At 57.7% G+C, this 57,506-nt stretch carries 57 protein-coding genes (1 of these 57 running past the window's edge); 9 read left to right on the top strand and 48 right to left on the bottom strand.

Features of this window, described 5'->3' with window-relative positions; genetic code table 11:
- Window positions 1-357 precede the first annotated feature (357 nt).
- Both FD37_RS08790 and FD37_RS08795 read right to left on the bottom strand, forming a co-directional pair.
- Window positions 358-744, bottom strand: coding sequence for a CvfD/Ygs/GSP13 family RNA-binding post-transcriptional regulator (locus tag FD37_RS08790; RefSeq protein ID WP_045807364.1), 387 nt, complete (start codon window positions 742-744; stop codon window positions 358-360).
- An 18-nt stretch (window positions 745-762) separates the two neighbouring features.
- The gene (locus tag FD37_RS08795) at window positions 763-1,350 is read right to left on the bottom strand and encodes a peptidylprolyl isomerase (protein WP_045807365.1); all 588 of its coding nucleotides are present in this window, start codon (window positions 1,348-1,350) and stop codon (window positions 763-765) included.
- Between the two features lie 131 nt (window positions 1,351-1,481).
- Between FD37_RS08795 and FD37_RS08800 the strand changes: the two genes are divergently transcribed.
- A complete protein-coding gene (locus FD37_RS08800) occupies window positions 1,482-1,973 on the top strand; it encodes a phosphatidylglycerophosphatase A family protein (RefSeq protein WP_056964877.1) in 492 nt (163 codons plus the stop codon).
- 122 nt (window positions 1,974-2,095) lie between these two features.
- Entirely contained in the window at window positions 2,096-2,767 is a 672-nt protein-coding gene (locus tag FD37_RS08805; protein ID WP_045807366.1) for a VTT domain-containing protein, read from the top strand.
- A 72-nt stretch (window positions 2,768-2,839) separates the two neighbouring features.
- Here FD37_RS08805 and FD37_RS08810 read toward each other — a convergent pair whose 3' ends face one another.
- From FD37_RS08810 to FD37_RS08890, 18 genes are all read right to left on the bottom strand, one after another.
- Entirely contained in the window at window positions 2,840-3,502 is a 663-nt protein-coding gene (locus FD37_RS08810) for a TIGR01906 family membrane protein (RefSeq protein ID WP_056964879.1), read from the bottom strand.
- On the bottom strand, window positions 3,495-4,289 hold the full coding sequence (locus FD37_RS08815) for a TIGR01457 family HAD-type hydrolase (RefSeq protein ID WP_056964881.1): 795 nt from the start codon (window positions 4,287-4,289) through the stop codon (window positions 3,495-3,497). The genes FD37_RS08810 and FD37_RS08815 overlap by 8 nt, the downstream gene beginning before the upstream one ends.
- Window positions 4,290-4,301: 12 nt before the next feature.
- Window positions 4,302-4,997 carry a YutD family protein gene (locus tag FD37_RS08820; RefSeq protein ID WP_056964883.1) on the bottom strand — a complete coding sequence of 232 codons (696 nt, stop codon included), beginning with the start codon at window positions 4,995-4,997 and terminating at the stop codon, window positions 4,302-4,304.
- 18 nt (window positions 4,998-5,015) lie between these two features.
- Window positions 5,016-6,395: a bifunctional metallophosphatase/5'-nucleotidase gene (locus tag FD37_RS08825; RefSeq protein ID WP_056964885.1), complete on the bottom strand. Its 1,380-nt coding sequence runs from the start codon at window positions 6,393-6,395 to the stop codon at window positions 5,016-5,018.
- A 59-nt stretch (window positions 6,396-6,454) separates the two neighbouring features.
- Window positions 6,455-7,063 carry a metallophosphoesterase family protein gene (locus FD37_RS08830; protein ID WP_045808341.1) on the bottom strand — a complete coding sequence of 203 codons (609 nt, stop codon included), beginning with the start codon at window positions 7,061-7,063 and terminating at the stop codon, window positions 6,455-6,457.
- Between the two features lie 105 nt (window positions 7,064-7,168).
- The gene (locus FD37_RS08835; protein ID WP_056964887.1) at window positions 7,169-8,017 is read right to left on the bottom strand and encodes an aldo/keto reductase; all 849 of its coding nucleotides are present in this window, start codon (window positions 8,015-8,017) and stop codon (window positions 7,169-7,171) included.
- Window positions 8,018-8,255: 238 nt separating this feature from the next.
- Complete coding sequence (locus FD37_RS08840) at window positions 8,256-9,701, bottom strand: amino acid permease (protein ID WP_056964889.1); 1,446 nt, start codon at window positions 9,699-9,701, stop codon at window positions 8,256-8,258.
- A gap of 216 nt (window positions 9,702-9,917) precedes the next feature.
- A complete protein-coding gene (locus FD37_RS08845; protein WP_045808338.1) occupies window positions 9,918-11,114 on the bottom strand; it encodes an acetate/propionate family kinase in 1,197 nt (398 codons plus the stop codon).
- A gap of 16 nt (window positions 11,115-11,130) precedes the next feature.
- Complete coding sequence (locus tag FD37_RS08850) at window positions 11,131-12,150, bottom strand: class I SAM-dependent methyltransferase (protein WP_045808367.1); 1,020 nt, start codon at window positions 12,148-12,150, stop codon at window positions 11,131-11,133.
- Window positions 12,151-12,221: 71 nt separating this feature from the next.
- Window positions 12,222-12,467: a hypothetical protein gene (locus FD37_RS12840; RefSeq protein WP_147007663.1), complete on the bottom strand. Its 246-nt coding sequence runs from the start codon at window positions 12,465-12,467 to the stop codon at window positions 12,222-12,224.
- Window positions 12,419-12,883: a prepilin-type N-terminal cleavage/methylation domain-containing protein gene (locus FD37_RS08855; protein WP_147007664.1), complete on the bottom strand. Its 465-nt coding sequence runs from the start codon at window positions 12,881-12,883 to the stop codon at window positions 12,419-12,421. Before FD37_RS08855 ends, FD37_RS12840 begins: the two co-directional genes overlap by 49 nt.
- Complete coding sequence (locus tag FD37_RS08860; RefSeq protein WP_056964891.1) at window positions 12,859-13,059, bottom strand: hypothetical protein; 201 nt, start codon at window positions 13,057-13,059, stop codon at window positions 12,859-12,861. Before FD37_RS08860 ends, FD37_RS08855 begins: the two co-directional genes overlap by 25 nt.
- Window positions 13,040-13,486, bottom strand: a complete 447-nt coding sequence (locus tag FD37_RS08865) for a type II secretion system protein (RefSeq protein WP_147007665.1) — start codon at window positions 13,484-13,486, stop codon at window positions 13,040-13,042. Before FD37_RS08865 ends, FD37_RS08860 begins: the two co-directional genes overlap by 20 nt.
- Window positions 13,473-13,778, bottom strand: coding sequence for a competence type IV pilus major pilin ComGC (comGC, locus tag FD37_RS08870; protein ID WP_045808334.1), 306 nt, complete (start codon window positions 13,776-13,778; stop codon window positions 13,473-13,475). Before comGC ends, FD37_RS08865 begins: the two co-directional genes overlap by 14 nt.
- Entirely contained in the window at window positions 13,775-14,824 is a 1,050-nt protein-coding gene (locus FD37_RS08875) for a type II secretion system F family protein (RefSeq protein WP_082605167.1), read from the bottom strand. Before FD37_RS08875 ends, comGC begins: the two co-directional genes overlap by 4 nt.
- Window positions 14,763-15,725, bottom strand: a complete 963-nt coding sequence (gene comGA / locus FD37_RS08880) for a competence type IV pilus ATPase ComGA (protein ID WP_056964895.1) — start codon at window positions 15,723-15,725, stop codon at window positions 14,763-14,765. Before comGA ends, FD37_RS08875 begins: the two co-directional genes overlap by 62 nt.
- Before the next feature lie 84 nt (window positions 15,726-15,809).
- Window positions 15,810-16,205 carry a hypothetical protein gene (locus FD37_RS08885; RefSeq protein ID WP_045808332.1) on the bottom strand — a complete coding sequence of 132 codons (396 nt, stop codon included), beginning with the start codon at window positions 16,203-16,205 and terminating at the stop codon, window positions 15,810-15,812.
- Window positions 16,206-16,559: 354 nt separating this feature from the next.
- Window positions 16,560-17,297: a YebC/PmpR family DNA-binding transcriptional regulator gene (locus FD37_RS08890; RefSeq protein WP_045808330.1), complete on the bottom strand. Its 738-nt coding sequence runs from the start codon at window positions 17,295-17,297 to the stop codon at window positions 16,560-16,562.
- 280 nt (window positions 17,298-17,577) lie between these two features.
- Here FD37_RS08890 and FD37_RS08895 point away from each other — a divergent pair, with 280 nt between their 5' ends.
- Together FD37_RS08895 and FD37_RS08900 are read left to right on the top strand one after the other, a co-directional pair.
- Entirely contained in the window at window positions 17,578-19,059 is a 1,482-nt protein-coding gene (locus FD37_RS08895; protein ID WP_056964896.1) for an ABC transporter substrate-binding protein/permease, read from the top strand.
- Window positions 19,052-19,792, top strand: a complete 741-nt coding sequence (locus FD37_RS08900) for an amino acid ABC transporter ATP-binding protein (RefSeq protein WP_045808328.1) — start codon at window positions 19,052-19,054, stop codon at window positions 19,790-19,792. Before FD37_RS08895 ends, FD37_RS08900 begins: the two co-directional genes overlap by 8 nt.
- A gap of 86 nt (window positions 19,793-19,878) precedes the next feature.
- Here the strand turns inward: FD37_RS08900 and FD37_RS08905 are convergent, their stop codons facing one another.
- The gene (locus FD37_RS08905) at window positions 19,879-25,344 is read right to left on the bottom strand and encodes a leucine-rich repeat protein (RefSeq protein ID WP_056964898.1); all 5,466 of its coding nucleotides are present in this window, start codon (window positions 25,342-25,344) and stop codon (window positions 19,879-19,881) included.
- 324 nt (window positions 25,345-25,668) lie between these two features.
- Between FD37_RS08905 and FD37_RS08910 the strand changes: the two genes are divergently transcribed.
- Window positions 25,669-26,361, top strand: a complete 693-nt coding sequence (locus FD37_RS08910; protein ID WP_056964899.1) for a B3/B4 domain-containing protein — start codon at window positions 25,669-25,671, stop codon at window positions 26,359-26,361.
- On the opposite strand, the gene FD37_RS08915 is transcribed toward FD37_RS08910, so the two are convergent.
- Both FD37_RS08915 and FD37_RS08920 read right to left on the bottom strand, forming a co-directional pair.
- Complete coding sequence (locus FD37_RS08915; RefSeq protein ID WP_056964901.1) at window positions 26,338-27,780, bottom strand: aminotransferase-like domain-containing protein; 1,443 nt, start codon at window positions 27,778-27,780, stop codon at window positions 26,338-26,340. The genes FD37_RS08910 and FD37_RS08915 overlap by 24 nt on opposite strands.
- A 137-nt stretch (window positions 27,781-27,917) precedes the next feature.
- On the bottom strand, window positions 27,918-28,493 hold the full coding sequence (locus FD37_RS08920) for an NADPH-dependent F420 reductase (RefSeq protein WP_056964903.1): 576 nt from the start codon (window positions 28,491-28,493) through the stop codon (window positions 27,918-27,920).
- Between the two features lie 172 nt (window positions 28,494-28,665).
- Between FD37_RS08920 and FD37_RS08925 the strand changes: the two genes are divergently transcribed.
- On the top strand, window positions 28,666-29,106 hold the full coding sequence (locus tag FD37_RS08925) for an Rrf2 family transcriptional regulator (protein WP_045808323.1): 441 nt from the start codon (window positions 28,666-28,668) through the stop codon (window positions 29,104-29,106).
- Between the two features lie 129 nt (window positions 29,107-29,235).
- Here FD37_RS08925 and FD37_RS08930 read toward each other — a convergent pair whose 3' ends face one another.
- Together FD37_RS08930 and ccpA are read right to left on the bottom strand one after the other, a co-directional pair.
- Window positions 29,236-30,063: a hypothetical protein gene (locus FD37_RS08930; RefSeq protein ID WP_056964905.1), complete on the bottom strand. Its 828-nt coding sequence runs from the start codon at window positions 30,061-30,063 to the stop codon at window positions 29,236-29,238.
- Window positions 30,064-30,268: 205 nt separating this feature from the next.
- Window positions 30,269-31,270: a catabolite control protein A gene (gene ccpA / locus FD37_RS08935; protein WP_045808321.1), complete on the bottom strand. Its 1,002-nt coding sequence runs from the start codon at window positions 31,268-31,270 to the stop codon at window positions 30,269-30,271.
- Between the two features lie 193 nt (window positions 31,271-31,463).
- Between ccpA and FD37_RS08940 the strand changes: the two genes are divergently transcribed.
- Window positions 31,464-32,561: a M24 family metallopeptidase gene (locus FD37_RS08940; protein ID WP_056964907.1), complete on the top strand. Its 1,098-nt coding sequence runs from the start codon at window positions 31,464-31,466 to the stop codon at window positions 32,559-32,561.
- Window positions 32,562-33,038: 477 nt separating this feature from the next.
- On the opposite strand, the gene FD37_RS08945 is transcribed toward FD37_RS08940, so the two are convergent.
- Entirely contained in the window at window positions 33,039-33,449 is a 411-nt protein-coding gene (locus FD37_RS08945; protein WP_056964909.1) for a hypothetical protein, read from the bottom strand.
- A gap of 24 nt (window positions 33,450-33,473) precedes the next feature.
- Entirely contained in the window at window positions 33,474-33,884 is a 411-nt protein-coding gene (locus tag FD37_RS08950; RefSeq protein ID WP_056964912.1) for a DUF948 domain-containing protein, read from the bottom strand.
- Window positions 33,885-34,060: 176 nt separating this feature from the next.
- Between FD37_RS08950 and FD37_RS08955 the strand changes: the two genes are divergently transcribed.
- Window positions 34,061-34,933, top strand: a complete 873-nt coding sequence (locus FD37_RS08955; RefSeq protein ID WP_056965376.1) for a mechanosensitive ion channel family protein — start codon at window positions 34,061-34,063, stop codon at window positions 34,931-34,933.
- Between the two features lie 107 nt (window positions 34,934-35,040).
- Here FD37_RS08955 and cbpB read toward each other — a convergent pair whose 3' ends face one another.
- Genes cbpB through murI form a run of 4 tightly spaced genes read right to left on the bottom strand, consistent with a single transcriptional unit; the run spans window position 35,041 to window position 37,514 of the window.
- Entirely contained in the window at window positions 35,041-35,532 is a 492-nt protein-coding gene (gene cbpB / locus FD37_RS08960; protein ID WP_056964914.1) for a cyclic-di-AMP-binding protein CbpB, read from the bottom strand.
- 7 nt (window positions 35,533-35,539) lie between these two features.
- Window positions 35,540-36,073 (bottom strand): YfcE family phosphodiesterase, encoded by a 534-nt coding sequence (locus FD37_RS08965; RefSeq protein WP_045808316.1) that lies wholly within the window; start codon window positions 36,071-36,073, stop codon window positions 35,540-35,542.
- Between the two features lie 2 nt (window positions 36,074-36,075).
- Window positions 36,076-36,675, bottom strand: coding sequence for an XTP/dITP diphosphatase (locus FD37_RS08970; protein WP_056964916.1), 600 nt, complete (start codon window positions 36,673-36,675; stop codon window positions 36,076-36,078).
- Entirely contained in the window at window positions 36,660-37,514 is an 855-nt protein-coding gene (murI, locus tag FD37_RS08975) for a glutamate racemase (protein ID WP_056964918.1), read from the bottom strand. The genes FD37_RS08970 and murI overlap by 16 nt, the downstream gene beginning before the upstream one ends.
- A 202-nt stretch (window positions 37,515-37,716) precedes the next feature.
- Between murI and FD37_RS08980 the strand changes: the two genes are divergently transcribed.
- Window positions 37,717-38,232: a YslB family protein gene (locus tag FD37_RS08980; RefSeq protein ID WP_052957253.1), complete on the top strand. Its 516-nt coding sequence runs from the start codon at window positions 37,717-37,719 to the stop codon at window positions 38,230-38,232.
- A 65-nt stretch (window positions 38,233-38,297) separates the two neighbouring features.
- Here FD37_RS08980 and trxA read toward each other — a convergent pair whose 3' ends face one another.
- The 17 genes from trxA to FD37_RS09065 all read right to left on the bottom strand — a co-directional run.
- Entirely contained in the window at window positions 38,298-38,612 is a 315-nt protein-coding gene (gene trxA / locus FD37_RS08985; RefSeq protein WP_045808313.1) for a thioredoxin, read from the bottom strand.
- Window positions 38,613-38,861: 249 nt separating this feature from the next.
- A complete protein-coding gene (locus tag FD37_RS08990) occupies window positions 38,862-41,225 on the bottom strand; it encodes an endonuclease MutS2 (RefSeq protein WP_045808312.1) in 2,364 nt (787 codons plus the stop codon).
- 24 nt (window positions 41,226-41,249) lie between these two features.
- Entirely contained in the window at window positions 41,250-41,780 is a 531-nt protein-coding gene (locus FD37_RS08995) for a CvpA family protein (protein ID WP_045808311.1), read from the bottom strand.
- Window positions 41,781-41,782: 2 nt separating this feature from the next.
- Window positions 41,783-42,058 (bottom strand): cell division protein ZapA, encoded by a 276-nt coding sequence (locus FD37_RS09000; protein ID WP_045808310.1) that lies wholly within the window; start codon window positions 42,056-42,058, stop codon window positions 41,783-41,785.
- A gap of 151 nt (window positions 42,059-42,209) precedes the next feature.
- Window positions 42,210-42,518, bottom strand: coding sequence for a DUF1292 domain-containing protein (locus FD37_RS09005; RefSeq protein ID WP_045808309.1), 309 nt, complete (start codon window positions 42,516-42,518; stop codon window positions 42,210-42,212).
- Between the two features lie 8 nt (window positions 42,519-42,526).
- Entirely contained in the window at window positions 42,527-42,964 is a 438-nt protein-coding gene (gene ruvX / locus FD37_RS09010; RefSeq protein WP_045808308.1) for a Holliday junction resolvase RuvX, read from the bottom strand.
- Window positions 42,961-43,233, bottom strand: a complete 273-nt coding sequence (locus tag FD37_RS09015; protein ID WP_024746979.1) for an IreB family regulatory phosphoprotein — start codon at window positions 43,231-43,233, stop codon at window positions 42,961-42,963. Before FD37_RS09015 ends, ruvX begins: the two co-directional genes overlap by 4 nt.
- A 369-nt stretch (window positions 43,234-43,602) precedes the next feature.
- The gene (gene alaS, locus FD37_RS09020; RefSeq protein ID WP_045808307.1) at window positions 43,603-46,242 is read right to left on the bottom strand and encodes an alanine--tRNA ligase; all 2,640 of its coding nucleotides are present in this window, start codon (window positions 46,240-46,242) and stop codon (window positions 43,603-43,605) included.
- 280 nt (window positions 46,243-46,522) lie between these two features.
- Window positions 46,523-47,881 (bottom strand): DEAD/DEAH box helicase, encoded by a 1,359-nt coding sequence (locus tag FD37_RS09025; RefSeq protein WP_056964920.1) that lies wholly within the window; start codon window positions 47,879-47,881, stop codon window positions 46,523-46,525.
- 1 nt (window position 47,882) lies between these two features.
- Window positions 47,883-48,842 (bottom strand): DHH family phosphoesterase, encoded by a 960-nt coding sequence (locus tag FD37_RS09030; RefSeq protein ID WP_045808305.1) that lies wholly within the window; start codon window positions 48,840-48,842, stop codon window positions 47,883-47,885.
- 98 nt (window positions 48,843-48,940) lie between these two features.
- Window positions 48,941-50,047 carry a DNA polymerase IV gene (gene dinB, locus FD37_RS09035; RefSeq protein ID WP_045808304.1) on the bottom strand — a complete coding sequence of 369 codons (1,107 nt, stop codon included), beginning with the start codon at window positions 50,045-50,047 and terminating at the stop codon, window positions 48,941-48,943.
- 134 nt (window positions 50,048-50,181) lie between these two features.
- The gene (gene yajC / locus FD37_RS09040) at window positions 50,182-50,634 is read right to left on the bottom strand and encodes a preprotein translocase subunit YajC (protein WP_082078094.1); all 453 of its coding nucleotides are present in this window, start codon (window positions 50,632-50,634) and stop codon (window positions 50,182-50,184) included.
- Between the two features lie 107 nt (window positions 50,635-50,741).
- Window positions 50,742-51,758, bottom strand: a complete 1,017-nt coding sequence (gene ruvB / locus FD37_RS09045; protein ID WP_045808303.1) for a Holliday junction branch migration DNA helicase RuvB — start codon at window positions 51,756-51,758, stop codon at window positions 50,742-50,744.
- Window positions 51,759-51,791: 33 nt separating this feature from the next.
- Window positions 51,792-52,394 carry a Holliday junction branch migration protein RuvA gene (ruvA, locus tag FD37_RS09050; RefSeq protein ID WP_056964923.1) on the bottom strand — a complete coding sequence of 201 codons (603 nt, stop codon included), beginning with the start codon at window positions 52,392-52,394 and terminating at the stop codon, window positions 51,792-51,794.
- Window positions 52,395-52,515: 121 nt separating this feature from the next.
- Window positions 52,516-54,525, bottom strand: coding sequence for a DNA mismatch repair endonuclease MutL (mutL, locus tag FD37_RS09055; RefSeq protein ID WP_056964925.1), 2,010 nt, complete (start codon window positions 54,523-54,525; stop codon window positions 52,516-52,518).
- A 60-nt stretch (window positions 54,526-54,585) separates the two neighbouring features.
- Window positions 54,586-57,258: a DNA mismatch repair protein MutS gene (mutS, locus tag FD37_RS09060; protein ID WP_056964927.1), complete on the bottom strand. Its 2,673-nt coding sequence runs from the start codon at window positions 57,256-57,258 to the stop codon at window positions 54,586-54,588.
- A gap of 83 nt (window positions 57,259-57,341) precedes the next feature.
- Window positions 57,342-57,506: the final stretch of a TIGR00282 family metallophosphoesterase gene (locus tag FD37_RS09065; RefSeq protein WP_045808299.1), read on the bottom strand. 633 nt of this gene lie beyond the right edge of the window; the window shows 165 of its 798 coding nt (coding positions 634-798); the start codon falls outside the window, past its right edge; its stop codon occupies window positions 57,342-57,344.

Genomic DNA, 57,506 nt, shown 5'->3' on the forward strand with positions numbered 1-57,506 from the left:
TGGTTTGTCGAAACAATGTTCAGTTTTCAAAGGTCTACCAAGTTATCAGAAGCAATTGCTCCGTGACAACTTTTAAAGTATATCATGTCGTCAAAACCTTGTCAATAACTTTTTGAAGTTTATTTTGAATGTTTATTCAAAACTCAACTACTTTAATCACTGGCCAAGCTCTTGCTCGACAACATAAATCATTGTATCAGTTGCTGTTTGAACCGTCAAGCACAAATTTCAAATTTGTATGAACATTCAGAAATCTGTTATTTATGCAATTGGCCGTCCTCGCGACAACAGATAATATCATATCAATCATTGGCAACCCGGTCAAGGATTTTTTCAATAAAAAAAGCAAACACCCCACTAGGATGTCTGCTTTTGATCTAATTGTTGTAACGCTTCAGCTTTCCAGCCCTCTAACCGGTCAGCAATCGGCTTAAATCCGTTGTTGACGTGATGGTTGGTCCAATAGTGCCGGTGCTGGTGTTCATGGAGCGGCCCATCCAGCTCTAAGTGTTCTAAGCAGCGAATCGACAGGCTGATCTTACCCGTGAATTCATCAATATCCAAAATCACCACGTCAACCTCTTGATTAACCTTGAGATAATCATGGATATCCTTCACGTAGCCACAATGACACTCGGAAATGTGGATCAGTCCCTGACGATGGCCCCCGAGACTCACGAACGCACCGTACGGTTGAATCCCCGTAATTCGGCCGGAAACCCGCTGGCCAATCTTAAATGCCATGGGGTTGCCCTCCTTCATTTAATCGGTGACCGTTACCTTGTCCATCGTCACGGGCGTTGCCGGCTGATCACTGGCATCCGTGTCCACCTTGGCAATGGCATCGACGACGTCCATCCCCGCAATGACCTGGCCAAAGACCGTGTGCCGGAAGTCTAACCACGGGGTCCCCCCGTTTTGATAGGCCTTCACGATTTCTTCTGGGAAACCGGCATCGCGCATCTGCCCCTGCATCTGCTCGGTCATATCCGTGTCTTGCACGATAAAGAATTGACTGCCATTGGTGTTAGGGCCGGCATTGGCCATGGAAACGGCTCCCCGCAGGTTGTATAACTCTGGTGAGAATTCGTCGGCAAAGGGTTGCCCCCAGATACTTTCGCCACCCATCCCCGTTCCGGTTGGGTCGCCTCCTTGAATCATAAAGTTCGGGATGACCCGGTGGAACGTCAAGCCGTCATAGTAACCAGCCTTGGCGTGGGTTACAAAGTTTTCAACGGTCTTGGGCGCTTGTTCGGGAAAGAGTTGCATTTGAATGGTTCCCATGGACGTTGCGAGCGTCACCTTGGGTCCCTTGGCATTAGCCAAATCAATCTGTGGAAACTTTGTCATAATTGTCCTCCATATCTTCTTTCAAAAAAGTTCTGCTTCTATTATCACCGCCCCACGACAAAAATGCAACCGAACACGTCGGTGCTATACTGGAGGCAACGCTCTGCAACCACATTAATAAGGAGATTATCATGCCAAAATCATCCACATCACTCTACCAACGGACCACCGACCTGCTCGAACAGCGCGGGGTGTCCCTCGAAGCCATTGCCAACCTGGTCATGTTCTTGCAAAAGGACTACCTCCCCGACCTCACACTGCCCCTCGCACGGGAAAGTGTCACCACCGTGCTGCACAAACGGGAGGTCCAAAACGCCCTGATCACGGGGATCCAACTCGACATCAGTGCCGAACACCACGCCCTCTTAGAACCCCTTCAGACCATCGTGGCCCAAGATGAGGGCCTCTACGGTGTCGACGAGACCATGGCGCTCTCCATCGTCAACGTCTACGGGTCCATCGGCCTCACCAACTACGGCTACATCGACCGGGTCAAGCCCGGCATCCTGAGCATCCTCAACGCTCACGACCCCGAACACATCCACACCTTCCTCGATGACCTGGTCGGTGCGGTCGCGGCAGCAGCGGCCGCCCGTCTCGCCCACGACGACGCTCCGTTATAACGTTCACCTTCCCAGCCCCCGTTTAAAAGTCACAATTTCCTTAAGTTTCGCCGCACCGGCTGACGGCGGGGTCGATTGCCGTTACAATGTAGGCAACCTTAATATGGAGAAGGAGTACCTCAATGGGCTATTTAATCGATTTTGTTTTACACATTGATGATCACCTAGTCAATATCGTGAATACGTTCGGTGGGTCCACCTACCTGATTCTGTTCGCGATTGTGTTTGTCGAAACCGGTGCCGTCATCTTGCCATTCCTGCCCGGTGACTCGTTACTGTTCGCCGCCGCGGCCTTGGCTGCCAACCCCGCCTATGGCCTGAACATCTGGCTCTTCGTCGCCTTGTTCCTAATTGCCGCCATCGGGGGCGATTCGCTGAACTTCTACCTGGGACACCGCGTCGGGGCCGCCTTATCGAACCACTCGTGGTTTGGCCGGCTGATCAATAAGGATAAGTTGGCCCAATCCGAGCAATTTTTCCGGAAGCACGGGCCGTTAGCCATCTTCTTGGGTCGGTTCATGCCGATCATCCGGACGTTCGTGCCGTTCACCGCGGCCGGGTCGCAGTTCCCGTACCAACGCTTTCTCAAGTACAACGTCAGTGCCGCCATCACCTGGGTCTTCATCTGCTGTGGTGGGGGTTACTTCTTCGGCAACATTCCGTTCGTGAAGGAGCACTTCTCAGCAGTCGTGCTGGGCATCATCGTGATCTCCCTGATCCCCGCCATCGTTGGTTGGCTCAAGGGACGGCATACCACGCCGCGAGCTCCCCAGAATTTACCAGAAGATGAGTAAGTAAAAAACGTTTAGGCGTGATTGGCTAAACGTTTTTTTGTATCCGGGATGGCTCCCGGAGATTTTTTCGTGTTATGCGTCCGTGTTCCGGGGCGTCGTCGGGTCGGTGGCCCGTCGAATCGCCCGGCGCGCCCACCAATAGGCTGCCCCGACCCCCGCTTCAAACAGCAAAAAGGCCAGTACGAAGCATTGGAGAAAGAACGTGTCGGGCAACGCGTTGATGACCGGGTCTAATTGGGGATCAAACAACCAGTCGTTGTTGCGGAACAGGATTTGATGAAAGGCGATAAAGAACCCGTTAAAGTTCACCGCCAGACACCCGCCTAAAACGACCGGAACCACCGCAGCTACCTGCATGGGCCGTAGCAACCGCCACTGCTCCGCTCGCTGTTTGAGCGCGCGCAGGTACCAGATGGCTGGGCCAATCGTAATCAGCAGGACCACGTGATCGAGTAAAAAGAGGCGTTTAACGTCCTCGAAGTGAATCATCCCCGTGTAAGACGTGGGAAAGTCCCGCATGTTAAGCGTCGTCACCCAGGGCAACTCGAGGTAACCCAGTAATTGCCGGTAGTTCTCCATCAGCCGCCGCGCAGAAAGATCCACGGTGTGACTGATGTCTAACCAGCTAATGTTCAGCCGATATAACCAAAGCGCGTTGATGGTCAGGGTGATGCTCAAGCTGACCAGCGCTAAGAATAGCGCCGTCAGCCCCAACCAGCGCCCCCACCTAGCCACGCGGCCCCGCTTTCAGGTCCCACTCGTCCAGCGACGCCACCGTATAGGTCGGTTGGATGGCTTCTTGGGCCACCTGGGCCGGCGTCGAGACCCCGGTATACACCAGCAGTGTGTCCGTGCCCGCGTGAATGCCGGCCTCGATGTCCGTATGGTAGTTGTCCCCCACCATAATGGCCTGATCGGGGGTCACCCCGAGTTGTGTCAGGACGTTTTGTAGCAGGATGGGTTCCGGCTTGCCCACGAAGATGGGCGCCGTCTGGGTCGCGTACCGGACCAGGTCCACCAACGCCCCCGCCCCGGGCATCAAGCCCCGGGCCTTGGGAATGTTGGAATCGGAATTGGTCCCGATAAAGGTCGACCCTCGTTTGATGGCGAGGATGGCCTTGGCAAACTTCTCGTAGGTCACGTCGCTATCCAGACCGACCACCACGTAGGCCGGTCGGTCCTCATCCACGGTGAAGCCCTTCGCCGCGAGGGCCTGCCGGAGACCGATCTCACCGATCACGTAGACCGTCCGGGGCCCCGTCTCACCGGCCAGCTGATCCAGATAGTCGGCCGTGGCCAGTCCCGCCGTGTACACGTTATCCGTGGTCACGTGAATATCGTGATTGTCCGCCAGGTTCTGCACCACCGCCGCGGGGAGTTTCGTGGTGTTATTGGTCACAAATTTAAACGGAATCTGGGCGGCCTGGAGGCGTTCCACGAACCGTTTGGCCGCTGGATACCGTTGGCTACCCGCGTAAACGGTCCCGTCTAGGTCAATCATGTATGCTTGATAGTCTTTCACTCGTAACGCTCCCTAATCTTCTTTTTTCTTGCGAATGGTAAAGTGACGCCGACCCTGGCCACCCGAGGCCACGGTGACCGTTTTACCGGCCGCTTTGGCTGGCTGGGCCGTGGTCCGGCGCTCTTCCGTGTACGGATGCGTCGTATTGCGGTGCCGGGAGTGCCGCGACCGCCGGCGATGGCCGCCCCCATGGTGGCCGTTGCCGCCCGCTTTTTCACCGTTGGCCGCCGTTGCCGTATTCTTGGTCGGCGTGGTGGCCTTCTCCGTCGTTTCTTGATGGTTGCCATGATGGCTGCCGTTGCGCCGCCGGGAGCGGTTTCGCCGCGGCTTTTGCACGGGCTTGGCGTCTAAGTTATGCAAAATAAAATAGGCGCACCCGAAGTTACAGGACTCGTACAGGTAATCCTGCACCGCGTCGATCTGGTTTTGCTTGGCGCCCGCGCGATCCTCGGCATAGAAGCCCTTGAGGCGCAACTGCTCGAAGCCCCAGTCGCCGACCAGGTAGTCATACTTGCTGAGAACGGTGCTGTAGCGCTGGGCGAACTCCTCCAGGTTAAATCCCTGACGGACGTCCGCCACGATTTCGTAGTCGTGTCCGTTGATCTGTAGGTGGGTCTCATCGACCCGCACGACCTGCGCACTGGGCTCTCGTTTCTCCCGCTGCTCAGCCACCAACGCTTCTAAATCCTTGCGATCCACCGTCTTCATCCTCTCGTTCGTTCAATTTTAAGGTAAGGGGTCGTGCCGCCCGAGGTACTGGGCGAACACCTCCCGTAATAAGTCTTGATATAAGATCTGATTCTGTCCCACGATCTTCAGGGTCGGGAAAAACGGGACAAATAGGTAATGGTCGACCATCGCCACCCGGTAGGTCTTCAACGGGGAAACGGGCTCACCGCGCCAGGTGACCGCGTGGGTCTGGGCGTCGTAGGCGATTCCCAGGTAATTCAACTCCCCGAAGACCTTGCCCCGAAAGCCCATCCCCCGCTGCGGAAAGTGCCGCAGAAAGAGCCGAACGGACTCGAATTCCTGCACCAGACGCCACAGGTTATAGCCATCGAGGGTCACGGTCATCACGTGCATGCTGTGGGGCAACATCTGATGCAGGTGTTGCTGGGTGACCACCCCGGCCGGCAAATCGCGGAGAAACAGGCCGGCGTTTAACACGGCCGCCTGGGTGCCCGCGTACTCGGCAATGGCGTGCAGGCCCTCTTGGACCAGTTGGGGGTGGCCCGTGGCGTTCGCTTCCATGGCGACCGGGACCTGTGCGACCCGTTGTTCCGATAGGATTGATTCTCCCAGGTCGCTGAGGCCCTGAATCTCGGCGGCATCCGCCGGCTCAACCGGCAACGTTTTCGTTTCCACCACGCTTGCCGCGGCGGCCACGATGTGGTGCTGCGAGTCGAGGGTCAGGCTCACCCGTCCCACGTACTGCCCCCACTTGCCGGCCGCTGCCAGCAGGCTGTGATTGACCCGTTCGCCGTGGGGTAAGCGGTGGTGGGTGTGACTGCCTAAGATCACGTCGACCTGCGGAAAGCGCTTGGCAATCTGCCGGTCGACGTTAATGCCTAGATGGGACAATAATACGCAACAATCGGCCTGCTGCCGGTACTGGGCCAATAAGCGGCTCAACGTCGGCATGACGGCCAGGGGCGTCCAGCCCGCCAAGGGGTAAGTCAACTGATACGGCGCCGTCAGCCCGAGCACTAGCACCCGGGTCCCCGCCGCCGTGGTCAATAACCGGTGGTCGACGGCCCAGTGCGGCAATGCCCCCTGTAAGGTCCGCAGGTTGCCCAAGACGACCGGAAAGTTAGCGTGGTCATACAGATGGTCCAGTTGGGCGCGCATGAACCCGAGGCCCTCGTTATTCCCGATGGTCACCGCGTCATAGCCCACCTGGTTCATCAGTTTGACGTTTTGCTGGCCCACCGTGGCTTCCGACACGGGGTGTGCCCGGTCGACATGGTCGCCGAGATCAAAGGTGTACACCGTGCCCCCCGCTTGCTCGGCGGTGGCGCGTATCGCCGCGAGGTAGCGCCGAATCCGGGGCCAGTTCTCAAAGTGTGAGTGTAAGTCGTTGGTGTGTAAGATGGTGATCTGTTCCATGCCCGTGCCTCCTCATCACACTGATTTTAATCGTAAGCCATCCCCCGAGTACGGTCAAGCTATTGTTTCGTCTTGAACTCGGCGGCCTTGCCCGTCACCATCTGTTCGATCTCCGCCGTCGAGAACGGCGTGCCAAACGGGACCGGCTGGGTCAGATAACGCTGCTCCGGGGTGTCGACCCCGACGTTGATGTTCTCCTTGACCGGGACCGCGTAGTGGTGAATGTGCCCGTGCAGGTTGATGATCTGCTTCACGATCCCCAGCATCATCGGGTAATGGGTCATGTAGTACTGCCGGTGATCGTACTTGATCAGGACCCCCACGTCGTGAAAGGCGTATTTAGGCTGCCCGTGATCGATGGGATTGTGCGCGGCCAGGTACTTGAAGAGCGCTCGGCTGTCGTGATTGCCCTTGATCAGCTCAAGGTGCCCGTTCAGTTGGGACAACACGTCGGCGACCGCCTGATCCGACTTAACGGCCGGGTGCGTGAAGTAAAGCGCGATGTCGCCTAGGTGGTACACGGTATCGGTCGGTGCCACCCGCGCGTTCCAATGATCAATAATGGTCTGGTTCATCACCTCGACCGATGGAAAGGGACGCGGGGCAAAATCGTTGTTGCCGAGCAGATCCTTATGAAAAAAATGGGTATCTGACGTAAAGTATTGCATGCTTTGACCTCCTCGTCCGCGCTTCTGACGGCGCACTTTCCGTGGTCCGAAATCACCACCGGGCCACTAGTCGCCCGTCAGAAGCGCTGTTTCAATTAACTGTCTTTAAATCACGTCTAAGGGTTCCTTACGCGTTGGCCGTGGGTACTGCTCATCCAGGGCGGCTAATTCGGCGTCACTGAGCGTCAGGTCCATCGCCGCGATGTTTTGCTGCATATGCGCGACCGAGCTGGTTTGCGGGATGGCCAGCACCTGCGGGTCACGAATGACCCACGCCAAGAGTACTTGATAAATGCTGACCCCGTGCTGCGCGGCGATCTGTTTGACCACCGGATTCGTGGTCAAATGCTGGCCCCACGCATCCCCCTGCGCGATGGGGGAATAGGCGATCAACGGCAACTGGTGCTCGCGTTGCCACGGCAGGACCGCATAGTCGATGCCCCGGCTGCCCAGGTGATACAGGTCCTCGTTGGCCTGGGCGTGCGGACCGTTAGGCAGCGACCAAAGCTCCTGCAGGTCGGCGATGTCGAAGTTCGAGACGCCCCAGGCCTTGATCAGGCCCTGGTCCTGCAACCGTTGCAGTTCATCGACCGTTTCGGCCAACGGCACGCTCCCCCGCCAGTGATAGAGGTACAGGTCCAGGTAGTCCGTCCGGAGCCGTTTCAGGCTGGCCTCCAGGCTGGTCTGCATCCGGTCACGGGACGCATTTTCGGGTAGCACCTTCGAAATCAAAAAGAGCTGTTGCCGATCCAAGGAACTGAGGGCCTCGCCCACCAGGTCTTCGGAGCGGCCGGACCCGTACATCTCGGCCGTGTCGATCACCCGCGCTCCCGCGGCGACCCCCGCACAAATCGCGGCGATCTCCGTCTCCCGTAACCGCGGTTGGTCCCCCATGTGCCACGTGCCGATTCCAATCGTCGGGACCGTCTGCCCTGCTAGCGTTAACGTCTTCATCCGAAACCCCTCCATATTTTAGTCGTTACATTAATCCTAGCACTTTACGGCCAATTCCGCCGTTTCCAGGACCAAAGTCCCGGGCAAAAATCGGGGAGTGCCCGCACCCAGTGCGGGGCCAACCCGGTTAACCGGTGTGGGCGAACGGTCCCCTGTGACGCCGCCCCTACAAAAAAGGCCGTGACTTCGCGCGTCACGACCCCTCTCGTTTATTTTTCAATAATGAACGCTCAACGTCCTAACGGTCAGAATCGTCGGATTCAATATCGGAATCCGTGGTAGACGTTGTGGACGACGCCCGAACCATTTCGCTGGCCTTTTCCCGGTTCCGCAGACGTTTCCCGAGCCACAGACCGACCAACCAGATGGCCGACCCGACTAACGCGATCAGTGTGTCCGTCCGGAACAGGAGGATGACCCCGACGCCGGCCAGGAATACCAAGACCGCGTAATCCGTGAATGGGAACAACGGCATCTTAAACCCGTGCCCCGGTTGCTTGGTCGCCTGCAACTGCCGCCGGTACTTGATGTGGGCCAGCACGATGGATCCCCAGATGAACAGGAAGCAGGTCGTGGCCACACTGGCGACGAAGGCAAACACGTGCCCCGGAATGATCAGGTTCAAGAAAACGGAGACCGCGATGATCACCGTGGAGAACCGTAACGCGTGAACCGGGACTTGCGCCTTGGACAAGGTCCCCATCCGCTTCGCAAACTTGCTCTTACCGCGGTACGTCAGTGAGAAGAGCATCCGTCCGGTGGTGAAGAGCGAACTGTTGCAGGCCGAAGCCGCCGCCGTCAGGACCACGAAGTTGATAATGGACGCCGCCGTCTGAATCCCCGCATTCTTGAAGACCTGCACGAAGGGACTGCTGGTGGCGGAAATCGATTGCCATGGGTAGATGCACATCAATGCCAGTAACGACCCCAGGTAGAACAGGATGATCCGCATCGGGATCTCGTTGATGGCCTTAGGAATCACTTTCTTGGGATCGGCCGTTTCGGAAGCGGTCATCCCCACCATTTCGATGCCGACGAAGCTGAACAGGACCATCTGGAAGGATAAGAAGAAGCCCTTCCACCCGTTCGCGAAGAAGCCCCCGTTGGTCAGGTTGGCCACGCTGGCGTGCCCGACCGGCGTCGGAAAGTGAACCGCGACCATGTAGATTCCGGCAATGATCAGGGCCACGATGGCAACGATCTTAATAATGGCGAACCAGAACTCGGTTTCCCCGAAGGCACTCACGGTGACCGAATTCAATAAGAGCAGAATCCCTAAGAGCACCAGACCGGTGACCCACTGGGGCAACCCCGGAAACCAGTACTGCATGTACTGCCCGGCCGCGGTGATCTCGGCCATGGCGATCGTGATCCAGCAGATCCAGTAGGTCCAACCGGCCACAAAGCTCATGTTCTCACCCAGGTAACGGCGAATAAAGTCAATGTAAGAGTGTGTGTTCAAGTCGGATAGCAGGAGTTCCCCTAACGCCCGCATCAGCAAGAAGCACATGACACCCGTAATCAAATAGGCAAACAGGATGGAGGAACCGGCCAGATGAATCCCCTGACCAGATCCCAGGAACAGCCCCGTCCCAATCGTCCCCCCCAGGGCGATCAGCTGGACGTGGCGGCTTTTGAGCTCACGTGAGAAGCTCTGGTTTGAATTTGATTGAGTATTTTTCATCTTTACTTCCCCCTTGTTGAAATACATTATACACGCTCAAGGGGACAATACCAGAGACGACGCTGGTTAGTTCATTGGCCTAAGCGGAGCGAGCCCCGCTATAATCGCATTTATTTCACTTTATTACATTTTTGTTGATTTATTTTCACTTTAATGTGAAAGCAAAAGCGTGCCCCGGGACCAATCCCGGCAGCACGCCCTTGTAACCCATTTCAATTAAGCTTGTTTCCGCAACCGTTCGATATCCCGGACGATCATCAATTCTTCGTTGGTTGGGATCAGTAAGGTCTTGATCTTGGAACCTTCCTTACTCAAGTCCCGTTCCACGCCCCGAATGTTGTTCTTTTCAGGGTCGACACCGATGCCGAAGTAGCCCAGCTTGTCGGCCACTTCTTGGCGAATCATAATGTCGTTTTCACCCACACCGGCCGTGTAGACGATGGCGTCGGCACCCCCCAGTTCAGCTAGGTAAGCGCCCACGTAACGGACGATCCGGTTGATGAACATGTCCCGGGCCAACTTAGCACGGTGGTTCTTGTCTTGAACCTTTTCCAGGTCCCGCATGTCGGCAGAAACACCGGAAACACCCAGCAGACCGGACTTCTTGTTCAAAATGTTGATCATGTCATTCGGCTTGTCAATGTTCAGCTTTTCCATCAGGTAAGCGACCAATGAGGCATCGATGTCCCCAGAACGGGTCGCCATTTCGATCCCGGCCAGTGGCGTGAAGCCCATGGAGGTGTCGAAGGACTTGCCGTTCTTGATGGCCGTGATGGAGCCACCGGCACCCAGGTGCATGGTGATCAGCTTCAGGTCCTCTAACGGCTTACCCAGCATCGCAGCTGCGCGGCTGGCCACGTAACGGTGACTGGTCCCGTGGGCCCCGTACTTCCGGGCCCCAAACTTTTGGTAATACTCGTAAGGGATTCCGTACATGTAGTTGACTTCTGGCATGGTCTGGTGGAAGGACGTATCGAAGACCGCCACGCTCAAGACGTTCGGCAAGATCTTCTTGAAGGCCCGGATACCCATGGCCGCCGCTGGGTTGTGCAGAGGCGCGTATTCGGCCAGGTCTTCGATCTTCTTCAGAACGTCATCATCGATGATCGCGGAGTCCTTGAACTCTTCCCCACCGGCAACGACCCGGTGACCAACGCCCGTGATTTCGTTGAAGTCCTTGATGATCTTCAAGTCCGTCAATTGGTCCAGCATCAATTGGATGGCTTCCTTGTGGTCGTTGACGTCTTGGTGCGTCTCGTACTTTTGGCCGTCACCGTACTTGATTTCGACCAACGAATTGCCCAGTCCGATCCGGTCAATGGCCCCTTCGGCGATGACGGATTCGGCTGGCATTTCGAATAACTTGAACTTTAATGTGGAACTTCCGGCGTTAATTGCAATAGATTTTCCCATGTGGTCTGTTCTCCTTTTACGCGTTGTCGGTCAGCAGGTTTTGTTCTTCCCACTGAACGATCTCGGCGATAAACTTTTGAAACGCTGATTGATCTTTAAATGAAGGGAATTCTCCCAACATCACTTGTTCAACTTGCTTGGCGCCCGCTCCCGGCTTCTGCAAGATCAGAATGGCCTTTTGCGCGTTCGCGTTGGCGAAGAGCTCCTTTGGCAGATTCAACAAGCCTTGCAGGTAGGCATTCTTCGGTAACCACTTCAGTAAGCCCTTGGCCTCTTGCGTCTGGAACAACTGTGACGGGACTAAGAAGACCCCGACACCCCCCGGCGTGAGTTGCCGAATGGCCTGTTCGAGCAGCAAATGGTGCACGAACGAGTGGCCCTCGGTGGCGCGGGTCTGATAGCCCTGCGCATTCTCGTCAACGGGATAGTAGCCAATCGGCAGGTCCGCCACGATCAGGTCACTCGCCGGAACCAAGAGGGGTTCCAACGCATCCTGATGGACGTACTCGACGGGTAGGCGCTGCAGGTCACTTGATAGCTGAGCGATGGCCAACAACGTATCATCATTGTCCACCCCATAAGCCGTGATCTTCCCGGGAACCACTTCCTTCAGCTGCGACACGACCGCGGTCAACAGGTTTCCCGTTCCCACCGTCAAATCCAGCAGCGTCAGGTCGTGCTTCCGGTGCGCTAACCGGGTCACCAAGTACCCCATGATGTAGGCAATCGTATCTGGGGTTAATTGATGATTGGCTTGAATCTCATCAACACGAATCGCCTTCAACAGGACCAACTGAATGGCCCGCCGAACCGTCTCCGCGTCATAACTTTGCCAAGGTGCTTGCTGGTACAGCGTCGTCAACTGTGCGACCGTCTGTTCGTCGGGCCGCCCGTCTTCGACTTGCACCGTCCCATTCAACAGGTTGTCCCCCGTCTCAATCAAGGCATCTAGGTAAGAAGTTTCGAGCACCTTTTGCAGGGTCGTGGTCGATTGATCCAGGACCTTAAAGAGTGCTTCCGTCTGTTCTTGTGACAGGACGCTTCGCCTCCTTGTGAAAATAACATAACACAATGTATCCGTTCTCTATACTACCGATTTTTGAGAACTTATTCAAGCAATCTTTGTGTCCTCGCGTGGTCAGCGACCGAAGCCTCCCGGCGAGCGACCTGCCGTCGATATTGTGAAATGGATTGCCGGTAGACCGTCACGACCTCCTGCGTCGTCCGGTGCCGGGCGGCTTGTCCCACCAAGATCAAGGTCAGTAACAGACTCATGGCTGCCAGAAAGACCAACGCCCACGCCGTTAAGAAGCCACGGGGGTGCCGCGTAAGTCGACCAGGGTCTCGTCCCATGCCGTCGCTCCTTCCCATTGGATGCGTAACTGCACCACGTCCGTTGACCGCAGTTCGCGCCACTCGATGGCGCGAACTCCCCGCAACAAGAGAAAGTTTCCCCGGTCCCGGTCATCGGTCCACCTGAGCGTGTGCGCCGCATCCAGCGTCAGTTGCACGTGCTTGTCTGCCTGCGCGTGATCCACCAGCACCAGCGTCTTCCCGTGCTGCCCCAGATACCGGTAGCGGCCCCGCTGTTCCAGCCGCTGGAGAAACAGATAAAGGGCGGTGGGGTCCGGGTCACGGTGCCAGCTCGTCTGCCGTTCCCAGCCCGCCGTCAACCCCACCAACAGCGCGCCGATGCTCAGGGCCAGCAGGGCTTCCACCAGGGTAAAGCCGGTCCGCGGCGCCATCAGCTCAGCGTCCGGGCCAGCCACACGTCCCGCTCCTGACGGGTGCGCACTAGGGTGGCCCGGTCGCGCACCGCGACTCTGTGCGTCATCCAAAGGGCCTGTTCCGTCATCACCAGTGTCAGACACACGATGCTCAACGCCACCAGGGCGTCCGGCAATAACCATCCCCGGACGCGGTCTTTACGCCGTTTCGTAAACATTCACTAAGCTCCCTCCGAATTGAACCGCTTGTTGCCAGTGGTGCCCGGTGGCCGTACTCCGCCAGTGAACGGTCCGGGCCTGGCCCCATCCCTGCGCGTTAAACCGAAAATCCGTCTTGGTGGGGCCGTCCAACCACCGCAGGCTCCGAGGAATCGGAATCGTCTGCCGACAACGCCAGGGCTTTGGTGCCCAGAGCTCCACTCGCCGGGACGCCGGGACCACCACCAGCACCGTTTCATTGTGCTGACTAATGGCAAGCTGGCGGGCGGTCCGCCACAACCGCTGCCACGCCGGCCAAAATGCCCGTTCGGCAAGACTGGCCCGACTGACCGCGGCCGGCCCGGCCAACAGTAAGCCCAAGCCGGCGGTCACTCCCAAGACCAACACCATCTCATACAGGGTGAATCCCCGTCTACGTCTGCTCACCGACCGTATCCCCCTTAATCGTGAGATGTTCCGCCGTGGCCTGATGGGCCTGTTGCGGCGTCAGATACTTTTCTTTGACCAGCTGCTCATACGTCACGTTATGTTCCCCCTCATGATCGTCCAAGTAGGCGGTCACCTGACCTTGGACCACCGTGGCCATCGCGTGTTCGTGAATTCCTTGGGCGCGGTGGCGCTGGCCGTTGAGGTTGGGCAGGATAATTAAAATCAATAATGAAATAATAAACAACACGATGGTCATCTCGACCAGCGTAAAACCGTGTCGGTGCGTCATTGATAGACCCCCTGTAAGTTTTGATAGAGCGGTAACAGCAGGCGCAGGTAGGCCGTCACGATCAGCCCCGCGACCAGCGTCAAAAGGACCGGCTGGACCCAGCTGAGGGCCCGTTCGCTGAGCCGGACCAGTTCTCGATACTGTAAATGGCTATACGCCGTGAGCTCGCGCGTGAGTTGTGCGCGGGGACTGCCCTGCTGTAGAAAAACCAGAATCTGCTGGGGTACGTAGGCCTGGCGTTGCAGCCAGCCCACCGGAAATTGCCCCTGGCCAAGTCGCTGTTGCAAGTGCTCGGCCAATTGCCGCAGCAGGGCCCGGGGCGGCAGCTGCCGCAACTGGGCCAGCATCTGCTGGACGCTCAGTCCACTCGCCAGGAGCTGGCTCAGGGTCGCCGCGAGATAATACGCGTAGTATGTCTGAAAGATGGGGCCCACTAACGGCCAGTGCAGGCACCGGCTTGCTCGGCGCAGGCTGGGCAGCCGCCACCACCAGCGAAGCACCAGACCGATGCCCACTACCACGCCGCCACCAAGTATCCCCCAGACTCCCGGCCAGGCGGGATGGACCGGCCCCGTTTGCGGGGCCAATTCACTCTGCAGTTGGGGCAGAACGCCCCATTGGAGCGCGCCCAACAAGCCACCCATGCCCCCCAGCAGCCCCAGCGGATAGGCCAACAGTTGCCGCAGGCGCCGCCGTTGCTGCGCCAATAACCGTAAGAAGGTCGCCGCCTGGGCCAGCGCCGCCCCCAGGTCCCCGTTGACCGCGGTGAGTTGCAGTTGAAAGGCCACGTTGGCCTGGAGGTGCGGCGTCAGACACGCTAAAAAGGGGGTGCCCGCCGCCAGGTCCGCCTCCATTTGACCGAGGTCCGCCGGTAACCGGCGCGTGGTCGTGCGTAAAAAGCGCAGGGCCTGTCGCAGGGAAAACCCGCTCGCCAGTTGGTCCGCCAGTAAGCGGCAGACCGCGGCCTGTTGTGAGAGGGGCCACCTAGCCGTTCTGAAAGACCCGTTGGGTCGTTTGCGTAATCGTGCCAGCGTGAAAAGCTTCATCAAGGGCTTGTCGCCATCCTTTCCAAGTTCCCGGTTGCCACAGTGCCGCGTCCGTTACCAGGTCCAATAAGACGGCCGGCCCCCGCGCCGTGCGGGGAATCAGCCGCTGATAACTACTGGCTACCAGGACCTGGCGCAGCTGCGCATCGGCGATCCCCAGGTCCGCGAGCCGGGCCCGGGTCCCCGTCGCGCTCTTGGCGTGGACCGTGCTGAGCACCAGGTGGCCGCTCAAGGCGGCGCGAACGGCGGCCTGGGCCGTCCGGGCGTCCCGAATCTCCCCGATCACGAAGACGTCGGGCCGGTGCCGTAGCCCCACCTGGATCAGCGCGTCATAGGTCATCTGGGCCGCCGCGTTGACCTGTAGCTGAATAAACTGGGGCTCCTTGACCTCAACGGGATCCTCAATCGTCAGCACCACGGCTCGTTGCGCCAACTCACGGGCAATCGTGTACATCGTCGTGGTCTTCCCCGCCCCCGTCGGCCCCGCGAACAACACCAATCCCCGTTGCTGAGCCAACGCCGCGACCTGGGGCCGTTGACGGGGCAGCAGATACGCCAGTTCGCTGGCCTGATACGGGTAGATCAACCGAATGACCAACGATTCGCGCCCCACGTAATCCCCCACCGTCGATAGCCGTAATTCGACGTGGGTCTCGGTCACCGGCCAGGTCAAGGCCCCGACCTGGGGGCGCCGCCGTTCACTGACCGTCATATCGGCGTGAAATTTGAAATAGGTCAACAAACGTTGCCCCTGATCCTGCGACAGTTCCCGCCACAACAGCGGCTGGGCACCGCGCCGAAAGCGTAGGTGATACCCCGTGGCGGTGGGCAATAGGTAAACGTCGCTGACCCGCTGGCGGTAGGCGGCCAGAATCAGGTCCGTGGCTAATTGCTGAATCATGTGATTCCTCCTTTACGGTGCTTTTGGTTAACTCCGTCAAGACCGGACAAATTTGGCGAAAAAAAAAGCTCCCACGAAGGGAACTTAATCGTAAAACCGGGTCACGTCACTATAGTAGGCCGTCACGATACTCCGGCGGGTCTCCGAGATGACCAGCCGCAGCAGAGCCTTAATCGGTCGGCCATTCAAGTCGGCATCGAAAACGTGAGTCCCCTGCAGGATGTACCGGACGTCCGTGTAAGTCTCGTGCGGGGTCTTGGTCAACCCAATGATATTATACTGGCTGTCGTTCAAAATGCGGCTCAACTCGTCGCCGTCAATGGTTCGGTGTTCATCGATCAATTGGTGTTTCAAGTAATCGGTAAAAACCAAATCCTGACCACACAACCGGATCACGTGGGCAATCGTGTTCAATTGGTCGGAAATGGGCATTCGATTGTAGTAGATTCGTTGTGCTTGGTCCTTGTGTGCTTCGTTCATCCGCGTTCGTCCTTTGCCCACTACCCCAATCAGCGCTAACAGAATAACCTAATCAGTAACTAATTAGTGTAGTAGATTAATGATTGTCTATAATCTCATAGTGAACCATTTTGACTATTTGTGCAAGTGTCGGCTTTCATTTAACCAACCGCTGCGCGCACGACCCATTTTCCACCAACGGCGGTAAAGTCCGCCACGACAACCTTTCTTCCCACTTTGACGCGGTGGCCACCCGCGCCTCGTTACCCACAAATTTCTTCCGCCCAACCAACGGCCGCCCCATTCAAAAAGGCGGTCTCCCCCGAGCATGTGCTCAGGGAAAACCGCCCTTTCATTAACCAGCTTTAGCAGGTCTTATTCAACGCCTTCTGGTAAGACAGCCGCTTCGTAAACGTCCGAAACATCGTCGTTACTGTTCAGTTCGTCGATCAAGCCTTGGTATTGCGAGACCTTGTCTTCTGGGACAGTGGTCGTGTTTTGAGGGAACATCCGCACTTCGGCAGTGTCGAGCTTGTAGCCCTTGTCTTGTAAGGCATCACGCACGGCAATTTCTTGCGATGGGTCCGTCCAAATCGTAAATTCGTCATCGGTCGTATCCATGTCGTCCGCCCCAGCGTCGAGTGCATCCATCAACATCGTATCTTCATCCGTGTCTAAGCCGTCACGTAAGATTACAATGTAACCTTTCCGATCGAACATATAGGAAACGGACCCGTTAGCGCCTAATGAACCGCCATGGTGCGTAAAGGCGGAACGAATGGCTGCCGCCGTCCGGTTTTTGTTATCCGTCAAAGCGGAAACCATGATGGCAGTCCCGGCTGGACCGTATCCTTCGTAGGTGATTTCTTCGAACTTGGCACCACCAAGACCAGAGGCTTTGTCAAGCGCACGCTTGATGTTTTCCTTTGGCATGTTGGCTGCACGGGCCTTGTCCATTTCCAAACGAAGTTGAGGGTTACCGTCGGGGTCAACACCACCTGCTTTTGCAGCTTGGTACAAATCACGTGAGATCTTTTGGAAAATTTTTCCACGTTTTGCGTCCTGGGCGTTTTTCCGACCCTGGATGTTATGCCATTTAGAATGTCCTGACATCGTAACTCCTCTTTTCTAAATTATTTATATATCCATATAAAACAGACATTGCTAATTTTAGCACCCACCCCCGCTTTTTTCAATCATATCTTCCCCGCATTCAAACGAAACCGGTTACAATGAATATTCAGGTCCCAAATCCTGTATAAACGGCGTTTTTCACCCAAAATATGGATATTTAATGCATAAAATAAACATTTTCTAAGTTTCTCTTGCATAAATACACGACGACTCCTATACTAAACAACATCATTAAAAAAACATAAGAGGAGCAATTGGTATGCCAAAAAAATTACTTATCAGCATCGTGTTTATCCTGACGCTGTTGACCGGCTGGGGTGGCAGTACCCACTTCACCACCGCCAACGCCGCGACGGACAACTCACTGACCAAGATTCAGAAGAAGGGCACCCTGGTCATGGGGACCTCCCCCGACTACCCACCGTACGAATTTCAAGCCACGGTCCACGGGAAGACCAAGATCGTGGGGATGGACGTGGCCGTGGGGCAGAAAATCGCCAAGGACCTGGGCGTCAAGCTCAAGGTCAAGTCGATGTCCTTCGATTCCCTGCTGGTCGCCCTGCAGACGGGGAAGGTCGACATGGTCATCTCTGGGATGAACCCGACGCCCGCTCGGAAAAAGAACGTGGACTTCACCCACCTGTACTACCAGGGGGGCTACAGCATCGTGATCAACAAGAGCGATAAAGGCATCTATCAGGACAAGGACTCATTTACGGGCAAGACCCTCGGTGCCCAGACCGGTTCGACCATGTACACCGAATCCAAGAAACAAACGTCCAACACCAAGGTCAAGGGGATGACCTCCGTTTCCGACCTGATTCTGGCGCTCCAGAACCATAAGATTGCCGGGGTCGCCATGGAAAAGCCGTCCGCTCAGGCCTACGTCGCCAACAACAAACAGTTGGCCATGATTCCCAGCCACTTTAACCTGAGCGCCGATGACACGGTCGCCGCGGTGGCCTTCAAGAAGGGCTCCACCGCCCTGGTCAACAAGGTCAACCACTCCGTCGACCAGATCAAGAACCAGGACCTGGTCAACAAGACCTACCTACCGGCCGCCGGGAAATACTTAAAGACCAACACCGTGAACACCAGCATGTGGCACTACTGGAAGGCCTTCTTGACTGGGGTCGAATACACCCTGATCATCACGGTCTGCGCGACGTTCTTCGGCTTCATCCTCGGGGTCATCCTGTCCCTCGCCCGGATGTTGCAGGGCAACCCGCTCAAGACCGCCATTCGTTGGCTGGCGACCGCCTACGTGGAATTCATTCGGGGCACGCCGATGATGGTCCAAGTCATGTTCGTCTACTTCGGCTTAGGCCTCATCGTGAACCTTCCCGCTTTGACCTCCGGGATCATCGCCATCGCCCTCAACTCCGGAGCCTACGTGGCCGAATACATCCGGGGCGGTATCAATTCCGTCGACGCCGGTCAGACCGAGGCCGCCCGGAGCCTGGGAATGTCGAGTGGCGCAACCATGCGTTACGTGATCTTGCCCCAAGCCATCAAGAACATCTGGCCGTCACTGGGGAACGAATTCATCACCCTGATCAAGGATAGCTCCATCGTCTCCATCATCGGGGTCTCCGAACTGATTTTCCAAAGCAACATCGTCCGGTCGGACACTTACCGGGGAGTCGCTCCCATCGCCGTGATTATGGTGCTATACTTTATCATGACGTTTACCGCCTCGCGGATTCTGAACCACTTTGAAAGGAAGATGCAGCATGACTAAACCGATTATTGAGGTCCAGAACCTCGCCAAGAGCTTCGGCAAAAATGCCGTTCTCAAGGACATCACTGAACAAGTTGACCCCGGCCAAGTGATCGTGGTCATCGGCCCCTCTGGGGGTGGTAAGAGTACCTTTTTACGGTGCCTCAACCTCTTAGAGACCCCGACCAGTGGTCACGTGGCCTTCAACGGCGAAGACCTGACCACCCTCGATACCAAGCGGGTCAACGAACTGCGGGAGGAAATGGGCATGGTCTTCCAAAGCTTTAACCTCTTCCCGAACATGACGGTGCTGGAGAACATCAAGCTGGCCCCGATGAAGGTCAAGGGCCTCAGCGATGCGCAGGCCACCCAGCGGGCCCACGAACTGCTGCAACAGGTGAACCTCGACGATCACGCCGACGCCTTCCCGACCAGCCTATCCGGGGGGCAGGCACAACGGGTCGCCATCGCCCGGGCCCTCGCGATGGACCCCAAGGTCATGTTGTTCGACGAACCGACTTCCGCCCTCGACCCCGAAATGGTCGGCGAAGTCCTGAACGTCATGCAGGAACTGGCCAATCAAGGGATGACCATGGTCGTGGTCACGCACGAAATGGGCTTCGCCAAATCCGTAGCCGACCGCATCTGGTTCATGGCCGACGGTTTCATCCAGGAAAATAGCACCCCGGCCGACTTCTTCGCCCATCCGAAGACGGAACGGGCCCAGGACTTCCTATCTAAGATTCTGCTCTAGTATTTTTGAAAAAACCAAAGAGACCGTTACGGTTGTGTGCCTAACACACGGCCGTAACGGCCTCTTTTTGACTATCTAGCGATTAATCAGTCACGATCATCGTGTGAACGCCGCCGGATGCCCAGTCCCAAGGTGGCTAACAGCATCCCCAGGAAGGACCAGAACGTGGTCGGCCGCTCATTGGTTTGTGGCAACGTCGTCCCCGCCGTCTTCACGGTTGGGGTCGTTGTCGCTTGCTTCCGCGCCGTCGTTCCGTGCGCGGCCTGTGCGGTCGACGAGGTGGTCGTCCCCAGTGCGTGCTGGGTCGCCGTCGTTGCGGCCGTCAACGTCACGGGTTGACCACGCCGCACACTTGCGGCCGTCGGGTTCGTCGTCTTAGTGTTGGTCGTAGTCGTCACGTGATGGTCCCCTGCGCCATTCACGACCGGCGTGCTAGGAGCCGTCGGATCAGTCGGCGTTTGCGGATCGACCGGCTTGCTGTGATCCGTGGAATCGGCTGGGGTCGTTGGATCGACCGGATTCGTTGGGTCAACGGGTGTGGTCGGATCAACGGGGTCAGTCGGATCAACTGGATCAGTCGGGTCAACGGGTGCCGCCAAGACTTGTAACGTCACGGTGGTCGTTTGCCCATCCGCGGTGGTTAAGGTCACGGGATAGGTGCCCGGCGTGGTCAAGTTGACCTGCGCCAAGCCAACCGTGACGGGGATCGACTGGCCCGCCTGATTCGTGGCACTGGCGCCGAAGCTCGTCGCCGTTGGTGTCGGACCACCCACGGTCATGGTGCCGTCGTGGGCCACTAAGCTCTGTTGGTTCTTCAAAACCGTCAGCTGAACGGTCTTAGTTTGGCCATCCGCCGTGTTCAGCGTCACCGTGTACGTCCCCGGCACCGTGGCATTGACCGTGCTCAAGTTCGATGTCACGGTCGTCGCCGCACCGGTTTTATCCGTCGCGCTGGCGCCAAAGTCCGTCAGTGTTGGTGCCGTGTCGGTGTTGTACATGGTATAGTCGTGAGCCACCAGACTCTGCTGGTTCTTCAAAACCGTCAGCTGAACGGTCTTAGTTTGGCCGTCCGCCGTGTTCAGCGTCACCGTGTACGTCCCCGGCACCGTGGCATTAACCGTGCTCAAGTTCGACGTCACGGTCGTCGCCGCACCAGTTTTATCCGTCGCGCTGGCGCCAAAGTCCGTCAGTGTTGGCGTCGAATCGGTATTGTACATGGTGTAGTCGTGAGCCACCAGACTCTGCTGGTTCTTCAAAACCGTCAGCTGAACGGTCTTGGTTTGGCCGTCCGCCGTGTTCAGCGTCACCGTGTACGTCCCCGGCACCGTGGCATTGACTGTGCTCAAGTTCGACGTCACGGTCGTCGCCGCACCCGTCTTATCCGTCGCGCTAGCGCCAAAGTCCGTCAACGTTGGTGTCGTGTCGGTGTTGTACATGGTGTAGTCGTGAGCCACCAGGCTCTGCTGGTTCTTCAAAACCGTCAGTTGAACGGTCTTGGTTTGACCATCCGCCGTGTTCAGCGTCACCGTGTACGTCCCCGGCACCGTGGTATTAACGGTGCTCAAGTTCGACGTCACGGTCGTGGCCGCACCGGTTTTATCCGTGGCACTGGCCCCAAAGTCCGTCAGCGTTGGCGTCGGATCGGTGTTGTACATGGTGTAATCGTGAGCACTAAGACTTTGTTGGTTAGCCAAGAGCGTCAGCGTGACCGTCTTGGTCTGCCCATCGCTGGCCGTGAGGGTCACGGGATAGGTTCCCGCCGCCGTCAGGGTCGCCTGCGACAGATCCAAGGTCACCGGCAACGCCGAACCGGTCTTGTCCGTGGCGCTGGCCAGAAAGTCGGTCGTCGTAGGCGTCGGATCACCCACGTACATGGTGTAATCTTGACCATTGATGGCCGTTTGGTTGGCCCGCAAGTCCAGGTGCACCACTAATTTCTGACCGTCCGCCGTGGATAACGTCACGGCGTAGGTGTTCGGCTGGGTCCAGTCGACGCTGCTCAGATCGACGTTGACCGGCTGACTGGCCCCGGTCTTATCCGTGGCTGTCGCGGCAAAGGTCGTCGCCGTTGGGGTCGGGTCACCCACGTACAGGGTGGCATCCTGACCGGTCAGCGTGGCCTTGTTGGGCAAGACCACCAAGTTGACCGTCTTGCTCTGGTCGTCGGCCGTGGTCAACGTGACCGTGTAGGTGCCCGGCGTCGCCAGCTGGTCACTGGTCGGCAGTGTGACCGTGACGGCTTCTGCCGCCCCCGTCTTATCCGTCGCCGTCGCATTAAAGTCCGTGGCCGTTGGCGTGGGATCACCCACGTACAGGGTGTAATCGTTCCCCGTCAAGCTTTGCTGGTTCTTGGCCACGTTTAAGGTCACCGTCTTGGTCTGCCCGTCGCTAGCCGTTAAAACGACCTGATAGGTTCCCGGCTGCGTCGCGTCGATCGTGGCTAAGTTCGACGTCATCGTGAGCGCTGCCCCGGTCTTGTCCGTGGCACTGGCCCCGAAGTCGGCCAAGGTCGGCGCCGTATCGGTGTCGTACATGCTGTAGTCGTGGCCGTTGATGGCCATCTGGTTCTGTAAGACCGTCAGGGTGACCGTCTTGGTCAGGTCACCGGCCGTTAACGTCACCTGATAGGTCCCGGGTGCCTGCAGATCGGCCGTTCCCAGGTTCAAGGTGACCGGCGTCGTCTCCCCATTCACGTCCGTTGCGGTCGCGTCAAAGTCCGTGACCGTGGGCGTTGGGTCACCGACGTACAGGCTGTAATCGTTCCCCGTCAGGCTTTGCAGGGTCGGCTCGATCGTCAGGGTGCCGTCCGTCGTGTACACGGTGTAGTTCGGGTTGCTCCCCAACTCCGCCGTAATCGCGTAGGTCCCCGGCGTCACGCCGTCGGCCCGTTCCAGCTTATAGTCTAACGTCTCATTGTTTTGCATGCCGGTCACTGTCGCCGTTAGCGCTGGGTCGGGTTGACCTGCGTGCTTCACCACGTTATTGATGGTCAGGGTCACCTGCGCCGGCGTTACCGTGAAGCTGGCCGCACTGGTCCCCTGGGTAAAGTTGTACATGGTCGAGACATCGGGCAAACTATTCAACCAGTCGAGACCGGCTTGTGACAGGCTGACCGTGGTCGGCGTGTCGCTGACGTTGGTCGTGGCGGCGTAACTGAGGTAGGCTGTTGACAAAAGCTCATACTGCGTGCCGTTCGGCAGACTGACCGTATAGTTGCCGGCATCCGGCGTGACGGGGCTCCCGGTATAGGTGATCTGTTGCGACCCCTGCAGGGAGACCGCGAAGTTTCGCTTGACCACGGTGATCGTGGCCGTTTCCGTCTCGTTGCCGTAGCTGTAGGTCACGGCGTAGGTCCCCGCAACGTCGGTGTTCAGGGTCCCCTTATCGACCGTCAGATTGGCCAGTGGCACCGTCGTCCCGGCACTGGTCTGGGCACTCACGAAGTTATCCGCCGGCGTCCAGTCGGTCCCTGTAAAGATGGTCGAATCCATGACCTTGATGTTCGGATCGTCCAGTACGACCGTGTATTGCCCGCTGTAGGCGCTGATGCCGTTACCGGCCGGCAGTTCCCAGTCGAACGTGAACCGATTGGTCCCGGTCGGCACCACGAACTGGCCGTTCTGCAGCGTGACCGGGCCGTCATCGCCCACCATGTTGGTCACGACCAGGTTGCTGGTGGTTTGCCCGCCGAGGTTCAGGTTAAAGAGATCCGTCAGATTCAGGTGGGCCGAGTCGGTAAAGGTCGTGACGGCCTGGTCGTTGGCGATGGCCGCCGGCGTGGTGCCCCCGGTCAGGTCATTGATCCGGTTGTACGTGAAGGCGTCGGTCCCGACCGTGGTCGTCGTTGGGATGGCGACCATTGACAGTTCGTTTCCATAAAATGCCTGACTGCCGACGGTCGTGAGCGACGTGGGCAACGTCAAGGCGTTGCTCAAGTGGTTGTAGATAAACGCGCTGTTGCCAATGCTGGTCAACCCGTTGTTCAACGTCAGGTTGGTCAGCTGGTTACCGGCAAAGGCGTAGTCCCCGATGCTGGTCAGGCTGGCGGGCGTGGTCAACGCCTGATTCAACCCGGCGTACTCGAAGGCCGCGTTGCCGATCGTCTTGAGCTGCGTCGCCTGACTGAAGTCGGCCGTGGTCAACGCCCCATCGTAGGTAAAGGCGTTGTCGCCAATCGTTTGTAAGCCGGCCCCAAAGGTCACGCTTTGCAGCCCCACGTTCGCCAAGAAGGCATCGTTGGCGATGGTTTGCAGGCTCGCGGGTAAGTCCAGCTGACTGATTTGACCGTCATAAATGAAGGCACTCGGCCCAATCGTGGTCAGCTGGCTGTCGGGCGCAAAGGTGACCGTCTTCAGGGCCAGGTTGTTCGCGAAAGTGTTAGTCCCAATGGTCACGATGTTGGCCGGAATCGTCAGCGACGTCAACGGGTCATTTTCAAAGGCGTGATCGCTCAGCGTGGTCAGCTGAGTCGCCTGACTCAGGTCGACCGACGTCAAGGCCTCGTCACTGGCAAAGGCCGTGGTCCCTAGACTGGTCAGGCTGGCGGGCAAGGTCACGCTGGTCAGGTGACTGTTATAGGTGAACGCCTCGTTGCCGATGGTGGTCACACTGGCAGGCAGCGTCAATTGGGTCAACCCGGATGATACGAAGGCCAGGTCCCCGATGGTCTTTAAGTCCGGGTCATTCGAGAAGTCCACGCTGGACAGGTTACTCAAATAAGCAAAGGCAGAATCGCCAATGGTGGTCAGGCCCTGGTTAAAGATGACCCCCGTCAAGTCGGTGGTCTTCCCGGTGTCGGACGCAAAGGCCGCGTTGCCAATCGCGGTGACCTGGTAGGTCTGCCCGTTGGTGGTGTAGGTCGGCGGAATCGAGATGATCCCACTGACGGTCTGGTTGACCCCGGTCACGGTCGCCGAAGCGGTCGCTTGGTCCGTGGACCAATCAAAGACGCTGCTGTCCGTGTAGCCCACTGACGCACTGGTTGCCTTGGCCGTGGTGGCCGCTGACGTCCCCGTAGCGGGTGTGGTGGCCGTCGTGGTCGCGGTCGTGCCGGCCGCTGCGCTCGCCGGGGCCGCGGAACTAGCCGCCGAACTGGCGAGTGCGTTAGCGGCTGGCGTGGCAGCGCTGCTGGCAACGCTCGTCGCAACACTCGCCGCCCCACTGTTAGCCGCACTTGCGGCACCACTCGTCGGGTCGGTGGCTTCGGACGCCGCGGACGAAGCGGTCAGGCCCGTACCCGCAGCCGCGCTACTGGCTGCCGCGCTGGCAGCGCTCGCGGTACTGGTCGCCGCGCTGGCCGCCGAAGACGCCGTGCTCTCATCCCCAGCGGCACTCGTCCCCCGAAGAGCAACCGCTGACGACGTTTGGGTCGTCGTTGCCGCGGATGACGTGGTCTGTGCATCACTCGTGGTGGAGGTGGTATCCGCCTTTGCCTGAAGGGAGGTGGTTCCGACCCCCAACGTGGCAACGGCCAAGGCCGCCGCTACCCAATACTTGCTTTCTTGAATCTTCTTGAACTTCTTTTGACTATTTTCCTGCCGTACAGTTGACATACGTGATTCCTCCCCCAAAAAGATATGCGGTAAACCAACATCACTTTTTGTTTTACTAATCTACATATTAGCCATTAATCGAATTAATGCAACAAATATCTTTGACTGGTGAATCATTTGCCGTCCAGTGCCTTAATAGGTGGGAATTGAAAGATTAGACAACTAATTTATAGTGTGAAGCGATTACCGTAAAATCCCGGTTGCCCGGGGATCAGTTAGGGGCAACACCACTGGATTTGGTTGGGGGCATTGCCCCGATTTGGTTGGGACCAGCCGGTCGCATCCGTGCTAAACTCAAGCTCATTCAGAAAGGAAGTTGACAACATGTCTCGTTTCATCATCGATCCCAGTTTTAGCACCCTGTTCCCCGCCGCCCAAATCGGCGTCGTCGTGGCCCACCACCTCGACCAATCCGCCGGGTTCCCGGCGGCCGAACTGGCCCAAGCCAATCACGACGCCCAGCAGTTTCTCGGGGCCGACCCCTTCAGTCAGAATCCCGTGGTCCAGACCTGGCGCGCCGTTTATCATCAATTTAAAACCAAAAAGGGCGCTCGATCATCCATCGAGGCCCTGCTCAAGCGGGTCGACAAGGGCCAACCGGTTCACCCGATTGCGCCCCTCGTCGACGCCTATAATACGATTTCTCTGCGCTACGGCCTGCCCGTGGGAGGCGAGGACCTGGCCACCTTCGTCGGGGACATGCACCTGACGGTCGCCACTGGGGGCGAAGCCTTTTGGCCCTTGGGCAGCGACCACAACGAACCGGCGCTCCCCGGTGAGGTCATCTACCGCGACCAGCAAGACGTCATCTGCCGGTGCTTCAACTGGCGTGAGGGGCAGCGGACCCTGCTGACCGACCAGACCCGAGACGCCGTCTTCGTCCTCGAGCAGCCTCAAGGAACCGGTCCCGTCGCCGCCGCGGTGCCCGCCTTGGCGGACCTCCTGACCACCCACTTTCAGGCCGCAGTCACTACGCAGATTCTCACCGCCGACTCACCGGAGCTGGTCCTGGATTAACCGGGCCAGCACCCGGACCCCCTGCCGAAAATCTGCGGGGGTCGCGTAGGCGTACGATAGGCGTAACGCCCGTTCCGTCGTGCCGTAGACCGTCCCCGGGTTGATCAGGACCCCCGCTTGGAGCGCCGCTTGAAACAGCCGGTTCAGCTCGACTTGCGCGGGCAGCTGCACCCAGATGTAGAAGCCCCCGGTCGGCCGGTTCCAGGTCGCCAGTCCGGTCAGCTCCGCCGTCAACGCAGCCAGAGCGGCGTCACGTCGCTCACGCAGCCGGTTCCGTAAGGTGGTCTGCGCCGCGTCAAAGTCTGGTGCCCGGAAGAGGGCGGTCAGCGTCATTTGGGACAAGGAACTGGCTCCATAATCCATCTGCATTTTAATGTCGGCCAACCGGGCGACCACGGCGCTGGGGCCCACTAACCACCCCACCCGCAGGCCCGGTGCCAGGTCCTTCGACACGGTTCCCAGGTACAGGACGTTGCCGTGCCGGTCGTGCGCCTTCAACGGTTCCGGCGGCCGTTCCGCCAACCACAGGTTTTGATAGGCGCTGTCTTCGATGATGGGCAGGCGCCGGCGCTGGGCAAAGTCCAGGAGGTCCCGCCGCCGCTGAACGCTGGTCACGGTCCCCAGGGGATTCGCAAACGTGGGCACCGTGTAAAGTAACTGGGCCCCCGTGGTTTGGGGGATGTGCCAGTAAGCCAACCCTTCCCCATCGACCGGCACGGGCACCCACTTGGCCTGAACCGCCTCCAGGACCCGTAACGACCGTAAATAGCTGGCTGGCGCCGTGTAGACCGTGGCCCCCGGTTCCAGCAGTCCCGCCGTGATCAGTTGCAGGGCCTGCAGCGACCCGGAGGTGATCAACACGTTGTCGGGCGTGGTCGTGATACCCCACCGGTGCAGCCGTTCGACCAGCGCCTCCCGTAAGGCCAACGACCCGCGCGCCGGGAGATAATTCAATGTCGTCATGTGGTTGGCCGCTTGGATCATCGCGGCCTGGACCCGCTGCTTCGGCAGGAGGTCCGGTCCCAACTCCCCCGTGCTCAGACGAATCGGCACCGTCGGCTCCCGTTGGTTGATGGTTTGGATCAGGGGCTGGTTCGCCGTGAATTCGCCGGCAGCGACCCAGTCACGCCAATCCGGCGAGGCCGCCAACAGAGTCGACCAGCTCGCCGCCGTGACCCGGGTGCCCCCGCCATGGGCGGTCTGCACCACCCCCAGCGCCTGCAACTCCGCCATCGCGGCGTGGACCGTGCTGCGATTGAGACCGAGTTGCGCGGCCAATTGCCGCTGGGACGGTAACCGGTCACCCGCCAACCAATTACCGACCCGAACCTCCCGCAGACAATACGCCACCAGCTGCTGATAGACCGGCGTCTTGCCGGCCGTCTCCGGCTGCCAAGCGACCGTGACCGTTTTTGTCATGTGCCCACCTCACTTTTTCCTAAGCTTACCATAGATAACGCAAAAGCGGCCCGGAATGACGATTCCCGGCCGCTTTTCGTGTTTGCCATCCCCGGTCATGACCGATCCGGAGGACGTTTTCTTTTTCTATTCTGCGATTACTTCAAGACAGCAAAGCCGCCATTCCACCCAATCTTGTCGTTAGCGGCCAACGTCATCTGCAAGAAGCCGAAGCTCTCCAGTTCCCGTGCCCGCTTCAGGGAGCCGGCGTCGATGACCTGCACGCCGCTATCACTCAGGGCCGCGGCTAAAGCCTGCTTGGCGTCCGCGTGATCGGACGCCGCCAGAACCGTGGTTGGGGCCTGACCCGCCACCTGTCGGCTCTGAAGCGTCGCCGCAAAGGTGGTGTTGAACGCCTTGACGACCTTGGCTTGTGGCAGAGCCGCCGCAATCTGCGCCGCTGCCGAACTGTCGGCCGGAACCACTAACTCATCCCAGGTCTCAAAATTGAGTGGGTTGGAGATGTCGATGACGACCTTGCCCGCCAACTGAGCCTGATTCTGCTGGGCAATGGCGAGGGCCGCCGCATACGGTACCGCCAAGACCACGATGGCCCCCAAGTTTTCGACGGGATCATCCCGGTCGATGAAGCTGACCTGGTTACCGCCCTGCTTAAACACATCACCGATTGCTTGACCCATGTTTCCTTTACCGAAAATCGTGATTGCTGCCATAATGCAGACCCCCTAATTAATTTGTATTAGTTTTAAGTACACTTTTAAGATAAAACATTTTGTTCCGAATGTCAATTGAATTGTTTAACTTGTTTCCATCGATAAAATGACTGACTTATTCCGAAAAGTGTTATAAAATAAGTTACAAAAGAATAAAAGGAGGTGGCGTACCATGGCCAACACACAACTCAGCGATACCATCCACGTCCTGGTCTACATCGCCTACTTTCACGGCCAAAAGATGACCAGCCAAGAAATTGCCAGTAGCCTCGAGACCTCACCGAGTCTGATTCGTAAAATCATGGCGACCCTGAAGAAAACGGATCTGCTAGCCCCGACGCACGGCCCTAAGCAGCTCGCCCTGGCGCGGGACCCCAGCGAGATCACCCTCCGCGACATTTACCGCAGCCTGCCGGGCACGCCCACGCTACTGAACGTGGATCAGCACACGTCCCAGTCGTGTCCGGTCGGCGCCGTGATGCCGGCGACCTTGGCCCACTATTACGATGAGATTCAGGCCGCCGCCGAGGCCCAGATGGCCAAGATCACCCTGCAGGACGTTCTCAACGACGTGACCCTGCGGCAACCCTCCCGTGGGAACCAGGGGCGTTAGGCTGACGCCGTTAATCGAGCCCATCATTCACATAGGGAAAATAAAAAAGCATGCAGGCAATTCCTCGAAGAATCGAGCATTCCCTGCATGCTTTTTGCGCATCCGAGTGAGGTTCCTCACCCTTTTTCATTAGCTATTCCGAAAGGTCCGGTGTCCCAACAGGACCAGCAGACCCAAGACAATCTCGGCAACGCCCAGAAAAATCACGACGCCGAGACTCCCGTGACCCACGGCCAACAGAAGGCTCTTACCGGTCCCCGTGACGGTCGCGACCGCCAACGGCAACCCCACGATCCAACCTAAGGCACCCAGGATTGCGGTCAACAAGCCACCCAAGGCCAGCCCCGGTCCGAGGCTCCCCAGAAAATGGTGGACCCCAATCGCGTAAATCATCGTCACGACCAATAACAAGCCGACCCCAATCATGATCCACTGATTGAGCCGCATGGCCTGCTGAAGCTTCCCGGCCGCCGTCTGCATCGCCGTGGTCCCAAAGGCCTGGTCAACCAACTTCTGGGCCCGCTTGGTCAACGACTGGGTCAGCGTGGTGCTGGCCGTCGTTCCCATACTGCTGGCCTGCGCACTGATGGCGTTGGCCAGGTCCGTCGAATCCACGGTCGTGGTCTGCTGACCGTATATCTGCCGGATGCCCTGCGCCAGGTACGGCTGTACCAGACTCGTGGTCACCGGGTCGCCGGTAATGCCGATGTCACTCAACTCGTTGTTCAAGCGGTTGATGACCTTTTCGCCCACCGTCGAGCGGGAGACCACGCCCGCGGTGTACGTGGCGTTAAACGCCGTGAACTTTAACCCGACCGTTAGCGTCAACAGGGCCACTAACAGGCCGACCCAGCGCGCCAGTGCGGGCCGGCGGCGGTAGGTCTTAGGGGCTTGCGGCTGTTCTTGGGGCTCCCGGTCTGCGGAATGGTAACGTTCCATTCGACTATTGGCACTCACAAAAAGCCACCTCTCTCCTCTTTCGTTGCCTATTATTGTAGCACAGCTGGCTAGCCAAAAGTTTAAGGGGGACTTAAGTTATTTCCCGGTAAGCCCGGCCGCCCGTGACGGCTTCCGCCACGGAAAAAATGCCCGTCGACCCCAAAAAGGGCCCGGGATTTCTCCCAGGCCCTTCCGCACGCCACCAGACGGCGCTGCTTCGGTTTTACTTCGTCGAACTCCGCTTCATCAAGCCGTATGGCAGGATGACCGTGTTTTCGTCGACCGTTTCGTTGTTCATCAACTTGGTCAGTAACCGCATCGCCACGGCCCCAATATCGTACAGGGGTTGCGTGATCGAACTCATCTTTGGCCGAACCAATTCGGTCAGCTTGGTGTCGTTACTGGTGATGACCTCGAACGTGTCCGGCACGGCCACGTTGGCGTCCGTCAAGCCGTTCATGACGCCCGCTGCCAATTCGTCGTCCCCGACAAAGGCCGCGGTTGCACCGGCAGCGGTCAGGGCTGGTTCTAGCGCCTGGCCCGCCTTATAGGTGTAGTCGGTCTCAAAGATCAACTTGTCGTCAAAGGCAATGTTGGCATCCTTCAAGGCCTTCTTGTACCCCTTCAACCGGTAGTCATGGTTAATCGCTTCGTCCATGGGACCCGAAACGAAGGCGATTTTTTGGTTGCCATGATCGATCAGGTTCTTAACGGCTTCCGCAACGGCAGCAACGTAATCGATGTTGACACTTGGTTGCGACTTTTCGTCGTCCACGGAACCGGCCAAGACGATGGGCGCCTTGGAGCGCTTGAATTCTTCGCGCAACTCGGGGGTGACCCGGTTACCCATGAAGATGATCCCATCGACCTGCTTAGCCATTAAGGTGTTCAGGACCTGGACCTCTTTTCCGCCGTTTTCGTCGGAGTTGGTCAGGATGATGTTGTATTTGTACATCATCGCGATATCATCGATTCCCCGTGCTAATGACGCAAAATACTCGTTGGTGACGTCGGGGATGATAACCCCCACGGTCGTGGTCTTCTTGCTAGCCAGTCCTCGTGCGACGGCGTTGGGCCGGTAGTCTAACCGGTCGATGACCTCAAGCACCTTTTTCCGTGTAGCTGGTTTAACGTTTGGATTCCCGTTAACCACCCGCGAAACGGTGGCCATCGAGACCGCGGCTTCCCGTGCCACATCGTAAATCGTTACTGTTTGTTTTTCCATTGCGATAGCCCTTTCTTCCATGATTTAAGTTGTTTTCATTCGTTTTCATGCGACCTGACAAGTATACAGAACCGCAGTTCCTTGCGCAAGACTGAAAACGCTTTCATATCAAAGAATACCCTAATTTCATGGAATTTTCAAGCCTCATGTCCGACTATGCTATAATATGTCTATCTTTTTAAGGGGTGATTAAATGTCAAAACTCGAACAAATTCAACAATGGACCGCCGAACACCACGCTAGCCTCACCTACCTGAGCAACCCGAAAACCATTCAATACCTCACCGGTTTTGGGAGCGACCCCATCGAACGGGTCCTGGCGTTAGTGATTTTCCCGGACCAAGATCCCTTCATCTTCGCACCCGCACTCGAGGTTGAGGTCATCAAGGCGACTGGGTGGCAATACCCGGTCATTGGTTACCTAGACCACGAAGACCCGTGGGCCATGATTGGTGACCAGATCAAGCGCCGGCACGTGACGCCCGGTCGGATTGCTCTCGAAAAGGGGCAATTGCAGGTTGCCCGGATGGAAGCCCTCGCCGCACAATTCACCGACCCGACCTTTGATCTCGACATCACCAGCTTCATCGAGCACATGCGCCTGATCAAGTCGGCCGACGAGATCAAGAAGTTGGAAATCGCCGGGAAATGGGACGACTTCGCCTTCGAACACGGATTTGCCGCCGTTCAAGCGGGCAAGACGGAGGAATCCGCCGTGGCCGAACTGCAATACGCGTTAATGAAGGAAGGCATCATGGAGATGTCCTTCGGGAGTCTGGTCCAGGCCGGCGCCCACGCCGCAGAACCCCACGGGGCCACGAACGACACCAAGTTCGCCAACAACGAACTCGTGCTGTTCGACCTCGGAACGGTCTACGACGGGTACATCAGTGACGCCTCCCGGACCGTAGCCCTGGGAACCCCGACGGCCAAGGAAAAAGAAATCTACGCCGTTTGTCTGGAAGCACAGTTAACGGCCCAAGCCGCCGTGAAACCCGGCATGACCGCCGCGGAACTCGACAAGATCGCCCGGGACATCATTACCAAGGCCGGCTACGGTGAATACTTCATTCACCGCCTCGGCCACGGTATGGGCATGAGTGACCACGAATTCCCATCCATCATGGCGGGGAACGACCTGGTCTTAGAACCCGGCATGTGCTTCTCCATCGAACCCGGTATCTACATTCCGGGTGTCGCCGGTGTCCGAATCGAGGACTGTGTCCACGTGACCGAGACCGGTTCACTGCCGTTCACGCACACCTCTAAGGAACTGACTTACGTCGGCTAATCCCGACGGCAACGCTGGCCCCCAGGGCTGCTCGTCGAATCCCCGTGATTCGGTGAGCGGCCCTGGGGGCTTTTTATGAAGTGGCTTACGCGTCGTACTAATTGATCGAAAAAACAGTGGCATTGACTAACCGTTCCATCGGCTTATATTTCCCAATAATAAACACACAACACAGCCGTCACGTTATGACGGTCATGGCTGCCATTATTAAGATTGCTGGAGAGAAGCTGGGCCCAGACCGTGAAATTGTGGTTAGTCAGCGTTCCTCAGCTGGCTTATCACAAGGCCGAGCTTCAAGACACATGTATTTTGCGTGGCTTGAAGTCGTGCCCACGGTCGTCACGGCCCAGCTGAGCGGAAGCAATCGACAGCTTCCTCCAATTTAAACAACATGCCGTGACATCCGCTGAGAAGCGGGCCCTGCCAGTCCATGAAAAAAGCCATTCCAGCAACGGAATGGCTTTTTATATAGATGATTTAAGCTTCAGAATGGTCTTCGGCGGAGTCGGTCGGGGTCGTCTCGGCGGCCGGTTCACTGGCAACCGAGTTCACCGGGGCCGTGGGCGTCTCAATGTCCGCCACTTCATCGCTGCTCAAGACGATGTCGTCATCGGCCTTGTGGTCCGCAACGGTCGCCGGGTCGTCGTCAGCCTGATAGTCGTCCGCGGCAGCGGCCTTATCCGCCAACCGGTCGTTCAAGTCTTCCTTGAAGTCGTCCAGGGCATCGGCAGCGTAGAACGCGTAGTCCACGGCACGGTCCTTTAACGCGTTACACCGGTCACGAGCTGCATCCTTCAGGGCTTCACGCTGTTCCAAATCTAAGGTGTGGTACGCGGCCACGGCCGCCCCACCTAATAATAAACCAGCTAATAATTTGTGTTTTGCCATCTTGATGACCTTCCCTTCTCTGTGCTAATCCTGGTGTTTGTGGCTCCGACTGCGGTAGAGATCAAACGCGGTCTTGCCTACCCGGGCTGCTAACGACGTTTTAGCGGTGGTCTTGACCGTATCACTTACGCGATCGGTCAGTTTACGGGTCGCCGCATTCAAATCGGAGACACTCTCGCCTAAGTCAGCGGCCGCTTGGAACACGGGATCGATCGTGGCCACCTTCTTATTGACGTCTTCCAGTAATTCATTGGCATTGGCCATAATGTTTTCCGCCTGATGACTAATGGTATCCACATCACTCGTCATCGTTTTCATTGAATGATTCAGCTCACCCAACGTTTTGTTTAATTTCATTAAGAACATCCCAATGAAGAGCACTAGAATGAGCACTGCGATTGCTGCAATCAGGCCCGCTACTTGTCCACCGGTCATGACAACCCCTCCTTGTATTCGGTTACTTACCATTAGAATAGCATTCTCGCCCCCACCGCGCAATTAAAACCCCACAACCGTTCGTGATTTTCACCACTTCGGTCCGCACACGCCCGAAAAGTCTGCTAAACTAAGGAAGTTCCTTATTCTTACCAAGGGGGGTTCGTCCGTTGACGATCCAAGCACTCGTTACCACCACCGCCACTTCTACCAAGTGGTTTCAACACTACATCCAGTCCTTTAACTGGGAATCCTTCTTTCACCTGGTCACGACCCGCTTCTTAAACCTGGTCGCCTTGACCGTGTTATTTTTTCTCATTAACCTGATTGGAAAAGCCATTTTAAGTCGCAGTTTCAAGAAATACCTGGCCAGTCGTGATCAGACCAGCAACCGGCTCCAGACCATCAGCATGCTGACCATGAACCTCTTTCACTACACCGTCCTGTTTTTCTGGGTCTACGCGTTACTTTCCACGCTGGGCGTTCCCGTGGGCACCCTGGTCGCCGGGGCCGGAATCTTCAGTCTGGCTTTAGGGCTGGGCGCTCAGGGCTTCGTCAGCGACCTGGTCACGGGGATCTCAATCTTAGTCGAGCAACAGTTTGACGTGGGGGATGCTGTGAAAATCGGTACCATCGAAGGCACCGTTACCGCCCTGGGGCTCCGGACCACGCAGGTGACTAGCGCGGACGGGACCGTCAACTACATCCCCAACCGCAACATCACCATCATTGCCAACCGGTCACGCAACAACATGCGGGCCCTGGTCAACATCCCCATCGCGACGTCGACGCCGGTCGAACAGCTGCCCGCCATCATCGAACGGGTCAACGAGCAACTGGTCCCCGCGCACCCCAGTATCATCGAAGATCCGGTGTTGACCGGCGTCGTCACCCTGCCCAGCGGTGAGCTGGTCTATCAGGTCGGCCTCATTGCCAAGAATGGCAGTCAATTCAACCTTCAAGCCACCTTTCTGACCGCCTACCTCAAGGCGATCCGCCAGGCCGGCATCACGTTGCCGACCCACGCCATGACCACCCCCAAAGCGTAGCAAGTCTTGAAAGTGCGTCGCGGGTACGTCAATCACATTATCAGACAGCTAAAAAAGGTTGAGACGCAGGTCTCAACCTTTTTTGATAGTCCATTCTCTTGTTTTGCTTACCGATTCTCGGCGGCGGGATCCAGTTCGCGGCGGGTCACCTGATACTCCCGGTCCAGGTTATGGGCCAGGTAATTGACCCGCTTGAGGATCTCCCGGCGCGTAATGATGCCCTGGAAGATCATGTCTTCCGTCACCAACGGCAGGAAGGGTTCGTCCACCAACAGGTTTAAGATTTTTTCCAACTTGGTCGGATCGTCCACCCACCGTTTGACCGGTTGCATCACGTCGGCGACCTGGACGCCACTCAATTGGTCGACCGCGGCGCCCGGGACCTTTAACAGGCTATCGGTCACGGCCGATAACGACAACAGCCCCTGTAAGTGGTCGTCCGGCGCCAACACGGGAATCCGCGTGTAGCCGACCTTGGAGAGCACCATCAAGGCGTGCTCCAGGGTGTTGGTCGCCGTGACGGTCGCCACGATGTCGGCGGGAATCACGTAACTCTTGGGGTCTTCTAGAAGCAGCTGCTCAACCGCAGCATCAATCATGAATCAGTCATCCTTTCTGGGGGCGCTCAAAGCTAAATTTCAGGCGCGTCACGGGCCGCCCATCCCGGGTATAGTACTGCACCAGCCATTGTTCCGGCGTCACGGTCACCAGCGCACAGGTGCCACCTAGGGTGCGAAATTCACCGCGGGGTTGGCTAATACTGCCGGGATTTAAGTATAACCGGCCACCGGTCATCTCGACCGCCAGCTCGTGGGTGTGACCGAAGAAGACGGCGTCGGCCTGGACCGCCTCGGCGTGCAGCTGCAGCTTCGTCAAGTCCCAGTGCACGGCGTCGCGGTGGCCGTGGGTCAACAGGACCTGTGCCCCATCGATCTTAGGCGTGAGTGCCAACGGAAAGCCGTCGTCGATGTCCATGTTTCCCCGGACAACGTAGGTATTCGGGGCCAAGAACCAGGGGTCATCGGCGGTCATCTCGGAATCCCCGCAATGAAAGGTCACGTCCGGCCGCAGCTTCCGGCGGAGGTCCGGTAAGATCTCCCGGTCACCGTGGTTATCACTGATCACTAGCCAACGTGCCATGCTTACGCCCCCCACCATTCATCGAACTTGGTCAACATCTCCGCCGTGGCCCGGGCCCGGTGGCTGATCTGATTCTTACGGGCCAGCGGCATTTCCGCAAAGGTCTGCTGCTCGGCCGGCACGTAAAAGAGCGGATCGTACCCGAACCCATCATCCCCGCGGGGGGCCGTCAGGATCGTGCCCTGAATTTCCCCCGTCGTAATCAGTTCCTGACCGTTCGGCTTCACCAGGACCAACGACGTGTGAAACCGCGCCGTTCGGTCGGCAGCCGGAACACCGGTCAGGTTGGCCAACAGCTTGGCCTTGTTCTTGGCGTCGTCGTGGTCCCCGGCATACCGGGCGGAGTAGATGCCCGGTTCACCGTTCAGGGCGTCCACCATCAGCCCCGAATCATCCGCTAAGACGGGAAGTTGGGTCGCCTGGGCGACCGTGGTGGCCTTCAGCTGGGCGTTTTCGGTAAACGTCGTGCCGGTCTCCGGAATCGCCGGTAACGCGGGAAAATCGGCGAGGGTCTTGACCGTAATGCCTTTGGGTTCGAAGATGGCGCGAAACTCCCGGGCCTTCCCGGGGTTCGACGTTGCAATGACTAGGATTTCTTCCATGATGACGATTCCTCCAATGTGGCCTGTTCTAAGGTGGCGAGGCTGACGGGCTGAGCCGGTAACACCGGTGCCGTCAACCAGGCCTGCGCTAACGTATCAAATTGGGCGGGATCCCCGGTCGTATAGGTCACCGTGGCCGGGTGTAAGACCCCCGTATCGTTGGCCTGTCCCGCGTAATCCAGCAACGCGGTGACCATTTCTGCCGTAGCGGTCCCGGGATCGACCAGGGTCACGTCCGGTCCCAGTGCGGCCTGAATGGCTGCCCGCAGAAGCGGAAAATGGGTGCACCCCATCACCAGGGTATCGATGTCCTGGTGCTTGAACGGTGCCAGGCCCCGCGCCACCGCGGCGAAGGCCTGTGGCGACGTCAGGTCGTTGTGCTCGACCAGCTTCACAAAGTCCGGCGTGGCTAAGCTCACCACGGTATCGCCGGGGGCCAACGCCTGAATCTGGTGGCGGTACTGGTCACTCTTGACGGTCCCCTGCGTGGCGATGACCCCGATGCGGTGCCGCCGCGTCGCTTGAACCGCGCTGCGGGCCCCCGGGACGATCACTCCCACGACCGGAATCTTGACCCGTTGCCGCAGGGCGGGCAAGGCCGCCGCCGTTGCCGTGTTGCACGCAATGACGAACAACTTGATCTGGTGCCGACGTTCCAGGAAGGCTTCGATTTGTTGGGTAAACTGCGCAACTTCCTGTGGCGACCGGGGGCCATAGGGAAGCCGCCCCTGGTCACCCAGATACACCGTCTCTTCGGTGGGTAACAACCGTTGAATCTCTCTTAAAACCGTTAAGCCGCCAACCCCTGAATCCATTAATCCAATCGGATGATTTTGCATGACTCAACGCTCCTTCGTTCTTTTCTTGAATCTATATTATCGCCTTTTTTTGAACCGGTTTCAAGTTTCGCCCCACTGTCCGGACGGTTTCGCCATAAGAAAACCTAAAATTTCCCCCACACACCATGTGACAAAAAATTTACGGTATAATAGCAAAGAGGTTACATTCAGGTCATGAATTCAAACGAAGGAGTCAACCATCGTGAAAAACTTATATCAAACCGTCATGAGCGACGCTGCGGGCGCGCCCTACTTTCCCCAACTCTTATTCCGTGACGCCCTGCTGCCCGAACTGCTCGGCGATGACAAGGGCGCCATCGGCTACTGGGCGGGCAAGGCGCTTGCCCGTAAGTTCCCGTTAGCCAATCCCAAAGACGCCGCGGTCTTTTTTCAACAAGCCGGTTTCGGGACCCTCACCCTGCTCAAGCAGAGTGCCGAGATGACCCGCTGGCAGCTTAGCGGTGAGCCCGTTGCCCTGCGCAAGCGCCTCGACAGCACCCCCGACTTTACGTTAGAGGCGGGCTTCTTGGCCGAGATGATGGCTCAGCAGCTCGGGGTCACCGCCGAAGCGGAACTGGTCGACACGACCCGCAAGTTGCGGAGTCAGGCCGTGACCTTCGACGTCTACACCGACCCGGACGACACGGTCCCCAACTACGACGCCCCGGAACCCCTCAAGATCGTCGGGGCACCCGCGGCCGATACACCTGAGGAATAACAAATTTTTAAAAAAAGGGATTTCCGTTAACGATTTAGCGGAAATCCCTTTTTGCGACCCATCCCTTAAGCCAGGTATTGGTCTAAAATCTTCTTCAATTGTTCCTTGGAGTGGTAACCCACGATGGAGTCGACCACTTCGCCGTCCTTCTTCACGAGTAACGTTGGGATACTCATGATACCGAAGGATTGTGGGGTGTTCGGGTTCGCGTCGACGTCCATCTTGTTGAACGTCACTTGATCGCCCATCTCATCGGCTAATTGTTCAACCACTGGTGATTGCATCCGACAAGGACCGCACCACGTTGCCCAAAAATCGGTCAGAGTGACACCCTTGGCAGTGTCTTGTTCAAAGGTCTTATCAGTTGTTTCGGTAACCATTATTCTGCCTCCCTATCAAATTCTCACTGAACTACCAGCAGCTTTCGTTGCCGTCTGATAATAGTCTACCAGACTATCGCAAAAAGACAACAAAATTGCTTACAATTAATTAGTTAATACACATCCTACTAGTTGAAATCAGCGAAAATGGTCGATTACTTCCGCTCAGCTGAGCCGTGACGACCGTGGTCACGACTTCGAGCCACGTAAGAAACGCGCGTCTTGAAGCTCGACCTTGTGGTAAATCAGCTACTTGAACCGCACGACGGTCGACCCATCGCCCCCCGCGTTGGCGGGAGAGAAGCCGAAGCTCTTGATCCGGTTATTGCGCTTCAGGTACTCGGTGACCCCTTTTCGCAACGCCCCGGTCCCCTTACCGTGAATGATCGTCACGGACGGGTAACCCGCGAGCAAGGCGGAGTCGATATAGCGGTCGACCTCGGCCATGGCCTCCTCGTACCGGTGACCCCGCAGGTCCAAGGTCGGCGACATCCCACTCGACCCGGTCCGTTGAATCGACGCCCGCGGCTGCTTGCGCGACTTCGCGGGATCGGCGGCCTTTTCCAGGTCGGTGGTGGCGATTTTCATCTTCAGGATACCCAGCTGGACCTCCCAGTGACTATCGTCGAGCTGTTGCATCAGTACCCCGGTCTGCCCATAGGACTTGACCAGGACGCTGTCGCCCTTCTTAAACGTGTGCTTGGCCTTTTCCCGCCGCAAGACCCGGTTCTTCTTCAACCCGGTATCCTGCTGAATGGCGTTCAACGCCCCCTGAGCCGCGATCAGCTCGTCTTCCTTGACCACGCTCTTACCCGCGTCGAGTTGCTTCTTGCGCAGGTCGGCGATGATCTGGTTGGCCCGTTTGCGGGACTCATCGACTAAGCGGTTGGCCTGCTGCTTGGCGTCCAGCATCAATTGGTCCTTCTGGTGCTGGTACTGGTCAAACTGCTTCTGTAGGCTGCTGTGCAACTCGGTGGCCTCCTGCAACTCGTCGTGCAGGCTGGCCGCGTCGGCATCGGCCTGGCGCTTCTGCTCGGTCAGATCGGCAATCATGGCGTTTAAGTCCTGACTGTCCTGGTCCGTTAAGCCCCGCGCCGCTGCGACGACCGTTGCCGGCATCCCTAACCGCGCGGCAATGTCGAAGGCATTACTGCGACCGGGAATCCCGATCAACAACCGATACGTTGGTTGCAGGGTCTGCGCGTCGAACTCCATGCTGGCGTTGATGGTCTCCGGCCGGTTATACCCGTAGGCCTTCAGCTCTGGGTAGTGGGTCGAGACCATCACGTAACTCCCCAGGGTCCCAATCTGGTCCAGGATGGCGATGGCCAACGCCGCCCCTTCCTGGGGATCCGTTCCGGCGCCCAGTTCATCGATGACGATCAGGCTGTGTTCATCGGCCTGTTTCAGAATCGCCACGATATTTTCCATGTGCCCGGAGAAGGTACTCAGGCTCTGCTCGATCGACTGTTCATCCCCGATGTCGGCAAAAATGTCGTCGAACACGCCAATCACACTGTTTTCGTTGGCCGGGATAAACAACCCGGACTGTCCCATTAGTTGGACCAGGGCCAGTGTCTTCAACGTGATGGTCTTCCCACCGGTGTTGGGCCCCGTGACCACGATGGTCTTGTAGTCCTGCCCGATGGCGATATCGTTAGCCACGACCTTCTTGGGGTCGATCAGCGGGTGCCGGGCCTGCCGCAGGTTCACCGCGTTGTCGCGGGACAACTTGGGTTCGGTGGCGTGCAGTTGGTGGGCATACCGCGCCTTGGCGTTGATAAAGTCGAGGTGGCCTAAGATCTGGGCGTTGCGCAGGATCTCGTCTTGGTACGGCGTCAACAGGGCCGTCAGTTCGGCCAAGATGCGCTGTTCCTCGTGCCGTTCATCCATCTGCGCCTGCCGCAGGCGGTTGTTCAAGCCCACCACGGCTTGGGGTTCGATGAACAGGGTCTGCCCACTGGCACTTTGGTCGTGGACGATGCCGCCGAAGTGTTGCTTATACTCCGAGCGAACCGGTAACACGTACCGGTCGTCCCGAATCGTGACGATGGTCTCGCTCAGATACTTGGCGTCCTTGCCCCGGGTATACTGATCCATGGTTTGGCGAATCGCCGCCGCGGTCTGGGTGATGTGTTGCCGAATCTGGCGCAATTCGGGTGAGGCGTCATCCGTCAGATGGCCGTCCCCCTCGAGTGACGTCCGTAAACGTCGGGTCACGTCGGGCAGCGTCACGAGTTCGTGCACTTCCCGGTCAAGTTGCCGCATCGTGACTTCTTTATCGGCCAATTGGTCGAAGAACTTGACCACGGCACTGGTCGTCCACAGGACCCGACTGATCTGGGCCAATTCCAGCCCATTCAAGACGGCCTCCAGGGCCAGCCGCTTCAGGTGCGGGCGAATGTCGTCCAGTTGGGGCAACGGAATGCCGCTCTCCAACCGATAAATGTCAGCGCCGTCCTGGGTCTCGTCCAACCACCGTTGCAGTTTTTCCGGATTGGCGGTCGGTTGTAGCCGGGACAACTCGTGTTGCCCGGCTGCCGACACCAGATAGCCCCGAATGGCCTGCTTGATCCGCTCATATTCCATGATGGACAGTGTTTTCTGGTTCATGCTTGCTCCTTTCTCACAGCCAACCTAATGTCCGTTCAACCACCAGTGCATGACCTGCTTCGACAGGACGGGGGTCTGTTTGACCACCCACTGGGCCACGGTTGAGGACTGATAGGTCCGCTGAAAGCTCGTACTTGGTAACAAAATTAATAGGTTTAAGATTAAAAAAATAATCAGGTAGCGAATGGCCAAGTTGATCAGGCCGCCCGCCAAAGAATTAACCTGGTGAATGACTGGTAACCAGGTCACCCGGTTCAGCCCGTAAGCCACCCGGCGCACCACGAAGTAGCCCACCGTCAAGATGGCCGAAAACGCGAGCCCGTTCAGAAAAAAAGAACTGCTCTGACTGGCGGCGACGGTGCTCACCGAACTATCGAGGGACAGATTGCCCACAAATTGCCCCAGGCCACTGGCCAGCGGACGCGCACCCAAGCGGGCCACTAACCAGACCGCCAGGTAGCCGACCGTCAACAGCACCTGGAGCACCAAGCCCCGCCGGTAGCCCCGGTGAAAGCCCAGCCAAAGGACCAGGAGAATGCCCAAACTCAGCAGCATGCCTAGTGCTCCTGGTCCGTAGTTGCCGGTGAGTCCGACTCGTCATCGGTCGGCTTGGGTTGCGCCGCCGCCATTTTCAGCTGGTCCGAGATGGCGTTAAAGGCCATCAAGACGGCCGCGTCTTCCTTGCTCAACTGCGGTGAAAGTTGTTTTAATTGGGTATATTGTTGATTCAGAACCTCCGTGACCGCCTGCATGTGGGCATCCGTTGCCTGACCCACAATCGTATAGGTCTTGCCGGCAATTACGGCCTTAAATCGGTGTGTCTGTTCCGTCATGTCATGATTCCCCCTATTTTTCCACAATGTCTTATTTTACCATTAATCCCCCGTGGGGAGTAGTTTCCACCCCCGGTTTTGCCGGGCCACCGAAAGTTGGTCACAAACAAAAAGAGCCCAGGACAGTTGTCCCAGACTCCTTCGGTAATCCTTACTTTTTACCCGCGTTCGGATCAACCGTACCGTCCGCTAAGAACGTGTTCAAAACGGATTCGATCATGTCCCATTCTTCGTCGGATTCGATCAGTTGCAGATCGCCACCGGATGGGTTGGCCGGATCATCATCCTCTGGTAAAGCGTACGCTTGAATGTCGACTTCTTCGTCGTCACTCTTGCCGGATGGGTAAATCAAGATGTAAGACTTACCAAAATCGTCGGATTCAAAGGTAAATAACACATCGTACAACTCTTCGTTGCCGTTTTCATCAACTAAAGTAATTTGTTCTTGGTCTTCGTTCATGGGAAACCTCACTTTTCTCGGGTTAACTTACCGTGCCGATCTAAATAGTTCTGCAGGATTAACCCAGCTGCTAATTTGTCAATGACACGCTTGCGTTTCCGCCGTGACGTGTCAGCTTGTTCCACTAACATACGCTCCGCTTCAACCGTTGTCAACCGTTCATCTTCGAAGTCAACGGGTAAATGAAACCGATCCGTCAGCATTTGACCGTATCGTTGCGAAGCGGCGACCCGGGGGCCAAGCGTATTATTCATATTCTTGGGAAGCCCGACCACGAACCCGTCAACGTCGTGCTCTTTGACCAGCTCCGCGACCCGGTCGAGTCCGAATACTTCTGCCTCTTCATCAATCGGGATAATCTCGACCCCTTGCGCCGTCCACCCGAGGGCGTCGCTGATTGCGATACCCACGGTCCGTGAACCCACGTCTAATCCCATTAACTTCATGATGGTTTCACCGGTCCGTTCTGATTCAAGTAGAACCGCACGAGCTCTTCAATGATCTCGTCCCGTTCGTGCTTGCGAATTAAATTCCGCGCATCATTGATTCGCGGGATGTACGCAGGATCGCCCGATAGCAGGTACCCGACAATCTGATTGATTGGGTTATAACCCTTTTCTTCTAGTGCTTGATAGACCGTAACCAGTGTATCGTGCACGTCCTTTGGTTGGTTAGCCCCAAAGTCAAAATACATCGTTTTGTCTAATGAACTCACTATATAACACCCCCGCACTTCCTCACTTAGTCTCAATTTTACTCGATTGACTCGCAAACTACAACGACCGAAAGGCGATGTAATCTTTTCGTAATACGAAACGTGGTCAATTATTTAATGACTGGTAAAACCGGTGTCGGCCCGTCATCACCGACCATTTCTATCCTAACGCACCCCGAAACGGATTTCAAAAATCGCGATTGATGAATGAAATCAGTGGCAGCTGCCGGTGGCTTCCGTTCAGCTGGGCCGTGACGATCGTTTTTAGAAGCGCTCACTTCTCTAAAAAATCGGCTCATTTACCAACCGCCACAGCACCTAAAAAGGGATTCGGAACAGACCGTCCCGAATCCCCATACTTGATTGAAATTAAGCTTGTTCCGTTAACCAGTCGTTGGCTGCGGTCATGGCATCTGGTAAGCCCGCGGGGTTCTTCCCACCGGCTTGGGCCAGGTTCGGCCGACCGCCACCACCACCGTTGATCTTCGGTGCAATGGCCTTGATCAGGTCACCGGCCTTGACCTGCTTTTGCTTGTCCGCACTCACGGCCACGATCAGGTTCGCCTTGCCGTTGACTTCGGCCCCCAAGACCAGCACGTCGGACAACGCCTTTTCCCGCCAAGTGTCGGCTAAGGCCCGGAGTTGGTCCATCTTCGACACCTGAACGGTCCCGCTGATCAAACTGTAGTTCCCGGCTTGCGCCACGTGGTCGAAGACGGCGCCGGCCTGTTCGCCGGCCAGCTTGCCTTCCAAGGTGGCCTGCTTCTGTTGCAGTTCCTTGACCTGAGCTTGTAAGGCTTGCACCTTACCCTCAACGTCGGCAATCTGGGTGACCTTCAAGTCAGCCGCGACCGCGTTCAAGATGTTGTTGTGGTCGTTCAGGTACCGGTAAGCGGCCCCCGACGTGACGGCTTCGATCCGCCGCACACCGGCACCGACCCCGGTTTCTGAAGTGATCTTGAACAGACCGATTTCGTTGGTGTTCTTCACGTGGTTCCCACCACAGAATTCGGTGACGAAATCGCCGGCGCTCACGACCCGCACGGTCTTCCCGTACTTTTCGCTGAACAAGGCGATGGCGCCCATCTTCTTGGCGCTTTCGATGTCCGTGACTACCGTCGTGACCGGCAGTTCGGCAAAGATCTGCTGGTTCACAATGGCTTCGGCCTTGGCGAGGTCGGCAGGGTCGACCTGTCCAAAGTGGGTAAAGTCGAACCGCAGGTAGTCGCCTTCGACCAATGACCCCGCCTGTTGCGTGTGTTCACCGAAGACGTTCCGCAATGCCTTGTCCAACAAGTGGGTCGCCGTGTGGTTCTTCTCGACCTTGCTGTGGAAGACCTGATCGACCTTCAACTCATAGCGGGTCCCCTTCTTCAAGGGTGCCACCAGGGCGAGGGTGTGCAGGTTTTGACCGTTTGGCGCGTGTTGGACGTCCGTGACGTGGGCCACGACATGGCCTTCGAGGTCGTAGATGTCCCCCTTGTCGGCCACTTGACCACCCATTTCCGCGTAGAACGGCGTGGTGTCAAACATGGCTTCGGCGGTGCCGGCAACGGCTTCGTCCGCCAATTGGTCGTCCACGACCAATTCGGTCAGGACGCTCTTGGTCGTTAACTGCGTGTACCCGACGTACTCGCTCGGCGTCTTCACGTTGATCAGCAAGTCGTGTTGCAGCCCCATGGCCTTTTGCTTCCCCCGGGCGTTCCGGGCACGGTCCTTTTGCTTTTGCATCTCGGCCTTGAACCCGTCTTGGTCCACGGAGATGCCTTGGTCGATCGCGTATTCCTGCGTCAGTTCAACTGGGAACCCGTAGGTATCGTACAGCTTGAAGGCGTCGGGACCGGCAATTTGCTTGCCGCCCGTCTTCTTCAGGTCCGCAATCAACCCGTTCAAAAGGTCGAGCCCCCCGTTCAGCGTTTCGCCGAACCGGTCTTCTTCGGACCGAACGATCTTGGCGATGTAGTCACTTTGCTTCAAAACATCGGGGTAGTACGACTGCATGATCTCACCCACGACCGGCACCAGCTGGTCCAGGAAGGCGCCCTGGATACCCAGCTTTTGACCGTTGACCACGGCCCGCCGAATCAGCCGCCGAATCACGTAGCCGCGGCCTTCGTTGCTTGGCAGGGCCCCGTCGCCAATGGCAAACGTGATGGCCCGGGCATGATCGGCAATCACCTTAAAGGAAATGTCATCTTCCTTGTCGGCGCCGTAGGTCTTCCCCGCACTCAACGCCTCGGTCTTGTGAATCAGTGGCAAGAAGAGGTCGGTCTCGAAGTTGGTCTTCGCGTTTTGGAAGATCGAAACGACCCGTTCCAACCCCATCCCGGTATCAATGTTCTTCCGGGGCAACGGCTTGTAGGAGCCATCGGGTTCATGGTTGAACTGGGAGAAGACGATGTTCCAGACTTCCAGGTACCGTTCGTTTTCCCCACCCGGGTAGTTTTCGGGATCATCGGCCGCTAAGTTGTTGAAGCTTTCGCCCCGGTCGTAGAAGATTTCGGAGTCGGGACCCGAAGGCCCTTCACCGATGTCCCAGAAGTTGTCTTCCATCGGGATGATGTGGTCGGGGGCCACCCCGGCCTTTTCCCAGAATTCCTTGGCGTCGGTATCCTTCGGGTAGACCGTCATGTACAGCTTGTCGGGATCCCAGCCGAACCAATCGGGCGACGTCAGGAGTTCCCAGGCCCAGGTGATAGCTTCCTTCTTAAAGTAATCACCCACTGAGAAGTTCCCCAGCATTTCAAACAGCGTGTGGTGCCGGGCCGTCCGACCCACGTTTTCGATATCGTTGGTCCGGATACTCTTTTGGGAACTGGTCAAGCGGGGGTTCTCGGGAACGACTTGCCCACTAAAGTACTTCTTCATCGTAGCGACCCCGGAGTTGATCCATAACAGCGACGGATCATCCTTCGGCACCAGCGACGCACTCGGTTCAATGGTGTGGCCCTTCGACTTGAAGAAGTCGAGGTACATCTGGCGAATTTGACTACTGCTTAGCTCTTTCATCTCTATTAACCTCCAAAAAAAGATAAAAACACCGTTGCCCGTAAAGACGCCGAAGCGCGGTACCACTTTACTTGCAACGATGTTTGATCGTTAACCTCTTAAACTCATAACGCTGAGTCGCGAAACACTCGAGGGAGCGCCAACTAAGTTCCCAATCGTTTTTCACAGCACCCAAAACGTTTCTGAAAGTGGAACCTTAGCGGTATATCCTCTAATTGATATTTAATTGTCCAGATAAAATTATAGGTTGCGGGGTACCGCTTGTCAATCGCTAATCCGGTTATTGATACCGGTCCGACTCACGCTTCCGCCGCTTCCGTTCGGCCCGAGCCGCCGCGCGTTGTTCGATCCGGCGCTCCTGGTCCTTCTTGGCATGAATGGCCTGCTTGATCTGGTGTTTGTACCCTGGCTTAATCTTCTTCTTTTTCTTCTTGACCATTCCGATCAGGGTCGGGTCCAGGTGTTGCGTGGACTTCCTCCGCTTGGTCCGCCGGTTACGGTCGTAAGAGTCGACGATTTCACCGTCACTGATCCGCTTGGGTTGGAAATGAATGCCCAGGGCTTCAATCTCGGCGACCTTCTTTTCTTCGCCCGGTGAGTACAGGGTGATCGCCGTTCCCGGCATCCCCTGCCGACCGGTCCGGCCGACCCGGTGAATGAAGAAGTCCAGGTCCTCCGGAATATCGTCGTTGATGACGTGGGAGACCCCTTCGATGTCGATTCCCCGGGAAGCTAGGTCGGTCGCCACCACGTACTGGAACTGCAGGTTCTTGACTTCGCGCATAACCCGCTTACGTTCCCGCGGCTTGATGCCCCCGTGAATCATGGCCACCTTCAAGCCTTGGGATTGGAGGTAGTGGTGCAGTTCTTCGACCCGCGTCTTGGTGTTGGCAAAGATCAGGACCAGGTAGGGTTCGCCCATGGTGATCAGCTGGTAGATCAGCCGGTTACGGTCCTGTCCCTTGGTCGAGATCAACCAGTTATCGATGGTGTCACTGATAATGGCACTCGCCGGAATCTCCTCGATGACGGGGTGGTTCAGATATTTCCGTAAGAATGGATTTAATTTTTGTGGAATCGTCGCCGAAAAGACCATCATCTGCAGGTTTTTAGGCATCCGGCTGGCAATCTTGTCGACCTGGTCCAGGAACCCGAGGTCTAACGTCATGTCCGCTTCGTCCACGACGAACTGCCGGGCCGTATGCACGTCCAACGCCTGGGACTGGATCAGGTCCATGACCCGCCCGGGCGTCCCGATGACCAACTGTGGTTGGTTACGTTCCAGCTTCGTCATCTGCCGTTTCTTGTCGGTCCCCCCGACGTAGTTTCCGATGCGAATCTCGAACGGCGCCTCCGCGGCCAATTGTTCGGCGGCGGTGTGAATCTGGTAGGCCAGTTCCCGGCTCGGTGTCGTGATGACGGCCTGAACCTGGTTCTCGTCGGTCAGCTGGTTAAAGATCGGCAGGAGGAACGTGTGGGTCTTCCCACTCCCGGTTTGGGATTGCCCCACCACGTCCTTGCCGGATGCGATGATGGGGATCAATTTTTCTTGGACGGCCGTCGGGTGGTAAAACCCAATTTTTTTCAAAGCCTGCATCAAAAAGTCTTGCAGGTGAAACTGTGTGAAATCTGCGGTCATTCTATTCTCCTTTGTCTTGAGCGACCAACGCGTCCAGTTCCTGAACGACTTGGTCAATTTCTGCTTGGTCGTGGGCGGTGGCCCCACTGGCGAGAGCGTGGCCCCCACCGCCGTGAGCCTTGGCCAGCCCGTTGATGGACGGCCCCTTGGAACGCAACCGGATCCGGTAGGTGTGGTCCTTGGCCTCAACGAAGAAGGCCCAGGCCTTGACCGTCGTGATCTTCCCCGGTAACGGCACTACAGCGGAGGTCGAATCGGTCTCGCCCAATTCGAACGGCTCCAGGTCGGCATCACTCAGCTTCAGATAGGCCGCCCCACTCGGTAAAATGGTCAGGTTCTGGTACACGTACGCGGACAACCGCGCCATGGCGGGTGAGACCTCGTCTTCGGCCTGGTTGACGTCGGAAGCGGAGAAGCCCGTTGCCATCAGCTTGCCCGCCACTTCCATGGTGTGCGCGGAGGTTGCCGGGTACATGAAGCGCCCGGTATCCCCAACGATGCCGGCGTAAAAGAGCCGCGCGGCTTCGGTTGGCAACGTCAATTCGGCGGCGTTGGCGGCGTAGAAGTCGTACAACAATTCCGACGTGCTGGAGGCTTGGTCTTCGACCCATTGCAGGTCCCCGAAGGCGTCGTCGTTCGGGTGGTGATCAATCTTGACCACGGCCTTCCCGGTCTGCCAGCGCGCATCGTCGACCCGTGGCTGGTTGGCCGTGTCGACCACGATGACCAACGCATTTTGATACTGGTCGTCGGTCACGTCGGTATCGGCCTGGCCCAACCAGTCGAAGCCGGGATAGTGCTTGCCCACTGCCAGGATCGTCTTTTCGGGGAAGCTGGCCCGTAAAATGGTCCGTAACCCCAATTGTGCGCCCACACAGTCCGGATCTGGATGCTGGTGTCGGTGAATGATAATGGTGGAATACTGTTTGATTTGTTCTAGAATGGCTGTCTGAATTGCCATGTGTGTCACCCGTTTTCTTTCCGAATTTGCGACGCGAGCGCCGCAACGCTGCGTTCCAGTATACAAGTTTTACGGGGTAATTTCAAAGAAAGTCTGCCCTAATCGCCCCAAAGCGGTAGGCGGACGTTCTCGAACGTCTGGGAAGCCAGTCCCGTGATCGTGATGCCCAGTAGGCGAATCTCCTCGTCGGCCGTGGCCACACTGTGATACAGGTCTAGTGCCAGCTCGTAATAGCGGGCCGCCTCGTTTTCGATAAAGTCGTCTTGGGTGACCCGCTTGGTGACCGTCGTAAAGTCGCTGGTCCGCAGCTTCAACACCAAGGTCTTGCCGTGACGCTGCTTGCGGGCGACCGCCGTGGCGACCAGCTCCGCCAACCGCTGGAGCTGGTTTTCCACCTCACCCGGCGTGGTCAACGGTGGGCCATAGGTGCGTTCCTTGCCGATCGACTTGCGCTCCCGCTGATAGGCCACCGGACGCTCGTCGATGCCCCGCACCCGCTGATATAAGACGTAGCCGAACTTGCCGAAATCGTGGATCAGGGCCAGCTGCGACCACCGGTACAGGTCGGCACCGGTCTGGATCCCCAGGTCGTGCATCTTCGGCACCGTCTTCTTGCCCACACCCCGAAAACGCTCGATGGGCAGCGCCATCAAAAAATCGTGGGCATCTTCCGGCAAGATGACGCTGACGCCGACCGGTTTTCGGTAATCCGAGGCCTCCTTGGCCAGAAATTTGCTGTAGGAGATTCCGGTCGAACAGGTCAGGTGGGTCTGGTCGTAGATCTCGGCCTGAAGCTCATGGGCCACCTGCACCGCCGAGTGAAGGTGGTGCTTGTTCTGGGTCACGTCCAGGTAGGCTTCGTCAAAGGCCACCGGTTCGATGATGTCGGTGTACTCGTGAAAGATTCGGTGAATCTGCTCCGACACCTGCCGGTAAAGGGGAAAGTTCGGGGTCTGGAAGACGGCCTCCGGGCACAACTTCAGTGCCTCGCTCGCACTCATCGCCGAGTGGATACCGTGGGCCCGCGCCAGGTAATTGGCGGTGGCCACGACCCCGCGGCCACCGGTCTTCCGGGGATCCTTGGCAATGACCAGGGGGTGCGTCTTCAGCTCCGGGTGGTCCCGTTCTTCGATGGACGCGTAAAAGGCGTCCATATCCACATGGATGATTTTCCGCTGGGTAAATTGTGGGTCTGGTTGTGGCATCGGTCACACTCCCTTTCCGCCAACGACGCTTGCCGGTGACTAAGTTGCTTACATTATATCCGAACGAACGTTCCCTTTCAATCTTCTTTGACGGCAAAAAAAAAACGACCCCGCAACGGAATCGTTTCTTCGCTTTACTTCGTGGTGTCGTCAGCAGCGTCGTCGTCAGACTTCGGTGCTTCTTCGGCAGCGGCTGGTGCGGCTGAGTCGTCAGCGGCATCGTCGGCTGGCTTAGCAGCCTCTTCCGTCTCAGCAGCGTCGCTAGCAGCGGGTGCCGTCACGGCTTGGGGTGCTTGGGCCGTAACCTGGGCGATGGCCCGCAGGTCAAAGACCAAGTAGATACCGTCGCAGTCCAGGGTCACAGTCTTGTCGGCTTCGTTGATTTCATCAATCACACCGTGCAAGCGACCGATCGTAATCACGTGGTCACCCTTCTTTAACTCACTCATCATTTCCCGGTGCTTCTTTTGTTGCTTTTGTTGTGGCCGCAACATTAAGAAGTACATCAATGCCAAGAAGATCACTAAGATGATCAACGTGGAATACTGGCCACCGGCAGCGGCAGCGATTGCAAGATTTCCTAACACTATTCGTTCACTCCTTCGTGTCCTATCTAATGGACAACTTTACCAGAATCCGGGGAATCCGTCCAATTATTTCTGGAAGTTCTCCGGATGTTCGCGATTATCGGTCCCTATTTCGTCGGAAAGGCCCGGCCCAGGTGTTCGTACCCGGCGGGCGTCACGACCCGGCCCTGCGCCGTGCGCTTCAGGAATCCGCGTTGGAGCAGGTAGGGCTCATACATCGCCGCCACGGTCTCGGTCTCTTCACCGATGTTGGCCGCCAGGGTGTTCAGGCCGACCGGTCCGCCGTTATAATAATCGATCATGGTCGTCAGCAGCTTGATGTCCGTCTGGTCCAACCCGGCCGAATCGACCCGTAACAGGGTCAACGCGTGATCCACGATGGCCGGATCAATCGTATCGTGATCCGGTGAGACCTCGGCGAAGTCCCGAATCCGTTTCAGCAAGCGGTTCGCGATTCGGGGGGTGCCCCGTGAACGCAACGCAATGGCGTGGGCCCCGGCTGGATCGATTGGCGTTTGAAAAATCTCCGCCGACCGTTTGACGATCTCTTCCAGGTCAGCCGACTCATAGTAGGCCATGTGCTCCACGATGCCGAAGCGATCCCGCAACGGCGCCGACAGCAACCCGGCCCGGGTCGTCGCCCCAATCAAGGTGAAGGGCGGCAACGGGAAGTGCACCGGGTGGGCGGTCGGCCCCTGCCCCACCACGATGTCGATGTAGAAGTCTTCCATGGCCGAATACAGCATTTCCTCGACCACTTTTGGTAGTCGGTGAATTTCATCAATAAATAAGATATCTCCGGGCTGTAGCTCGTTCAGCAACGCCACGAGATCCCCGGGCTTTTCCACCGCGGGGCCGCTGGTCGTCCGGATCTGGACCCCCATTTCGTTGGCGATCACCAACGCCAGGGTCGTCTTCCCTAAACCGGGCGGGCCGTACAGGAGGACGTGGTCCAACGATTCCTCCCGCTGCTTCGCGGCCTGAATGTAGACGCTCAGCTCGTGCTTAATGGGCGCTTGCCCGATGTACTGCGCGAGCGTCTGGGGACGCAACGACTTTTCCACGGAGTCTTCCCGGTCATCAGCTGGCTCGGGGGAGACGAGCCGTTCGTTATCGTCTGTCATCCGCACTTCCTCCTTTCCTCTCTATCACCACGACTACTTGGTCAGGAGCCGTAGCCCCTCGCTCAGGTAATCGTTGGTACTGGTCCCCGCAAACTGCCGCAGCTGCGGGGTAATCTTCTTGATGGCTGCCTCGCGATACCCCAGCGCCCCTAAGGCCGCCACGGCATCGTCGAGTTGGGGATTCCCCGCACCGGTCGCGACCGTCTCCGGCTCGAACAGCTGCGAATCAGCCGCCGGCGCCAGGTCGTCGAGCTTGCCTTGCAGATCCAAGACCAGCTGGCCGGCCGTCTTCTTGCCCACGCCGGGAAACTTGGTCAGGAAGCTGACGTCGTTGGTCTTGATGGCCAGCATCAACCCCTGGTGGTCCGGGTTGGCCAAGATGGCCAGGGCACTCTTGGGCCCAATCCCCGACACGTTGATCAGCTTCAAGAACAACTGCTTCTCGGCGAAGTCGCTAAAGCCGTACAGGGTCTGCGCCGTATCACTGACCGCTTGGTACACGTAAATGGTGACGGTCTCATCGACCGTGTAGCGGTACGGATTGGCCGTATTGACCAGGTAGCCCACTCCCTGGACGTCGATGACGATGTGGTCCGGGGTAATGGCCGCGACGGTCCCCCGCAGGTATTCATACATAAGGCAGTTCGCTCCTTTAAGAAAACATATGTTTGCTTTTTAAATTGTACCACATTCTCCGGATAAAAATCAGCTGATGACCGGTTGGGCCGCTAAAACTGACCGCTCACTGCGGCCAATGCTAGTCGTCCCAGTCATCACCGCTCTTGTGCGGGTCTTGAATTCGTTTGAACAGCTTCTCGAGGTCCTGATCCGTGAAGTGGACCAGCACGGGCCGACCATGGGGGCAATTAAAGGGATTCTCGGCCGTTGCCAGCTTGACCAATAACGCCCGGGCCTGCTGGTCATCCAGGTGATGGTTGGCCTTGATGGCCCGTTTACAGCTCATCATGATCGCCGTTTTCTCCCGAAACGCCGCCACCGAAATCTTGCCGTCCTTCAAGACCCAGTCGACCATTTCCTTAATAGTATCGGTCTCCTGCCCCGCCTTGAACCAGGTCGGATGTTCATGAACGATCAGGCTGTTCGGCCCGAAGGCTTCCAGGTGAACACCGACGCTGGCCAACGTGTCCAGGTGGTCGTTAAGCGCCAGGATATCCGTGGTCGGGTAGTCCAGCACGATGGGCACCAGCAACTTCTGTTCGTCGTCGCTGACCTCCCCGATGGCCTGGCGGTAATACTCGTAGTTGACCCGCTCCTGGGCCGCGTGCTGGTCAATCAGGTACAGGCCGTCGTCCGCCTCGGCTAAGAGGTAGGTGCCGTGGACCTGACCCAAATACCGCAGCTGCGGAAAGCGGGGCTGGTCCGTGGGTGCACTTGGCGCCACCAAGGGGTCGGTCGCCTGTGGGCGCGGCGCTCCTAGGGGAAAGACCCCGGTCTCGGAACGGTACTTTCGGTCAAACGCCTGCACGGCCGGTAGCCGCAACTCGTCGCGGTTCTGGACCATGACCGGTTCGACCGGCGTCTCACTAGGCGCCGTCAACGGGGCCGGCCCCGCCGGACGGTCCTGATCGGTCGCCGGCGTTTTGGCCGGTGTTGCTGGTTGGACCGCCGGCGAGTGCAATGGATTCACCGCGTTTCCCGCGAGTAACGGCGGCGTGGTGGGCGTGTACTTCTGCGAGGCGTCGTTTAGCGCCATGGTCAATTGGTCACTGGCCGGCGCACTCGCCCGCTTCTTCGGCATCTCGCTGAAGCCGTCGGGAATCAGGTTCTCCTGCGCCAACCGGTCAAAAATCGTCTTTTCGATCAACTGACTGAGCTCGGGTTCCTGGCTGATACGGACCTCCTGCTTCGTGGGGTGCACGTTCACGTCCACCAGCAGCGGGTCCATCGTGATCGCCAGGACCGCGATGGGGTACCGGCCCACCATGAGTTTCGAGCCGTACCCGGCGATCAAGGCCTTGCTGAGCTGGAAATTGTGGATGTACCGGCCATTCAGCAGAATCGAGATGTACTGCCGGCTTGCCCGCGTCAATTCCGGTAAACTAACGTACCCACTGACCTTAAAGTCGGGATTCTCCCCGGCAATGGCCACCATCTTCCGGGCGCTCTGCACGCCGTAGATGCCGGCAATCACCTGTTGCAGGTCGCCCCGGCCACTGGTGCGCATCAGTTCACGCCCGTTGTGTACCAGCGAAAAGGCGATGTTGGGGTAACTCAACGCGATGCGGTTCACGATATCGGTGATTTTGGAAAGTTCGGTGGTCGGCGATTTCAGGTATTTCAACCGGGCCGGCACGTTGCCGAACAGGTCCTTGACGGTCACGTCGGTCCCCTTCCGGGAGGCGGCCGGCGTGTGCGTCACGATGTGGCCGCCGACGTTATGGATCAGTGTCCCCACGGTGCCGGTCGAGGTGGTCAACGTCACGTCGGCCACCGAGGCGATGCTGGGGAGCGCTTCGCCCCGGAACCCCAGGGACTTGATCTTAAAGAGGTCCTTGCGGTCGGTGATCTTACTGGTGGCGTGCCGTTTGAAGGCCATTTCGGTATCTTCATCGGGAATACCATCGCCATCGTCGACCACGGAGATGCGCTTTAACCCGGACTCCTCCACCGTGATATCGATTTGCGTGCTGTGGGCGTCAATGGCGTTTTCCACCAACTCCTTTACGACGGAGGCCGGTCGTTCGACCACTTCCCCCGCCGCAATCTGGTCGGCCAAAACCGACGCCAGTTCATGTATTTTCGCCATTGCGGTCATCCTTTCCGATTAGTATCTTCTAAGTCGCTTGACGGTAACGCCCCATCAGGCTTATTTGTTCAGTTTCTGCTGCCACTGGTAGACCTGGTTCATGATGGCCATAGGCGTCATCCCCATCAGGTTCAGGTCCTTCAGTTGGGCCAGGACCTTGGCCTGGGCTGGATTAAGCTCCGGTTCATCCGTGAACAGCGATAGTTGCTGGTCGGTCGCCGGTTGCTCGGCGGTTGGCTCGGGCTCTGGGGACGCTGGTTGCTGGGTCGGCGCAGCCGCTGAGTCGACCGGTTGCGTCGTCGCGGCTAACACGGGGCCCGCAGTCGCTTCCTTAGCGACCGTTGGGGCATCGGCGGCCTGCCGCTCGAGTTCGGTCAAAATGACATCGGCTCGTTGCAGCAACGATTCCGGCATGCCCGCCAGTTTCGCCACGTGAATCCCGTAAGACTTGTCGGCGGGTCCTGGTTGGACCTGGTGTAAGAAGACCAGGTCGCCGTTTTGCTCCACGGCCCCCACGTGCACGTTCTTCAGCTGCGGTAAGACCGCGTCTAAGGCCGTTAACTCGTGGTAGTGGGTCGAGAACAGGGTCTTGGCGTGCACCTTGTTGTGGACGTATTCCACGATGGCCTGCGCCAGCGCCATCCCGTCATAGGTCGCAGTCCCCCGCCCAATCTCATCGAAGAGGATCAGGCTGTTGGCCGTGGCCTGGCTCAACGCCCGGTTGGCCTCCTGCATCTCGACCATGAAGGTACTCTGGCCGGAGATCAGGTCGTCGGCAGCTCCAATCCGGGTAAAGATCTGGTCAAAGATGGGCATCAGCGCGGCCTCGGCGGGCACGAAGCACCCCATCTGGGCGATGATGACCGTCAGGGCCAATTGGCGCATGTAGGTACTCTTCCCGGACATGTTGGGCCCCGTGATCAGCAGAATATTGGTCTCTTGATCCATGATGACGTCGTTGGGCACGTAGGACTGACGCCCCAGCACCTTTTCGACCACCGGATGGCGGCCCTGCTTGATCTTCAAGACGTGGCCCTTTTGGAAGGTCGGCTTGACGAAGTGGTAGTCCTCACTGACCACGGCAAAGCTCTGGAGCACGTCCAGGCTGGCAATAGCGGCGGCCAGTTTCTGGAGCCGAGTGATTGCCTGCTTGACCTGTTCCCGCAGGTCAACGAACAGTTGATACTCCAGGGCGACTGACTTTTCCTCGGCCTCCAGGATCAACCGTTCCTTTTCCTTGAGTTCCGGTGTCGAGAACCGCTCGGCATTGGCCAGCGTCTGCTTGCGCTCATACCGGTCGGCCGGGAGCTTATCCAGGTTCACCTTGGTGACCTCGATGTAGTACCCGAAGACGTGGTTGTACCCAATCTTCAGGTTGTTGATCCCGGTGACTTCCCGTTCGTGGGCCTCCATCTCGGCCAGCCACTGCTTGCCGTTGCGCATCGCGTCGCGGTAGGTGTCCAGCTGGTCGTTATACCCGTCGCGAATCACGCCGCCGTCCGCCACGGACAGAGGCGGTTCGGGCACGATGGCCTCCTTGATGGCGGCCGCCACGTCCTCGACCGGATCGAGTTGTTCCAGCATCGGGTCAAAGACCGCCTCGTCCAGTTCGCTCAACGTGTGCTTGATTTGTGGCACCTGTTCCAATGACGTCTGCAGCTGGATCAGGTCCCGCCCGTTGACACTGCCAAAGGCGACCCGGCCCGCCAAACGCTCCAGGTCATAGACCTTGACCAGCTCTTCTTGCAGACTGCTGCGCTCGAAGTAGTGGTCCAATAAGGCCCCCACCTTGGCTTGGCGGTCTTCGATCTGATGCTGATCGATCAGCGGCCGGTCCAGCCACTGTTTGAGAAGCCGGCCGCCCATCGCCGTTTTGGTCTCGTCCAAGAGCCACAGCAACGTACCGGACTTTTTCTTGGTCCGCAGGTTCTGCGTCAGCTCCAGGTTGACCTGTGACGCGTGGTCAAACTTCAAAAAGGCGGTCGGTCGGTACGCGACCGCCCGCTGCAGGTGCGCCAGGCTGCGTTTCTGGGTAACCGTCACGTAGGTCACCAATAACCCCACGACCTGTTTCATCCGCTGGTCGGTCAGGTCCTGTTGCACGTAACTCAATTCCGAACTGGCCTCGATGGTGGGCTGGTGCGAAATCAGCATGCCCAACTTGTGTAGCCGGTCGGTCAGGTCGGTCGGCACACTGTCGTCGACCACGACTTCCTTGGTCTGGAGGCTCATTAATTCATTCATGACCGTGGTCAGGTTGTCGATGGCGGCCACCTTGAGTTCCCCGGTCGACAGGTCGGTGTAGGCCAGTCCGTATTGGTTCGCCGCGGGCATGGTTAAAGCGGTCAGGTAGTTGTTACGCTTAGCCCCCGCCGCCCCGGTATCGGTCTGCGTCCCGGGCGTCACCAACTGGATGACCTCCCGCTTGACCATGCCCTTAGCGAGCTTCGGGTCCTCCATCTGCTCACAGATGGCCACCTTATAGCCCTGGTCGACCAGGATGTCGATGTAGTTTTGCACGGCCTTGTGGGGCACTCCGCACATGGGAATGGGATTCTTCGCGCTATGGCTCCGGGTGGTCAACGTCAACTCCAATAGTTGGGACCCCTTGACGGCGTCATCGTTGAACATTTCATAAAAATCACCCAACCGGTAGAACAGAAAGGCGTCGGGATACTGATCCTTAATCTTCTGGTACTGCACCATCATGGGCGTCATGTTTGCTTTTGGCATGAAAACTCCGTCATCCTTCCCTATTATGCCTTTTTAACTGATATGTCTAGTAACTTTAATCAGTGTCGGTTGTCGATTGCTTCTTAACTTTGATACGGGTGTTGTGGGCTGATCAAGATCTCGTGAATGGCCGTCGCGTGACCCGTCTGGTCGTTCAGGTCGATCACGCACCCGGACAGCAGCCCCGGTCCCTGCGTTTGCACGGTGTACCGGGCGGGCCGCTGGTTCTCGAACTTGGTGATGACGCT

The sequence above is a fragment of the Levilactobacillus spicheri DSM 15429 genome, from assembly GCF_001435095.1.
GTDB lineage: Bacteria > Bacillota > Bacilli > Lactobacillales > Lactobacillaceae > Levilactobacillus > Levilactobacillus spicheri.

Coding starts and splice junctions, on each gene's coding strand:
- FD37_RS08800 (WP_056964877.1), top strand. CDS start 1,482: ATGCCAAAATCATCCACATCACTCTACCAACGGACCACCGACCTGCTC.
- FD37_RS08990 (WP_045808312.1), bottom strand. CDS start 41,225: ATGAACCAGAAAACACTGTCCATCATGGAATATGAGCGGATCAAGCAG.
- FD37_RS09030 (WP_045808305.1), bottom strand. CDS start 48,842: ATGGCAATTCAGACAGCCATTCTAGAACAAATCAAACAGTATTCCACC.
- FD37_RS08915 (WP_056964901.1), bottom strand. CDS start 27,780: ATGACAAAAACGGTCACGGTCGCTTGGCAGCCGGAGACGGCCGGCAAG.
- FD37_RS12840 (WP_147007663.1), bottom strand. CDS start 12,467: ATGGGACGAGACCCTGGTCGACTTACGCGGCACCCCCGTGGCTTCTTA.
- FD37_RS08805 (WP_045807366.1), top strand. CDS start 2,096: ATGGGCTATTTAATCGATTTTGTTTTACACATTGATGATCACCTAGTC.
- FD37_RS08885 (WP_045808332.1), bottom strand. CDS start 16,205: ATGAACGAAGCACACAAGGACCAAGCACAACGAATCTACTACAATCGA.
- FD37_RS08795 (WP_045807365.1), bottom strand. CDS start 1,350: ATGACAAAGTTTCCACAGATTGATTTGGCTAATGCCAAGGGACCCAAG.
- FD37_RS08825 (WP_056964885.1), bottom strand. CDS start 6,395: ATGGAACAGATCACCATCTTACACACCAACGACTTACACTCACACTTT.
- ruvA (WP_056964923.1), bottom strand. CDS start 52,394: ATGTATGAATACCTGCGGGGGACCGTCGCGGCCATTACCCCGGACCAC.
- FD37_RS08830 (WP_045808341.1), bottom strand. CDS start 7,063: ATGCAATACTTTACGTCAGATACCCATTTTTTTCATAAGGATCTGCTC.
- trxA (WP_045808313.1), bottom strand. CDS start 38,612: ATGGTTACCGAAACAACTGATAAGACCTTTGAACAAGACACTGCCAAG.
- FD37_RS08790 (WP_045807364.1), bottom strand. CDS start 744: ATGGCATTTAAGATTGGCCAGCGGGTTTCCGGCCGAATTACGGGGATT.
- dinB (WP_045808304.1), bottom strand. CDS start 50,047: ATGCCACAACCAGACCCACAATTTACCCAGCGGAAAATCATCCATGTG.
- FD37_RS09005 (WP_045808309.1), bottom strand. CDS start 42,518: ATGAACGAAGACCAAGAACAAATTACTTTAGTTGATGAAAACGGCAAC.
- FD37_RS08910 (WP_056964899.1), top strand. CDS start 25,669: ATGTCTCGTTTCATCATCGATCCCAGTTTTAGCACCCTGTTCCCCGCC.
- cbpB (WP_056964914.1), bottom strand. CDS start 35,532: ATGATTGATGCTGCGGTTGAGCAGCTGCTTCTAGAAGACCCCAAGAGT.
- FD37_RS08900 (WP_045808328.1), top strand. CDS start 19,052: ATGACTAAACCGATTATTGAGGTCCAGAACCTCGCCAAGAGCTTCGGC.
- FD37_RS08820 (WP_056964883.1), bottom strand. CDS start 4,997: ATGAAGACGGTGGATCGCAAGGATTTAGAAGCGTTGGTGGCTGAGCAG.
- ccpA (WP_045808321.1), bottom strand. CDS start 31,270: ATGGAAAAACAAACAGTAACGATTTACGATGTGGCACGGGAAGCCGCG.
- ruvB (WP_045808303.1), bottom strand. CDS start 51,758: ATGACAGACGATAACGAACGGCTCGTCTCCCCCGAGCCAGCTGATGAC.
- mutS (WP_056964927.1), bottom strand. CDS start 57,258: ATGCCAAAAGCAAACATGACGCCCATGATGGTGCAGTACCAGAAGATT.
- alaS (WP_045808307.1), bottom strand. CDS start 46,242: ATGAAAGAGCTAAGCAGTAGTCAAATTCGCCAGATGTACCTCGACTTC.
- mutL (WP_056964925.1), bottom strand. CDS start 54,525: ATGGCGAAAATACATGAACTGGCGTCGGTTTTGGCCGACCAGATTGCG.
- comGA (WP_056964895.1), bottom strand. CDS start 15,725: ATGATTCAGCAATTAGCCACGGACCTGATTCTGGCCGCCTACCGCCAG.
- FD37_RS08835 (WP_056964887.1), bottom strand. CDS start 8,017: ATGAAGACGTTAACGCTAGCAGGGCAGACGGTCCCGACGATTGGAATC.
- FD37_RS08925 (WP_045808323.1), top strand. CDS start 28,666: ATGGCCAACACACAACTCAGCGATACCATCCACGTCCTGGTCTACATC.
- FD37_RS08995 (WP_045808311.1), bottom strand. CDS start 41,780: ATGCTGCTGAGTTTGGGCATTCTCCTGGTCCTTTGGCTGGGCTTTCAC.
- murI (WP_056964918.1), bottom strand. CDS start 37,514: ATGCAAAATCATCCGATTGGATTAATGGATTCAGGGGTTGGCGGCTTA.
- FD37_RS08920 (WP_056964903.1), bottom strand. CDS start 28,493: ATGGCAGCAATCACGATTTTCGGTAAAGGAAACATGGGTCAAGCAATC.
- FD37_RS08895 (WP_056964896.1), top strand. CDS start 17,578: ATGCCAAAAAAATTACTTATCAGCATCGTGTTTATCCTGACGCTGTTG.
- FD37_RS08845 (WP_045808338.1), bottom strand. CDS start 11,114: ATGGGAAAATCTATTGCAATTAACGCCGGAAGTTCCACATTAAAGTTC.
- FD37_RS08840 (WP_056964889.1), bottom strand. CDS start 9,701: ATGAAAAATACTCAATCAAATTCAAACCAGAGCTTCTCACGTGAGCTC.
- FD37_RS08860 (WP_056964891.1), bottom strand. CDS start 13,059: ATGTTTACGAAACGGCGTAAAGACCGCGTCCGGGGATGGTTATTGCCG.
- ruvX (WP_045808308.1), bottom strand. CDS start 42,964: ATGAAGTTAATGGGATTAGACGTGGGTTCACGGACCGTGGGTATCGCA.
- FD37_RS08940 (WP_056964907.1), top strand. CDS start 31,464: ATGTCAAAACTCGAACAAATTCAACAATGGACCGCCGAACACCACGCT.
- FD37_RS08945 (WP_056964909.1), bottom strand. CDS start 33,449: ATGGCAAAACACAAATTATTAGCTGGTTTATTATTAGGTGGGGCGGCC.
- comGC (WP_045808334.1), bottom strand. CDS start 13,778: ATGACGCACCGACACGGTTTTACGCTGGTCGAGATGACCATCGTGTTG.
- FD37_RS09000 (WP_045808310.1), bottom strand. CDS start 42,058: ATGACGGAACAGACACACCGATTTAAGGCCGTAATTGCCGGCAAGACC.
- FD37_RS08905 (WP_056964898.1), bottom strand. CDS start 25,344: ATGTCAACTGTACGGCAGGAAAATAGTCAAAAGAAGTTCAAGAAGATT.
- FD37_RS08875 (WP_082605167.1), bottom strand. CDS start 14,824: ATGAAGCTTTTCACGCTGGCACGATTACGCAAACGACCCAACGGGTCT.
- FD37_RS08970 (WP_056964916.1), bottom strand. CDS start 36,675: ATGGAAGAAATCCTAGTCATTGCAACGTCGAACCCCGGGAAGGCCCGG.
- FD37_RS08950 (WP_056964912.1), bottom strand. CDS start 33,884: ATGACCGGTGGACAAGTAGCGGGCCTGATTGCAGCAATCGCAGTGCTC.
- FD37_RS08890 (WP_045808330.1), bottom strand. CDS start 17,297: ATGTCAGGACATTCTAAATGGCATAACATCCAGGGTCGGAAAAACGCC.
- FD37_RS08965 (WP_045808316.1), bottom strand. CDS start 36,073: ATGGCACGTTGGCTAGTGATCAGTGATAACCACGGTGACCGGGAGATC.
- FD37_RS09025 (WP_056964920.1), bottom strand. CDS start 47,881: ATGACCGCAGATTTCACACAGTTTCACCTGCAAGACTTTTTGATGCAG.